The sequence below is a fragment of the Metapseudomonas phytobenefica genome (assembly GCF_043392685.1).
GTDB lineage: Bacteria > Pseudomonadota > Gammaproteobacteria > Pseudomonadales > Pseudomonadaceae > Metapseudomonas.
Genome location: NZ_JBHZGM010000038.1, coordinates 1 through 47,560 on the forward strand (window position 1 = coordinate 1; position 47,560 = coordinate 47,560).

A 47,560-nucleotide genomic window follows, 5' to 3' on the forward strand; every position below is an offset into this window, starting at 1 on the left:
CGTCAACCGGTTCGCGTTACCGTAGTCGAGGATACTAGCCGCACCCCGCGAACCCTGACCGCCGTTCCTGCTGGCAATCAACCTGCAGGTAACGCAAGTCTTTGATTTATAAGGGGCTTCGCATAATCTATATTATGTTAAATTACATAGATGCTCGGGCATCTTTGACGATCTGCCCCGCTCTCGTGCAAGTTCGACGGGATGCCCCTTCTGAGAGCATCGAGCCAGCGTGATTACAGGTGGAAATCGCCTGCTGCCTCCGGCTGGTAAAGCACTTTCCTGATCTCGATCCGGCGTGTCCGGTCGGAAATTCGCCAATCGATGGCGTCGCCCTCCTGATAACCCAGGATGGCGGCGCCAATGTCGGAACACACGGAATGCTTGCCGGCGCTGCTGTCCGCGTCTTCAGGATAAACCAGGGCCACTTCCATCTCTTCGTCATCCAGCTGCAACAAGGCCCTGGAATTCATCGTGACGACATTGCGCGCCACCTGCTGCGGTTTGACGACAATGGCTCGTTCAAGCTCATGTTCGAGCTCGACAATCGCCGGGCCTTGCTCGAGTGCGATCAGGCATTCAAGTCGGGCTTTGTCGATTTCAGTGATGTAGATCTCCGCGGAGTCGTCCATAGCACCTTCGCGCAAACGCTGCAGATAGCGTCCCAGCGTCATGGAGAATGACTTCAATGTCGGTGTTTCGCTCTCAAGCAGAAAGCCGCTGCGCAGAAAGGCGTTCAGCGAGCGCGTGTTGTCCGGATGGATCTTGGCAATGAGCTTCTTGGCACGCATGTCGAGGAAAGCCAGTTTCATGCCTTCGCGGATCGTGCAGGCGCCAAGGTTTCGGCCCCATTTGTTACGGTCTCCGATGACCAGAACTATCTCGCAATTCGAGCCGGTCTTGATCAGACGGACAAAGCCCACCGGGGCGTCATGTCGGTCATAGGCCATGAAGAATCGGCCGCCCTGGTTGAATAGATGGGTCAGGATCGGCAGCGGGCTCCGATCGATGGCTTGCTCGATGGTACGGGAAACATGACGCGAATCGCTCAGATAGCGGATGACGCGCTCATCCTCCAACCAATCCACCAGCGTCAGCGCGTGTGCCCGAGTGATCTCAGGGCACAGCGAAATGAAAGGCTTGTTCATCTTCACCACACTCATATGTAAAGGATGAAAGCCCTTCATGGCGTGGCCATGACGGTTCTTTCGGCGACCGGGCACTTTACCCCATAACGCGCCTGGGATGTCCGAAACAGCCAGCCGGGATCGGGAATGGCTTGCCGCCCTCCTCTACTACATCGGCCATGTCAAGAAGGCGCGGGCCACTTGGCAGTGACGCCGCGTCAAACCAGGTCTGGCGTTAGTGCTGAGTATCCTGCACCGCCTGGATGATGACCTTTGCCACCTCCGCGGGGACAGACTGCTGCGGCACGTGGCTGGCTTCGACCTCGGTCACCTGGGCACCGATCTTCTTCGCAAGGGCGCGCTGCAGATCGGGCTGGATCATGCGATCTTCGCGGGCGACGATGAACCAGGACGGCTTGCTCTTCCAGGCTGCCGCGGTGGTTCTGTCATCGAATGCCGCTGCGCGAATCGGTCCTTGAGTGGCCGCCATGACAGCGGTTTGCTCCGGGGGAAGGTCCTGGGCAAAACCGCTGGCCATACCTTTGGCGGTCATATACAGGAAGCCGTTCTTGTCGGGTGCGATTTCACTCACGCCCGATGGGGCCGGGTAATCCTTGCCCAGTTCCTTACTGGCCTGACCCGCATCAGGTGCGAAGGCGGCGACATACACCAGGCCACGGACCTTCTTGTCGGTACCGGCCTGGCTGATCACGGTACCCCCCCAGGAGTGCCCCACCAGCACCACATCACTCTCCTGGTTGTTCAACACGCGTTGAGTTGCCGCCACGTCGTCGGCCAGCGAAGTTAGCGGATTTTGCACCACCGTGACTTTGATCCCTTCGGCCTGCAGCAGCGGAACTACCTTGGCCCAGTCGGAGCCATCGGCAAAGGCGCCGTGGACAATCACAACCGACGGTTGTGGAGCAGCAGCCTGGCTGCCAACGGCAAAGAGGGACGCTGTCATGGCAAATGCGAGGGCAAGAGCCTTGGGTTTGAACATGCTGAAATCTCCTTTGTTGGGTGGGGTGCAGTTTCAGCAATACTCGACTGCGCAGGTATCGGTCGTTTATCCGAGGCCGGGAGCAAGCAGGCGGACAAGTGGAGAGCTAAATGGCGGAGAGCGACGGCATCGGGTTGGAGGCGGCGATCCTGGCGTTGTCCATGGTGGGGGACCTGAGCATGGGGCAGCCCCTCGCGCAGTCCCACCGTACTGCCCGCCTGGCGCAGTTACTCGCACGCTCCTGCAGTGGCGAGGGCGACCACATTGAAGTCGTGCGGCAAGTGGCATTGCTGCGTTGGTCAGGCTGCACAGCCAATGCCGAGGGCTTCGCCCGACTGCTCGGCAATGACGTCGAGGGGCGCAATGCCATGCTCAGCCAGACGCTTGGGACGGCGGGCCTGCGCGCCATGCGCAAGTCCACGCCATTGGCTGTAGTGCATTGCGAGGTTTCCGGTGACATCGCCCGCACACTTGGCCTGGGCGCAGCGGTCGAGCAGGGGCTGCGCAATGTGTTCGAGCAATACGACGGTGGCGGCAGACCCTTTGGCTTGCGGCATCCCGAGGTTCCCGAGGTGGTGTATCAGGTAGTGCTCGCCGGTGACCTGGAGATCCTCTCCCGGGTTCACGGTCTGGATGCTGCGCTTGCATGGATCGCGAGCCAGGGCGATCGACGCTATCCGGCATCCCTGGCCGCCGAATTGTCACGACAGGCCAGAGCCTGGCTCGAAGCACTGCATGCACCGGAAGCCTCGGCCCCAGAGCCCGGTAAGGATGGGGCGAAAGTACCGCTCACCCTGATAGGGGACGTAATCGACCTGAAACTGCCCTGGCTGGCGGGATACTCGCGCCGCTCGGCCGAGCTCGTGCGCCAGGCTGCCAAGCTCTGGGGGCTCTCGGAACTATCAGCCGGGCAGCTCGGGAACGCCGCATTGATTCATGGCATCGGTCGAGCAGCGGTTCCCAACCGGATCTGGAACACGGCAGGCACACTCCTGGATGGGGACTTCGAACAGATACGCCTGGTGCCCTACTGGACGTCGCGTGCGTGCAGCCGAATACCCGAACTGGCAGTAACCGGTCGACTGGCGGCCAGTGCCTACGAACGGCTGGATGGCAGCGGCTACTTCCGGGAGCTCGACAGCGCTGCGCTGCAACCCGAGCATCGCCTGCTGGCAGCAGCCCTGGCCTGGCAGGCGCTGCGTTCCGAGAGGCCGTGGCGAGCCGCCTTCACTGAGCGTGAAGCCGAGCAGCTCTTGCTGAGCGAAGCCCAGCGCGGACGCTTCGACCCACAGGCCTGCAAAACGGTCGTCGCTGCGGCTCGCGGCGAAAGCGCGGTGGCACCTGGCAAGGCCGGCAACAGCCCATTGAGCGAGCGTGAGACACAAATACTGCAATGCATAAGCATCGGCCAGAGCAACAAAGAGGTCGCACGCCAGCTTGGCATCAGCCCAAGCACCGTACGCACCCACGTCGAGAGCGTGTTCCGTAAATTGCAGTGCACCACCCGCGCAGCAGCGACTTTGAAGGCGCTGACCATGGGGATCATATGAGGAACCGGCCAGCTGTCATGTGGCGACAGGCAGCCGGAAAGGGATATCGGGGGTGGCTCAGCTAAGCTCAAATGAACCGGATCTGCTGCGATCGCATCGTGCAGATCAGGCGTGGGCTGCCCGTGATGCCCGTGGAACGGGCGCGTGGCAACTTCCAACCATTCCAGATGCCTGTCGGATGGTGGTCGTATTGCGCAACCTGCAATGGCTCGAAGCCTTCCTGCGGAAGGTGTTGACCTGGCCCGTTTCCTTTCCGCGAACGCTCTGGCGAGTGCTTCGCAACCCCATCGACGTTGCGCTCCATACCCGACGACAACTCGAATTGCCGCCTGACCGGCGCTTCATCGGCATGCTCAGTCCACCGTTGATGCTGGTCCTGTCCATCGTCCTTGCCCATCTCCCCGGCTTCGCGATACCGGGCCGACCTTCGCCGTGGGCGCCCGGCGAGTTGCTGACGCTGCTGGTGCCTGGCTTCGGCTACGGCCTGTACGCACTGGTGCCGGCCATGGCCATGCTGCGGGTGCGGCGCGTCCGGGTGAGTCGTACTACCCTGCGCGAGCCCTTCTACATCCAGTGCTACCTGGCCGCGCCTCTTTCCATCGGGCTGATCGCGGCCAACCTGCTGGCGGGCGTCCAGGTAGCGCTGGCGATGCTTGTCACCATCCTCGCCTGCATCTGGTACCTCTTCTCGCAGATTGTCCTGTTGCGCCGCTTCCTTGACCTGCCCCTGTTGCCGGCCACCTTCATTGCCATTTCCAGGTTCGTCGTCGCCACCCTTGTCGTCCTGGCACTGATGGAACTACTGCGGTCCACATCGGTTACGCAACTCGGTTGATCGGGTGCATAGCCGCCAAAGGAGAGCCGAAGCTGCTCTGCCCTGCCCCGCTGCCTTTTCTTGTCCGCCCCGGGAAACAACGACTCGAAACCCTGCTGCAGTCCGCACCAGTCGTGGTCTGACGTCGTTCCGATGCCCTGTATGAGGTGGCAATTGGCCTACCGTTCATCAGCAAAATGGTCAAAAACTGAACAAAACCGGCATTCGGCCATCTTAGTCCCGTGAGTTATCAAGCTTAGCCCTCGCTATTCGCTCAAATTCCTGGAAGCAGAAAACCTTCACGTGCATTAGCGCGCAGGAGAGTTTTTTGCCCAAAGAAAAGTTGGAGGACAGAACATGTCTAGCCATTCACTGCAGAACAACGAGCGTACGCAGAACCTCGCCCGTACCCGCCGAAAGCCGCAACAGAAGCCTCTTTGGCACCAGATGCTGGCCTTCGCCTCCTCCCCGCAGCGCAGTTGGCATGGAGGGCTCGAGCTCAGGGGCTACAAGGAGTTGTCCAACGCCACGCCGGTTGCCCTGATCGAAGTCGGAACCACACAGCTGGCCATTCCGCTCGAACGTGGTCGCCGCTCCGTCGAGCCGTGCGTGCAGCCGGGCCAGCGCGTGCGCAAAGGCGAGGTGATCGGTGTCGGTGACGACAACACCCCCTGGGTGCATGCCAGTACGTCCGGCATCGTGGAGCGGATCGACCAGGTCTACGCGGCCGACTCCGCCCAGCCGGTCATGGCCGTCATTCTGAACGCGGATGGGCTGGATGAATGGATCGAACGCCCGGTGCAGGAACTGCCGCAAACCCCCGAGGAACTGGTCGAGCGCGCAAGGCAGATGGGCATCGTCGGCCTTGGTGGAGCGGGCTTCCCCACGGCCCTCAAGCTGGCCGGCGCCCGGCAACCCGATCTGCTGCTGATCAACGGTGCCGAATGCGAACCCTTCCTTACCTGCGATGACCGTCTCATGCGCGAGCGCGCCGATGCGCTGATCGAGGTCGCCGACTATCTCGCCGATCTGATGGGCATCACGCTGACCCGCTTCGGTATCGAAACCAACAAGCCCGAGGCGATGGCCACCCTGCGTGCCGCGTCTCGCCAGGCGCGCACCCAGGTCGAGATCTGCGCGCTGCCGGCGCGTTATCCGGCCGGGGGGCAGCCGTTGATGATCAAGAGCCTGAGTGGACGCAACCTCGCGCCGGGCACCCTGCCCGCCGATATCGGCGTCCTGGCGCTGAATGTCGCGACGCTCTACGCACTGGGCCGGGCCGTCTTCCACGGCGAACCGCTGATCAGGCGCGTGCTGACGCTGACCGGGGACTGCGAACGCCCCGGGAATGTCCTGGTGCCGGTGGGTTACCCGGTCAGCGCACTGCGCGAGATCGCTGGCGCGGCCCCGGAAGGCCAGCTGACCCAGGTTGGCGGCCCGATGATGGGCCAGCCGCTGCCGGACCCGACTGCCGTGATCAGCAAGACCAGTAGCTGCCTGATCTTCGGCGCCGAGCGCTTCCTGCCGGCACGCGAGCCCGCAGGCAGCTGCATTCGCTGCACGAGTTGCGTGGATGTCTGCCCGATGTCCCTCAGGCCGCTGGACCTCTACGCTGCCGCCGAACGCCAGGACAAGGCCAGCCTGCAGGAACTGCGACTGGATGCCTGCATCGAATGCGGTAGCTGCAGCAGCACCTGCCCGAGCAATCTTCCGCTGCGCGATCGCTTCCGCCAGGCCAAGACGGAGCTGCGCGCATGAGCCTGATACTCCGCCCCAACGCACACCGGCCACTGCGCACGGTAATGCTGCTGGTCAGCCTGTGCCTCATGCCGGCCACCGTCCTGTACGCCTGGCAATTCGGCGTCGTGGTCTGGTTGCAGACCTTCTGGTGCGTGCTGCTCGCCCTGGGCTTCGAAGCCGGCCTGCTGCGCCTGCGCGGACTTGATGTCCGCAAGGGTTTGAGTGACCTGAGCTGGCTGGTGCTGGGCCTGATACTGGCACGCGCATTACCCCTGATGGTGCCGCTGTGGATGATGGCCCTGGCCAGTTTTGCCGCTCTGGCACTGTGCAAGCACGGCAGCGGAGGACTGGGTCGCAATCGTCTCAACCCCGCGATGGTTGGCCTGGGGATCATCGCCATCTGCTTCTACCAGCAGCTGTACCCGGCGCCGTCGAACTATGCGCCCTGGACCCTCACCCTGGATGCCAAGGCGGTTCTCCTGCAACAGTTGCAGCTGGCGCCACGCCTTGACCTCGACGCGTACGCCGGGGCCACGCAGTTGGCCAAGGACCAGTTCACCCTGATCACCCCCAATCTGTCGGTGTACGGCTATATCGCCGGTGGTCTGATTCTGGCTGCGCTGCGAGTGATCCGCATCGAGATTCCGCTGGCGATGATCGCCAGCACGGTATTGCTGTGCATGGCGGCCGGCCATAGCCTGCTGGAAGCCGTTTATGGCCTGACTCTCGGTGGCTACCTGTTCGCCGCCTTCTTCATCGCCACCGATCCGGTCACCAGTCCGGATACCCGCGGTGGTCGCATCCTCTTCGGCCTGGCCATCGGCGCCCTGACTGAATTCATTCGCGAGTTCGGGCTGTATGCCGATGGCCTCTGCTTCGCCGTGCTGGCTGCCAACCTGCTGGTGCCGCAGATCGACCGGCTGGCACTGCGCATGCAGCGGCCCTGGTATACGGCGAACACCTCAGCCTGAGAATGGACGCGGCCCTCTCCTGCAAGGGAGAGGGCCGCGTCGTGCAAGCGCTACTACCTGTTCAGTTCGTACGCGCACATATTGACAGTCGACGCCAGGTTCAGCGATTCGATGGCGCCACAACCGTGAATCGTGAACGGCTGGGCCTTGAGCGCGACCAGCTGCTCGCGGGGTACGCCGCGGGCTTCGTTGCCGAACAGATAGCAATCGAAGGTCTTGAAGCTGGCCGATTGCAGGCGGTCGCCATTCATATCCAGGCAGGCAATGCGCTTGAAGCGCGAGCCCAGGGAATTCAGCTCCACATCCAGTTCCATGGGTGCGTGAAAGATCGCGCCCATGCTGGACCGCACCACCTTGGGGTTATACGGATCGACGCTGCCGGGACTGAGCAGGCAGCGAAAATTACCGAACCACGCCAGGGTGCGCAGGATGGTGCCGAGATTGCCCGGGTCCTGGATTTCGTGAAGGTAGATCGCGCGCTCATTCCTGGTGGGGGCAGCAGACAATGCGGTGATCGCCGACATGGGCACCAGCGCGATGATGCCCTGCGGTGTCTTGGTGTCGGCGATATGCGCCATCTGGCGGTCGCTGATCACATGGGTTTCGAAGGGGCTTTGCCAGTGCTCGTAGGCTCCGCTTACGTACAGCTGGCTATGTCGCAGCAACGGATTCTGCAAGGCCGCCTTTTGCAGCTCCAGCAGAAGATGTTCGCCCTCCACCAGGAAATAGCCGAACTGCGCCCGGTATTTCTTCTGCTGGAGCTTCTTGATGTCGTCGAGTTTCATCGATGCGTCGCTCAGTGGCTCTGCTCGGAGAGGATCGATTTGACCACCGCTTCGGCAACTTTGATGCCGTCCACGCCCGCCGACAGAATGCCTCCTGCATAACCGGCGCCCTCGCCGGCCGGATACAGGCCGCGCAGGTTGAGGCTTTGCAATGTCTCGTGGTCGCGCGTGATGCGGACCGGCGAGGATGTGCGGGTTTCGATACCGGTGAGCACCGCGTCATCGCGATCGAAACCACGAATCTGCTTGCCGAATGCCGGCAGCGCCTCGCGGATGGCCTCGATCGCATACTCCGGCAGCGAAGGCGCAAGATCGCCCAGGCGTACGCCGGGTTTGTAGGAAGGAATCACCTGGCCAAATTCATTCGACGGCACTCCGCGAATGAAGTCGCCCACCAGCTGCGCAGGCGCACAGTAGTCGCTGCCACCCAGTTCATAGGCACGGGACTCCAGGCGTTCCTGCAACTCCACGCCGGCCAGCGGGCCGCCCGGGAAATCCTGCTCCGGGCTGATACCCACGACAATGCCGGCGTTGGCATTGCGTTCGTTGCGCGAGTACTGGCTCATGCCGTTGGTAACGACGCGCTCCGGCTCGGAGGTAGCCGCCACCACAGTGCCGCCGGGGCACATGCAGAAGCTGTAGACGGCGCGGCCATTCCTGGCGTGGTACACCAGCTTGTAGTCGGCGGCGCCGAGTTCCGGATGGCCGGCGTATTTGCCCAGGCGAGCCTGGTCGATCATGCCTTGCGGGTGTTCGATGCGGAAACCCACGGCAAAGGGCTTGGCCTCGATGAACACACCCCGGCGGTGCAACATGCGGAAGGTATCGCGTGAACTGTGTCCCAGCGCCAGGACGACATGGCGGCTACGGATGGTTTCGCCGCTGGCCAGCACCACACCTTCGAGCTGGCCGTCGTCGATCAGCAGATCGGTGACTTTGGATTCAAATCGCACTTCACCGCCGAGGGCGATGATCTCCTTGCGCATGGCCGAGACCACGCCGGTAAGGCGGAAGGTGCCGATGTGCGGCTTGCTCACGTACATGATCTCTTCCGGCGCGCCAGCCCGGACGAATTCGTGCATGACCTTGCGGGCGTAGAACTTCGGGTCCTTGATCTGGCTGTAGAGCTTGCCGTCGGAGAACAGGCCGGCACCGCCCTCGCCGAACTGCACGTTGGATTCCGGTGTCAGGATCTTCTTGCGCCACAGCGCCCAGGTGTCCTTGGTGCGCCGGCGCACATCCTTGCCGCGCTCCAGCACTATGGGTTTGAAGCCCATCTGTGCGAGCAGCAGCGCCGCGAATAACCCGCAGGGACCGAAGCCTACCACCAGCGGCCGCTCGTTCAGGTCGGCCGGTGCCTGCCCGACCGGATAGTAGCGGGTGTCCGGGGCTGGACGGACATTGTGGTCATCGGCAAAGCGCGCAAGAACCGCCGCCTCGTCCCGCACCTCCAGATCGATGATGTAGATGAACAGGATGACGCTGTTTTTCTTGCGGGCATCGTAGCTGCGCTTGAACACGGTGAAGTTCAGCAGGTCGGCGTCTTTGATATCCAGGCGTTTGACGATGGCCTTGCGCAGTTCATCTGCGGCGTGATCGAGGGGCAGAGACAGTTCGGTGATGCGAATCATGGCGGTAATCCTGGCCGGTGAATCCGGCAAAGGAAGCAGAGGGAGGAGGTAAGGCGCGGATTGTACCCGCCGCCACCGGCCCCTGTCAGGCCTGGCCCGGCGGCCTTGCGGAGCATGCCACGCTGCTCGGGACAGCCCCCTGCCCTGCCTGGGGGCTTGTGCGGCTGACGTCTCGGGACAGTGTCACTCGGGTAACCCGGCCAGCCGCAGGCCTTCGGCCAGCAGCGCAAGGTCCTCCGCCCGTTGAATCGGCAACCAGTCCCTCAGCCGCGAGATACGCAACGAGGGATCCAGCGCCTGCAGCCGCTGCATCGTCAGCTTGGCCTTGTCCATTCGCCCGCTATAGGCATGGCTGGCCGCCAGCAGCGCAGCCGGGGCCAGCAGGCTGGGCAGGTTGCCCAATGCCTTCTCCGCCCACTCCGTAGCGGTATCAAAGCGCCTGGCGAAGAAATGCGCCAGCGTCATCCCCACCTGCATCCTGAACATCTCCGGGTCCAGCGGACTCAAGCGCGTGGCATGGGTCAGGTTATCGATGGCGGCGTCTGATTCCCCGCGAAGCGCCCGCAGGATACCGCCCAGGAACCAGGCGGGAGCCAGGTTGGGATTGAGCAGACGCGCCCTGTCGATGAGCGCGATACCGCCATCGAGATCGCCGGCGAGATGGGCCAGCGCGTGTCCGCCACGGGTCAGCGCCACCGCATCATCGCGGCCAAGTTCCACCGCCAGGCGTGCAAGACGGACACCTTCGGCGATTTCTCCTGCCCTGTCGCTCATCCAGCCATTCAATTTGCGCCAGAAGTGGCACCAGGCGGCCATGCCATAGGCCGAGGCGAACTCCGGATCGAGTTCGATGGCCTTGTAGAACAGCGACAAGGCTTCCTCGATGGCTTCCTGGGTGCCGTTGTGCAGTTTTGCCATTCCCCGCAGGTAATAGTCGTAGGCGTCCAGGCTTTCCGTGGGTTTGCGCTTGGCCCGCTCGATCTCCGCCCGCTCGAGCTGCGGCGCGATGGCGCCAACGACGCTTTCGGCGATCTGATCCTGCAGGTCGAAGAGGTTGTCGAGCGCACCTTCGAAGCGTTCTGCCCAGATGTGCATTCCGTTCGTCGCGTCAATCAGCTGTCCGGTGATTCGCACCTTGTTCCCGGACTTGCGCACGCTGCCTTCCAGCACGTAGCGCACACCGAGTTCGTGGCCGACATCCTTGATGTCCACCGCCCTCCCCTTGTAGGTGAAGCTGGAATTGTGCGCGATGACGAACAGCCAGCGGATGCGCGACAGCGCGGCGATGATGTCCTCCACCACGCCATCGGCGAAATAGTCCTGTTCCGGGTCCCCGCTCAGGTTGTGGAACGGCAGCACGGTAATGGACGGCTTTTCCGGGAGGACAAGCACGACTGGTGGCGTTTCCTTCGGATCGACGGAGGCGGGTTCGTCGATGCCTGGTCCATCGGGCTGGCGCGCCTCCCCCGGCCCGCCGGCCCTGACTTCGCCAATGAAGCGGTAACCCTTGCGGGCGACCGTGCGAACGAGGCGCTGCTCCTCTCCGCTATCGCCGATCGCCTTGCGAACCGCGTTGATATGGCTGGTGATGGTCGATTCCGAGACGATCCGGCCGCTCCACACTGTCTGGAGCAGGTCATCCTTGCTGACGACTCGATCGCTGTTGCTGACCAGATGCAATAACAGATCGAAGACTTGCGGCCCGACGGCCACGACTTGCCCGCGCAAGGTCAGTTCCCGGCGCCCCTGATCGAGCACGTAGTCTCCAAAGATGAATTGCACGCTCAGGGTCCCCTGGATGAGTGACTTCGGTTCCATGTCCGAAGCGGCTGGCGATTGGTAGCGATATTGATAACACGGCAGCGAGTGACTAGCGCTTCCCTGGACGAAATACCAAGCCTCCCCGAAGGACAATTAAAGGCCAGCGCAAGGACTTGCCCCGGGCACAGGAGCACTCTCCCCCTACACCGACAGCAATGGTTGCCGTCGATAGCAGCGGAGAGAAACCATGAAGATCGTCGTCATCGGAGGCACCGGCCTCATCGGTTCGAAACTTGCGAAACACCTCCGCGAGCGTGGTCATGACGTGCTCGCGGCCTCCCCCAGTACGGGCGTGAACAGCATCACCCGCGAGGGGCTGGCCCAGGCCATGGACGGCGCACAGGTCGTCGTCGACGTGGCCAATGCCCCGGTGTGGGAGGACCAGGCTGTTCTCGACTTCTTCGAAACCTCCAGCCGCAACCTGCTGGCAGCCGAAGCCGCCGCCGGCGTCCGCCATCACGTCGCACTTTCCATCGTCGGCAGCGAACGGCTTCCCGACAGCGGTTACTTCCGGGCCAAGGTTGCCCAGGAAAACCTCATCAAGGCCTCCGGCATCCCTTACACCATCCTGCGCGCCACGCAGTTCTTCGAATTCGTCAGCGGCATTGCCCAGTCCTTCGAAGTCGGCTCGGAGCTGCATGTTTCGCCCGCACTGATCCAGCCGATGGCATCCGATGACGTGGCGGCCATCCTCGCCGACGTCAGCCTCGAAGCACCGCTCAATGGCACGCTGGAAGTCGCCGGCCCTGAGGCCCTGCCCATCGACGAACTGATCCGGCGCTTCCTGCGCGCAACCCAGGACACGCGCAAGGTCGTGCCGGACGTGCATGCCCGCTATTTCGGCGCCCGGCTCGACGATCAATCGCTGACCCCGGGCAAGAACCCGCGCCTCGGTTCGATCCATTTCGAGGACTGGCTCGCCAAGTCGGCGGCCTGAGGCTCGCAAGCCCCCAGAGTCTGCTCCCCCAGGCGTTGCCCGCCTACTGGTCGCGCCTTCCGACTCATGCACGCGCAGGAGAATTGCCATGCTCACGAAAACCTTCCTGGCCGCTGCCTTTGCAGCGCTCTCGATCACCTCGGCGGCAGCCGGCGACCGGCCTCCGGGCAAGGTCACAGTGGTATTCGATCGCCCCATCCCCAACGTTCCCGGCAAGAGCATGAGGGGCGTCCTGGTCGAGTACGGCCCCGGCGCCGGGTCACCGTCCCATACCCATCCGAAGTCGGCGTTCATTTATGCAACGGTCCTCGAAGGCGCGATCCTCAGCAGCGTCAACGGCGCCCCGGAAAAGGTCTACAAGGCCGGCGAACACTTTGTCGAAGAGCCTGGCTCCTTCCACGGCACCAGCGCCAACGCCAGCGACACGGAGCCTGCCCGCCTGCTGGCCGTGTTCGTCCTCGACAGTGACGAGACGGAGCTCGTCACACCGGCCAGGAAATAACCCATCAACGCGCTGAGCGATTCACGGCAGCCCGAGGCTGATTGCGCCCGGGGCTGCCGGGTTCATCGGCATTCGACAGGTAAGAAGACATGAAAGCGCTTGAGCAAAAGGTCGCCCGCACATCCGGCGAAAGCTCCGGGGCCGGTGACGCATCGACGCGACCGGGCAAGAAAAAGGTGGTCGGCCTGTTGCTGCTTGCAAGCGCCATCCTGGTCGTGGCCGGCGGATCGATCATGGCGCTGACCAGTGGCGCGAGGTCGACCGACAACGCTTACGTCCGTGGCGACGTTACCTCCCTCGCCGCCAAGGTCAGCGGCTATGTCACCGAGGTCGAAGTCAAGGACAACCAGGCCGTCAAGGCCGGAGATGTGCTGTTCCGCATCGACGACCGGGACTACCGGGCACGGCTTGCGCAAGCCGTGGCCAACGTCAGGGCGGCTGAGGCGCGCCTGAGCAATGTGGATGCAGAAACCGGGCTTCAGCACGCGCTGATCAGGCAGGCCGAAGCCGGGAAACGCGCGGCCGTGGCCGAGATGAACCTGGCGATCAAGACCCACGGTCGCCGCCACAGGCTCATCCGCAGCAATGCGGTCAGCCGGGCTCTGGTCGACGAGAGCGACTCGGCGCGCTTCAAGTCCGAGGCGAAGGTATCGGCCGCTTCAGCGACTGTAGAGGCCCAGCATCAGCGCATCGCTGTTCTCGTGGCGCAGCGCGAAGCCGCCGTGGCTGCGGTGGCGCAGGCTGAAGCTGCGTTGGAAGTCGCCCGGATCGATCTCGACAGCACTGTCGTGCGCGCCCCTGTCGATGGCGTCGTCGGCAACCGCCAGGTTCGCGTTGGCCGCTTCGTCACGCCGGGTGTTTCCCTGCTCGATATCGTCCCGGTCCAGGACGTGTGGGTGGTGGCGAACTTCAAGGAAACCCAGCTTGAACACATTCAGCCCGGCCAGAGAGCGCGCATCACCATCGACGGCTACCCGGACGGAACGCTCGAAGGGGTGGTCGACAGCTTCGCACCCGGCAGCGGGTCGGCCTTCACCCTGCTTCCCAGTGACAACGCCACCGGCAACTTCGTCCGCGTCGTGCAGCGCGTCCCGGTGAAGATCCGCCTGGTCGACAATCCACTACCGGGTCGCATCGTGCCTGGCCTCTCCGCACGGGTGGAAATCGAAGGCGGAACAGGCTCATGAACATGGCCGCCAGCCTTTCGAGCCGCGTAGGCGCCCGGACCAGCAGCCTGCTGCTGGCAGGCGTAGTGCTTGCCACGCTGACGGAGGCCATGGCGAGTACCGTTCTCGCCATGAGCCGCAGCGACATCATCGGCGACACCTACGCAACGCCGGATGAGTTCGCCTGGCCGGACGTCGGATACACCGCGCTGAAGCTCCTGGGCTTCATGCTCGCGCCCTGGCTGTTGAGCCGCTTCCAGCCACGCAATCTGGTGATTGGCGCAACCCTGGTCATGGGACTGGCGTGCGGATTGGCCGCCGTGACCGCCCGGTTGGACCTACTGATCGCACTTCGCATCATTCAGGGCTTTGCCGGCGGTACCTTGCTGGTCGCGGGGCAAGCGCTCGTCTTCCTCGCCTACCCCCAGCGTCAGCAGCCACTCCTGCAGGCCTTGTTCGCCATGGGCGCGGTGGTTGCCTCCGCCACGTTCGCGCCGGCCCTGCAAGGGTGGTTGATCGACAGCCAGTCCTGGACCTGGATCTTCCTCTGCGCCGTTCCGCTAGCCCTGGCATCCGTCGGCCTTCTGCTTGTCGCAGACGCCTCGGAACTCGCCAGGACGCAGCAGCGCCGCTTCGATTGGCTCGGCGTCGCCCTGCTCGCCAGTGTGATTTTCTGTTTCACCTACGTCCTGAGCCAGGGCAGCCGCTGGGACTGGTTCGAAGAGCCGCGCATCTTCTGGCTGACATTGACCGGCCTGGCCGCGCTGCTGGCCTTCCTCGGCCAGCAGGTGCTCGCCAATGGCCGCGGCCTGCTCGATTTCAGCCTGTTCGAATCGGAAGACTTCAGCTTCGCCTTCATCGTCAGTTTCGTGGCCGGTGCCGCATTGTTCGGTAGTGCGTTCCTGATTCCCGCGTTCGCCCTGTCCGTACTTGCGTTCACCCCGACCGATGCCGGCCTGTTGCTGTTGCCCAGCGGCGCGCTGTTCATCGCTGCACTCCTTTTGGCCGCCTATCTCATGCAGGCCCGCCGCGTGCCCCCGGTCGCCACCGTGCCCTTTGGCATCCTGATGATCATGACGGCGATGTGGATGCTTTCCGGCTCCACCGACGAAAGCGACACGGCCGATATGATGTCGGCCATCCTGTTGCGCGGCCTGGGGCTTGGCTTTCTCTTCCTGTCGATCACGCTGATTGCCTTCAGCAAGCTCAACAGCCGAAACCTTGCCGCCGGTATCGGCCTGTTCAATACGGGCCGCCAATTGGGCGGTCTTATCGGCGTCGCGGCACTGCAGACGCTGATCGAGCATCAGGTCGTCGCCAATGACGTGGTACTCGGCGCCAACCTCGGCGCAGGAGGAACGGCAGTCATCGAACGACTGACGACCACCACAGCCCTGCTCGCGGCCAAAGGGATGGATGCGGTAGCCGCCGGCCGCGCAGCGACGAGCCTCCTGGGCCGGGTGGTGACGGGGCAGTCCACCGTGATTGCCTTCGACACCGCGTTCAACGCAGTCGCCCTGCTTTTCGTGTTCGCCGCCCCGCTGCTGGTCGGCACCAAGATCCTGCTCTCGAAACACGCGAAACGCCGGGCTGCGCGAGCGGTGGCGTGAGACAAAGCCGCAGGTTGAATTCCGTAGCCCGATGAAATCCGCGATAAGCCCTTCCACCGTTCCCGGATTTCGTCCGAGCCACGATTGGCTGCGAATCCCCCGACCTTTGGCGCACGCAAAAAAAGGCCGCCTTGGGCAAGGCGGCCATGAATAAGAACCAAAGGAACGATGAAGTGGAGGCGCCGAATGCAACTCCCGGGGGAAGCCGAAAGTGCGCTCGGCAAAAGTCTTCATCGGGGGAGAAGTATACGGGGTTCACCCTGCCACCCAAATCAATCAGAGTGATAGCAACTATCACATCAATACATCGGATTTTTCTTTTTTATCTGTAAACCCATCCGAAAGATCATCCAAAAGTATTCTTGACAACTCCTGCCGGTATTCCAGGAAGCCATGTAACGCCCTTTAAGATCAATACCTTACCCGGCCTGCCAACTCACTTGACATTGCCTTCCAAGCCATTTAAGGCCGCAACCGGGATTCGCGGGTATTTGCGGTCATGCAAGTCACAACAACAAAAAAAAGGCCGCCTCCGAAGAAGCGGCCCAAGCCAGAGAGTAACTCGATGAAGCACCTGCCATCCGGCCGAACTGGTTGGCGAGCCCATGTTTCATCCAGCACAGAGTAGCGACAGGTGGACAGCGTAAATATTGACTGTATTGATAGTTAAAATTGATAATTACGCTTTTTCAAACGAAATCTGTCGTGGTAACTGTTTGCGCGCATCGCGCCGGTACGGCCGGCAAACACAACGACAATGAATGGAATTGACTATCGTTCCATCGAGCTGCACCGCTCGTGGCCATCGATAGCTCTCCTATCCTGCCTTTCCCAAAATCCAACAAAACGACCATCAGGAGCACCCGTGATGCAACTCAATCCTCTGAGCGCCCTGGCACTGGCGGTTTCCGCCGCCATCAGCCTGCCCGCCCTTGCCAGCGAGCAGTCCGAGTCCAAGGGCTTCGTCGAAGATGCCAGCGCGACCCTGCTGCTGCGCAATGCCTACTTCAACCGTGACTTCAAGGACGGCGCCGCCGACGCCAAGACCTGGGGCCAGGGCTTCATCGGAACCTTCGAGTCGGGCTTCACCCAAGGCACCATCGGTTTCGGCGTTGACGCCTATGGCCTGCTCGGCGTGAAACTGGACAGCGGCCGTGGCCGCAATTACTCGGCCTTCTTCGACACCGACAGCGACGGCCACCCGGTGGATGACCTCTCCGAAGCCGGAGCGGCGGTGAAGCTGCGCTTCTCCAACACCGTGCTCAAATACGGCAACCAGTTCCCCAGCCTGCCCGTGCTGGCCCATGACGACAGCCGCCTGCTGCCCCAGGCCTTCACTGGCACCCTGCTCACCAGCAAGGAAATCGAGGGTCTGGAACTCAACGTCGGCCGCTTCACCGGCGACAGCCCCATGGGCGACCCGGCACGCGACCCCAACCACCTGAAGAGCATCGACGTGGTCGGCGGCAGCTACGCCGTTACCGACGATTTCAGTGTGTCGCTGTACCACTCCGACGTGGAGGACATGTACAAGAAGTACTACGCCAACCTGAACTACAACATCCCGTTCAATGAGCAGCAGGCGCTGAACTTCGACTTCAACATCTACCGCACCAAATACGACGACGGCTCCGCGGCCGCAGTGGCCTTTGGCGGCGATGGCCAGAACGACAGGAACACCCTGTGGAGCCTGGCGGCCAAGTACAGCATCGGCGCCCACGCCTTCATCATTGCTCACCAGCGCAACACCGGCGACGCCGGCTATGCCTATGACTTCGGCGACGGCGGCAGCACCATCTACGTGGCCAACTCCTACTACTCCGACTTCAACCTGGAAGACGAGCGCTCCTGGCAGGCCAGCTACGAGCTGGACTTCGGCGCCTATGGCGTACCGGGCCTGACCTACAAGTTCGCCTACGTGCGCGGCACCGACATCGTCGCCGGCGGCGAGAACGACGGCACCGAGCGGGAGATCTTCAACCAGTTCAAGTACGTGGTGCAGGACGGCCCGGCCAAGGACCTGTCCTTCAAGCTGCGCAACTCCATCTACCGCGCCGACAACCAGGTGGGCCCGGACCTCAACGAAGTGCGCGCCTTCATCGAGTACCCCCTCAGCATCCTCTGATGCAGCAGGTCGCGCCGGTTCGCCGGCGCGGCCTCCTTTCCTCCGGGCAGGCGCGGCTAGCGCCTGCCACCCGCCTTGCCAGCCTTCCGTTCCACCGGGCCACGCGCCTGCCGGGATGGAAACCTGATCAACTGGTAGACCAGCTGGTCGAGCAGCCCGCGCAGTCGTGCGATCCAGCCTCGCAGAGCGGTGGGTTTCGCCAGTTTCGGAGATTCGCGGCGACTGGGATTGATCCTGGCCATGGCTCTGTTTCCTCCGGGCTACAGGTTGATGACACCAGCCTGCGCGCGGGTCGCCACCCTGGCGTTGACCTGCCGCAATCGGTTCGCTGCGAAGCCTGCGGTTCGTCGGCTGGCGAGAACGGTTTAGAGCGCAACGCCTCTCGCGGCAGCCATGCCGCTCGCCCCGCCGGCGCAACGATTCCGCGCGGAATCCGGGAGGATTACGGTGTTTGGACCTGTCAGGGATGCGGCGCCCCCTCGGGGAGAGGGAAGGTTGGCAAACGCGGCTGGTCAAATCGAAAAAGGCACTGTACTTTACGCCCCGGGTGTCGAGCCGCTCAGCCGGTTCGACAGGTTTCATGTGTTGGTCGGGCCGCCGCACAAGCTGCTGAGTATGAGCAACCATGGACCACGCCCCTTCCCCAAAGGCGCTGCCGGCTGCGCAGCGTATTGCCGACAAGGCATTCTCCACGTTCGAGAAGTTCCTCCACATCGAAGCCGTCAGCGGCATTGTCCTGCTGATCGCGGCCGCCGCTGCGCTGATCTGGGCCAACTCGCCCTACGCCAGCAGCTACGAACATCTCTGGCACATGCCGCTGTCGTTCGGTGTCGGTGATTTCGTCATCTCGAACTCCCTGCATTTCTGGATCAACGATGCCCTGATGACGGTGTTCTTTCTGGTGGTCGGTATGGAAATCCGCCGGGAGATACACGAAGGCGCCCTGGCCAACCTCAAGCTGGCCGCATTGCCCATGATTGCCGCCTGCGGCGGCGTGCTGGTGCCGGCCCTGCTCTATCTCAGCCTCAACAACGCCGAAGGGTTGCGCCAGGGCTGGGCGGTGCCGACCGCTACCGACATCGCCTTCGCCGTCGGCGTCCTGGCCTTGCTGGGCCGTTCCGTGCCCGCGTCGGTGCGCGTCTTCCTGCTGGCCCTGGCGATCATCGACGACATAGTCGCGGTGCTGATCATTGCGCTGTTCTACTCCAGCGGCCTGGACCCGCTGGGTTTCGCCATCGCCGGTGCCGGCATCCTGCTGGTACTTGGCTTGCAGTACATCGGCATCGGCTCCGCCTATGCCTACGTGCTGCCCGGCGCCCTGCTCTGGTTCGGCCTGTTGAAGACCGGCGCCCACCCGACCCTGGCGGGCGTGGTCCTCGGCCTGATGACGCCGGTTCGCCCGGTCAAGGTAATGGCGCCTCCCTTGCAGACCGCCTCGCAAGCCATCAGTGACTTTTCCGAGCGCAAACAGGCTGCCGGCAGTGGCCCCAGCGACCTCATGGAGCCCATCAAGCAGCTTCGCCACGCCCAGCGCGAGTTGTTGCCGCCGGTGATGCGTGTGCAGGTGGCGTTGCATCCCTGGGTCGCCTACCTGGTGATGCCGTTGTTCGCCCTGGCCAACGCCGGGGTGAGCCTCGATGGCATCGACCTCGGTGAAGGCGCATCCATGCAGGTGTTCTCCGGCGCTGCGCTGGCCCTGGTGCTGGGCAAACCTCTGGGGGTGCTCTGCAGCAGCTGGCTCATGGTGCGCATGGGCTGGTGCAGCCTGCCTCCGGGGATGACCTGGGGCTGGATGGGACTGATCGGCTGCCTGGCGGGGATCGGCTTCACCATGTCGATCTTCATCGCCAACCTCGCCTTCGACCAGCAGGACCTGTTGAGCGCCGCCAAACTCGGCGTGCTGGTCGCCTCGGCGGTCGCCGGCGTGCTGGGGCTGCTCTACGGCAGTCTGTTGGTGGCGCGGGCGAAGCGCCGCTAGAGGCGCCTGCGGGAACGGGCGCGACCTTCGTCGCCCCGTTTGGCGTCAGGTGTCGGCGGCAAGGTCGACCGGCACCTCCAGCCCCACTTTCACGTTGCTCATCGACACCAGGGTGCGGAAGCGCTTGACGTTGTTGCTTTCGAAGAACAGTTGGCGGGTCAGTTCGGCGTACTGCTCCATGCTCCGGCAGGCCATGACCAGCACGAAATCGAACTCCCCGGCGACGTAGTAACACTGCTGCACCTGCGGACAGGCCAGGAAACTGCGCTTCATCGCGTCCAGCAGGTCGAGGCGTTCGCTCTCCACCTCCACCTCGGCAATGATGGTCAGCACGTGGCCCAGTTGCTGCGGATCGACCAGCGCCACCGTCTTGCGGATGACGCCCTCGTCACTCAGCCGCTTCAGCCGACGATTGACCGCCGCGGACGACAGATTCACCCGGTTGCCCAGTTCCGCCTGGGACAGGCTGGCGTCCTGCTGGACGTGGTGGATCAACTTGAGGTCGAAGGCATCCAGGCTCATGGGTGATGGCTCGCAATGAAATGGTTCGTGAAGGGGCGATAGTGCAATAAAAGTACGTGGTCTCCCACGAAGTAGAGAAATGCTTACTGCAGCACAGAAATATTATTACGCACTCACCCATTCCACCCTGCTGGAGTTCTTCCGATGAGAGCGCTCTCCCCTGCCCCCGCCCTGCCGCTCGATGGCCAGTCCCTGTTGCTGCAGATCCGTCTGCTGGGCGAAATCGGCGCGGAGCCTGGACAGGACGGCCGCACCCGGATCGCCCTGACCGATGCCGACAAGGCCGGCCGCGACCAGTTGCTGCGCTGGATGGAGGCGCTGGACCTGGAAATACGCATCGACCGGATCGGCAATATTTTCGGCACCTTGCGTGCGGACGGCGACCAGCAGGCGCCGCTGATGATCGGTTCGCACATCGACAGTGTGGCCAACGCCGGTGCGCTGGACGGCTGCTATGGCGTGCTGGCCGGGCTTGCCGTGCAGCGGGCCTTTCGCCAGGCCGGCGTGCTCCCGTCGCGCCCGATCACGGTGGCGGCCTTTACCAATGAAGAAGGTGTGCGCTACCAGCCGGACATGATGGGTTCGCTGGTGCATGCGGGTGGCCTGGACCTCGACGTGGCGCTGGACACCCTGGGCATCGACGGCACCCGCCTGGGGGATGAACTGGCGCGCATCGGTTACGCCGGCGATCTGGAGCCCGGCGCCCTGGTTCCCCATGAGTACCTGGAGCTGCATATCGAGCAGGGGCCGATTCTCGAAGCCGAAGGCGTGCAGATCGGCGTGGTGGAAAATCTCCAGGGCATCTCCTGGCAGCAGGTGACGATCAAGGGCAACGCCAACCACGCCGGCACCACGCCGATGCACTTGCGCCACGATGCGGCTTCAGTGGCCGCCACCGCCATCACCCGCCTGCGCGAGATCGCCGTGGACGGCACCCTGGCCACGGTCGGGTGCCTGCGCCTTGAGCCGAACCTGATCAATGTGATCCCGCGCAAGGCCGTGTTCACCGTCGACCTGCGCGACCCCGACGAAACCCGCCTGCGCGCCGCCGAGCAACGCCTGGCCGACGTCCTTGCGCAGCTGGCCGAAACCGAAGGCGTCGAAATCCACAGCAAGCGACTGGTGCGTTTCGAACCCGTGGTCTTCGACAGCGGCCTGGCCAGCGCCATCGCCGCCTCGGCCAGCCGCCTGAGGTTCAGTCACCGGCGCATGACCTCGGGCGCCGGCCACGATGCGCAGATGATCGCGCGCATCGCCCCGGCGGCGATGATCTTTGTGCCCAGCCAGGGCGGCGTCAGCCACAACCCGCGCGAACACACCAGCGACGAACTCCTGCTGGCCGGTGCCGAAGTGCTGCTCGACGTCGTTCGCCAGCGCCTCGCCCGGTCCTGACCACCCTGCCCACCTGCAACCCTTCGGAGCCCCGGATGCTGATCATCAATCCCAAGGCCGCTCGCCGCCCCTATCCCGAAGCCCTGCGCGACGTCATGAACATGCAGCAGGCCGCCGAAAGCCGTGCCTGGCTGTCCACCTGGAAGCGTTTCGAGCAGCCGGTCACGCCGTTGTACGAAATGCCCGGCCTGGCCGCCGAACTGGGCCTGGGCCAGGTGCTGATCAAGGACGAGTCCGTGCGCTCGCCGCTGGCCAGTTTCAAGGTGCTGGGCGCCCCCATCGCGCTTCTGCGCCTGATCCTCAGGCGCTTCCCCGAACGAGCATTCGAACCCGCCGCCCTGCTCGCCGGGGTGCATGCCCCGGAGCTGGCCGGATTCACCGTGATCAGCGCCACCGACGGCAACCATGGCCGGGCACTCGCGGCGGCGGCACAGAGCATCGGCTGCAACTGCGTGATCGTCCTCCATGCCCGCGTCAGCGAGGAGCGCGAGCAGGCGATTGCGGCCTATGGCGCGCGGATCATCCGCATCCAGGGCAACTACGACGACTCGGTCCACGAAGCCGCCAGGCAGGCGCAGGAACAGGGTTGGACGGTGGTTTCGGACACCTCCTATGAGGGCTACGAGGAAATCCCCCGTGATGTGATGCAGGGCTACGGAATCATCGCCGCCGAGGCGCTGGAAGCCCTTGGCCCGAGTGAAGGCGCCTGCCCCTTCAGCCACGTCTTCCTCCAGGGCGGCGTCGGCGGATTGGCCGCCGGGATCGCCAGCTACCTCTGGGAGCGCTACGGCGCAGCGCGCCCCAGCTTGATCGTGGTCGAGCCGCGCCAGGCCGACTGCCTCTACCAGAGCGCCCTGGCCGGTCACGCGGCAAAGGCCAGCGGCTCGGTGGATTCGCTGATGGCCGGGCTGGCCTGCGGTGAAACCTCGCCGCTCGCGTGGCATTTCCTGGAAGGCTGCATCGATGTCTTCATGACCATCGAAGATCGGGAGGCCGTCGAGGCCATGCGCCGACTGGCCAGAGGCAGCGAAAACGACCTGCCACTGGTGGCTGGCGAGTCCGCCGTGGCAGGACTGGCAGGTCTGTCGCGGCTGCTGGAGTCACCCGGCAAGGCTGCCGAACTGGGGCTGGACGGAGGTTCCCGCGTGCTGCTGATCAGCACCGAAGGCGCCACCGCACCGGCGCTATATGCCGAGCTGGTGGGCGAGACGGCCAGCTCGGTGCAGGAACGCCAACGCACCTGGCGGCGGGTGCACTGAGGAAAGCCGCACGCCCCATCAGGCCAACTCCGTCCATTGATGGCGCCGGCATGGACAGTGACGAGCGCCTGTGGCAGCGTCCGCTCGACACTTGCGAACCAGGGAGACCGGTGTGGCTGACAAGACAGAAGCGATCGCGCGATTCATCAAGCAGGAATTCCCCCAGACCCGCGTCGAGGTCGACGCCGTGGGCGAACGCAGCGCCCGGGTGTCCCAGGCGGTGGACGAATCCGACCTGCGGCCCGGCGGCACGGTGTCCGGGCCGACGCTGATGGCCCTCGCCGACGTGGCGCTGTACGTCGCCCTGCTCGGGGAAATCGGCATAGTGCCTCTGGCGGTCACCACCAGCCTGACCATCAACTTCCTGCGCAAACCCGAGGCCAGCAAGCGTGTCATCGGCGAATGCCGGCTGATGAAAGTCGGCAAGACCCTCGCGGTGGGCGAGGTTTCGCTCTATTCGGAGGGCTTCGATGAGCCGGTGGCCCACGTGGTGGGCACCTATTCGATCCCGCCGGCACATATGCGCTAGAGGGCCAGGCGCAAGCTCCGCGTCACCATCCGGCACCCCATGGATGCCCGGGCGCCACAGGCCCGGTACAATGCGCCCCCTGCTACGTGCCGGATCGTGATTGCCATGTCTTTGCCCAAGAACCAACTAGAACTGCTCAGCCCCGCCCGCGACGTCAATATCGCCCGCGAGGCCATCCTGCATGGCGCCGATGCCGTGTACATCGGCGGCCCGAGCTTCGGCGCCCGCCACAACGCCTGCAACGAAGTGACGGAAATCGCCAGGCTGGTGGAGTTCGCCCACCGCTTCCATGTGCGGGTGTTCGTCACCCTCAACACCATCCTCCACGACGACGAGCTGGAGCCGGCACGCAAGCTGATCCACGAACTCTACGACGCCGGCGTCGACGCGCTGATCGTGCAGGACATGGGGGTCCTCGACCTGGACATCCCGCCCATCGAGCTGCACGCCAGCACCCAGACCGACATCCGTACCCTGGAGCGCGCCAAATTCCTCGACCAGGCCGGCTTCTCCCAGCTGGTGCTGGCCCGCGAACTGAACCTCAAGCAGATCCGCGCCATCGCCGACGAAACCGACGCGGCCATCGAGTTCTTCATCCACGGCGCCCTGTGTGTGGCCTTCTCCGGCCAGTGCAACATCTCCCACGCCCAGACCGGCCGCAGCGCCAATCGGGGCGACTGCTCCCAGGCCTGCCGCCTGCCCTACACCCTGAAAGACGACCAGGGCCGCGTGGTGGCCTTCGAGAAGCACCTGCTGTCGATGAAGGACAACAACCAGAGCGCCAACCTCAGCGCCCTGGTGGACGCCGGCGTGCGCTCCTTCAAGATCGAAGGGCGCTACAAGGACGCGAGCTACGTCAAGAACATCACCGCCTACTACCGCCAGCGTCTGGACGGCATCCTCGAAGGACGCCCGGATCTGGCCCGCGCGTCCAGCGGCCGCACCGAACATTTCTTCGTGCCGGACCCGGACAAGACCTTCCACCGCGGCAGCACCGACTACTTCGTCACCGAGCGCAAGATCGACATCGGCGCCTTCGACACGCCGACCTTCACCGGCCTGCCGGTAGGCCAGGTGGAGAAGGTCGGCAAGCGCGACCTGCTGGTCGTGACCCATGAGCCGTTGTCCAACGGCGATGGCCTCAACGTGCTGGTCAAGCGCGAGGTGGTGGGCTTCCGCGCCAACATCGCCGAGCTGAAGGACGAGCTCGAGGAAGACGGCGAGAAGCGCTGGCGCTACCGCGTCGAGCCCAACGAGATGCCCGCCGCCCTCTCCCGCCTGCGCCCGAACCATCCGCTGTCGCGCAACCTGGACCACAACTGGCAGCAGGCCCTGCTGAAGACGTCCGCCGAACGCCGGGTCGGCCTCGACTGGAAGGCCAGCCTGCGCGAAGAAGCCCTGGAGCTGACCGCCACCAGCGAGGAAGGCGTGAGCGCCAGCGTCAGGCTGGACGGCCCCTTCGGCGCCGCCAACAAGCCTGAACAGGCCCTGGAGCAACTGCACGACCTGCTCGGCCAGCTGGGTACCACCCAGTACCACGCACGGACGATCGAGCTGGACGCGCCGCAGGCCTTCTTCATCCCGAACTCGCAACTCAAGGCCCTGCGCCGTGAAGCCATCGACGCGCTGACCGAGGCCCGGGTGAAGGCCCACCCGCGCGGCAGCCGCAAGGCCGAGACCAACCCGCCGCCGGTGTACCCGGATGCGCACCTGTCGTTCCTGTTCAACGTGTACAACCAGAAGGCCCGCGACTTCTATCACCGCCACGGCGTGCAGCTCATCGACGCCGCCTTCGAGGCCCACGAGGAAACCGGCGAAGTGCCGGTGATGGTCACCAAGCACTGCCTGCGCTTCTCCTTCAACCTCTGCCCCAAACAGGCTAAGGGCGTGACCGGCGTGCGCACCAAGGTCGCGCCGATGCAGCTGGTGCATGGCGACGAAGTGCTGACCCTGAAGTTCGACTGCAAGCCCTGCGAGATGCACGTGATCGGCAAGATCAAGGGTCATATCCTCGACCTGCCGCAGCCGGGCAGCAATGCGAGCAATGTGGTCGGGCAGATCACCCCGGACGACCTGCTGAAAACCATCCGCCACCGTTCACCACACTGAGCACCTCCTGCCCCTCGCGCCGCGCAATGCGGCGTGCCGGGGCAGGCTGTCAGCGCGTTCCCAGCAGCAGGGTCCAGTAGATTCCGGCATCGCTTTGCGGGTCCACCGCGTAGCCCGCGCCCAACTCGGTGAACCTCGGGTCCATGATCTTCGCGCAATATTCCGGGGTGGCCAGCCAGCCTTCGATCACGCTCACCGACCGGCCGGAACCCGCGGCGATGTTCTCGCCGAGCGGCCCGCCGCGGTAGCCGGCAGCCCGGGCCAGGTCGGCCGGGTGTGGGCCGGTGGCAGGCGTGCGGGCGAAGAAGTTGCCGTTGGCCATGGCCCGGCTGTAGCGCTCGGCGGCCGTGCCGAGGGCGGCGTTCCAGGCCACGGGCGGTGCCGGGGTGAAGGTGGCGTCTCCACAGTTGCGTGAACGGGTGCGCAGCGCATTGACCAGTACCAGCAGCAGCTGGCCTTCCTCTTGCCACTCGCCGAGATCGCCATCCAGCAACGGCCGCGCCAGCACGATGCGCCAGCTGTTGCCGGCCTGGCTGACGCCGATATCGACGAACTGGGGATCGAGCAGCGAACGGCAATGCCGGGTTTGCAGCAGCGCAAAGGCCGCCTGGGCATCGGCCGGGCCGGTCAGGTGGATGGTTTTCGCGCTGGCGGCCTGATATCCGGATCGCAGCAGATGCTCCTGCCAGTAGCTACTGTCTTCCACCGGCAGCGCCAGGCGTGGTTCCACCACTAGCGGCGTCAGGACTTCCGCCGGCTGCCCGGCACAGGTCTGCGGGTGGGTGCGGTAGGCGTTGATCGCCACTATCAACTGCGCATCTGCGCTCGCCGCGTGGGCGCTGCCGGCGAGGACCCCGAACAGCAGCCCAAGGGCCTTTAACCCGACCGCAGCGATGCTTGTCCATGAATGAAGTCCCGGCATGGCCAATCCTCCGGCAAACGACGCAGCACTCCCGATATTCGACCCGCACAAACCACGCGCGTTGCTCCGGCGAACGGTGCTTTTTCGTGCGCCAATGCGAGAGTAATGCGATGCTTCGAGCCCCTGAAGACAGTTTCCAGCTGGCCCCGCCCTTCATCGAGTTGCAGCCCTGGCCACCTTTGCGAGCGAAGAGAAAAACCATGGATGAAACCGCCCTGCGTTCCACCGGGGAGTCGCGCCCCCTCGCCGCTCCCGTGGGTCTGTTAGAGGCGTTCCTGTTCTGGCTCAAGCTGGGCTTCATCAGCTTTGGTGGCCCGGCCGGGCAGATCGCGATCATGCACCAGGAGTTGGTGGAGCGGCGCCGCTGGATCAGCGAACGGCGCTTCCTCCACGCCCTGAACTACTGCATGTTGCTGCCCGGTCCGGAGGCCCAGCAACTGGCGACCTACATCGGCTGGCTGATGCACCGGACCTGGGGCGGCGTCATCGCCGGGGCGCTTTTCGTGCTGCCCTCGCTGTTCATCCTGATCCTGCTGTCCTGGGTCTACATCGCCTTTGGCGAAGTGCCGGTGGTGGCCGGACTCTTCTATGGCATCAAGCCGGCGGTGACCGCCATCGTGGTCCATGCGGCCCATCGCATCGGCTCGCGGGCGCTGAAGAACGGCTGGCTGTGGGGGATTGCCGCGGCCTCCTTCGTGGCGATCTTCGCCCTCGACCTGCCCTTCCCGCTGATCGTGCTGGGCGCCGCCCTGCTCGGCTACGTCGGTGGCCGCGTCGCGCCGGCCAGTTTCGCCGTCGGCGGTAGGCCCAGCGCGGTCGGGGCCAGCCATGGGCCGGCGCTGATCGATGACCACACGCCAACGCCCGAACATGCACGTTTTCGCTGGTCGCGCCTGGTGCTGCTGGTGGCGGTCGGCGCCCTGCTCTGGATGCTGCCCATGGCCCTGCTCACCGCCGTCTTCGGCTGGCAAGGCACCCTCACCCAGATGAGCTGGTTCTTCACCAAGGCGGCGCTGCTCACCTTCGGCGGCGCCTACGCTGTGTTGCCCTATGTCTACCAGGGCGCGGTGGGCTACTACGGCTGGCTGACCCCGACGCAGATGATCGACGGCCTGGCCCTGGGCGAAACCACGCCGGGGCCGCTGATCATGGTGGTGGCTTTCGTCGGCTTCCTGGGTGGCTACCTGCACCCGATGTTCGGCGCCGACCTGACATTTCTCGCCGGCGCCGTCGCCGCCAGCCTGGTGACCTGGTTCACCTTCCTGCCCTCCTTCCTGTTCATCCTCGCAGGCGGGCCACTGGTGGAGTCCACCCACAACGAGCTGAAATTCACCGCGCCACTCACCGGCATCACGGCCGCCGTGGTCGGCGTGATCCTCAATCTGGCGCTGTTCTTCGGCTACCACGTGCTCTGGCCGCAAGGCTTCGAAGGCCGCTTCGACTGGCCCTCGGCGGTGATTGCCCTGGCCGCCGCCGTGGCGCTGTTCCGCTTCCAGCGTGGCGTCATCCAGGTACTGCTGGCTTGCGCTGTCACGGGCCTGGCGGTGCACCTGCTGGGAAGCTGACCAGTCCAACTGCAACAGCAAGGAACAGGCCCCTCGCGGGAGCAAGGGGCCTGCATTGGCCGCGGGAGTCAGGCGGTGAAGCGGTCGAAGCCTGGCGCCAGGGCGGTTTCCGACAAGGGTTCGACCACCCGCTCGCAGCGCCGGCCGGTCGCGCGGGTCATGCGCGCGGCTGCTTCCGGATCATCGGCGAAGGGTAACAGCGCGGCCTGCTCCAACTCCTCAGGGGGCTGTCGCAACAGCCGGCATACGCTGATACAGAAGGCGATCATCGCGAACAAGGTCAGCATTCCCGAGTCCTCAGGCGCAGGCCGCAGCCGGATAACCTTCGGTGCGCTCGCCGGAACGGACCGTGAGCCAGACGTTGAAGGCCATCAGCAGCATGCCGCTGGCGAAGGTGGCACCGCCGATCAGTCGCACCACATAGCCCGGATGGCTGGCCTCCAGCGTCTCGACGAAGGAGTACGTCAGCGTGCCGTCGGCATTGATCGCGCGCCACATCAGGCCCTGGGTGATGCCGTTGACCCACATGGAGGCGATGTACAGCACGGTGCCGATGGTGGCCAGCCAGAAATGCGCGTTGACCAGCCGCTCGCTGTGCATCCGCTCAAGGCCATACAGGCGCGGCACCATGTGATAGAGGGCGCCGATGGAGATCATCGCCACCCAGCCCAGGGCGCCGGAATGCACGTGGCCGATGGTCCAGTCGGTGTAGTGGGACAGCGCGTTGACCGTCTTGATCGCCATCATCGGGCCTTCGAAGGTGCTCATGCCGTAGAAGGCCAGAGACACCACCAGGAAACGCAGGACCGGGTCGTCGCGCAGCTTATGCCAGGCGCCGGAGAGGGTCATCATGCCGTTGATCATGCCGCCCCAGGACGGCGCCAGCAGGATCACCGACATCGCCATGCCGAGGCTCTGTGCCCAGTCCGGCAGCGCGGTGTAGTGCAGGTGGTGCGGGCCGGCCCAGATGTACAGGCTGATGATCGCCCAGAAGTGCACGATGGACAGGCGATAGGAGTAGATCGGCCGCTCGGCCTGCTTCGGCACGAAGTAGTACATCATCCCGAGGAAACCCACCGAGAGGATGAAGCCCACCACACTGTGGCCGTACCACCACTGGATCATCGCGTCCGTCGCGCCGGAATAGGCGGAGTAGGACTTGAACAGGCTGACCGGGATCGACACGTGATTGATCACGTGGACCATGCCGGTGACGATGATGAAGGCGCCGTAGAACCAGTTGCCGACGTAGATGTGCCGGACCTGGCGCCGGGCGATGGTGCCGAAGAACAGGTAGGCGTAGACCACCCACAGCAGCGCCACCCAGAGGGCGATGGGCCATTCCATCTCGGCGTATTCCTTGGCCGTGGTGATACCCAGCGGGTAGCTCAGGATCATGGCGATCATCGCGGCCTGCCAGCCCCAGAACACGAAGTTGGCCAGGCGGTCGGACATCAGCCGGACGCGGCAGGTGCGCTGCACGACATAGAAGGATGTGGCGAACAGCGCGCCGCCGCCGAAGGCGAAGATCACCAGGTTGGTATGCACCGGGCGGATGCGCCCGAAGCTTAGCCAGGGAATGCCCGCACCCAACTCGGGCCAGACCAGCTGTGCGGCGATGAACACACCCATGCCCATTCCGAGGATTCCCCAGAGCAGCGTGGTCAGGGTGAAACGGCGAACGATCTCGTAGTTGTAGGCCTCGGAGGCTTCGAGGGGGGTTGCAGTGGCCATCTTGGTTCCATCTAGGTTCTGGATTGCAAGGCGCTCCCCCTGCCTCGCGGCAGCCGTGACCGAAGACCGTGGAATCACGAACCTTCGTGGGGAGCCGCAATAGTCTGCAGATCCTGAATAGATGAAACAAACTAATAATAATGCAGCATTAGTGCATTTATTTTCATATCAAATGACCGCATCGATAGCATGCAGCGGTCAGTGCCAGCCTCCAGCTTGAAAGCCGCCCTGGCCCCGGCTCGCGAGCCGCGGGACAGGCCCAAGCCATGAAAACTCTTGAGCCAAGCCAGCATTGAAAGTCATTTGAACGTGGGAAACCACGTCCTGAAGACGTGGCTATGTGTCATCGGCTCTGCCTGTGACGATTCGTAGGCTCGGGCTGGCAGGATGAAAGCGATCGGGTAGGTCCAGAACCAGGGAGAAAGAGGTCGGCGTTGTACTCGGTAGTGGATGCGCCCCCTTCCAGGGGGCTACCGCAAGTCCACGTTCTACTAACGTGAATGTTTACTGAAATCACATCTGGCGCAGAAGCGGATCAGATCCACTGGTCGTTGCGCTTGCGCTTGACCCGCAGCAGGGTCGGCAGGATCAGGCCGGCCAGCAGTCCGGCACCGGCAATGCTGCCGCCGTAGACCATGTAGCGCATCAGCACCTGCTTGTTCTCTTCCCCCAGCTGCGCCTGGGCATCCCGCAGTTCGGAGCGTACCTGGGTCAGTTCGGAGTCCAGCGCCGAACGCGCCGCCTGGAGTTCATCGATCAGTTTCTTGCGTGCGTCCAGGGTCTCTTGCATGCCCTGCACACGGTTCTTCCAGGTGTCGTCGATGCCGTCGAGCTGGGCAGTCAGTTCGGCCACCTTCTGCTCCAGTTGCGGCAGGCGCTCGGCCTGGCCGGGCACCGTCTGCAGGTCGCGGCTGGGAATCCACACGCTGTTGCCGCTCTCGCTGCGCACCTGGCTGTAGTCGCCCTGGTTTTTCAGGAGTTCGACTTTCTGTCCCGAGGTCAGGGTGCCGACGATGCGATAGCCATCGGTGGGGCCGCTGCGAACATAAGTCGTCAGGCTGTCGCTTACCCAGCGCGCGTTGCTCGCGGGTTCCTCGGCCTGCGCCGGTGCTCCGGCCATCACCAGGCCACCCAGCAGGATGGCGCCGAGCACGTGGCGTGGGAACGGGGAAACACGGGCAGGGAAAGAACAGTGTCGGGACATGGGCAATCTTCACATGGCGATGGAATGGAACCCGAAATACGGGCGCGAAAAGCCGGCCGGGCAAATAGTTCTGGATAGGAAAACCACGGAGGAAAGCTGGCCCGCAACCATCGCCCGCAAGCGATTGGCCATGCGCTTCCCCGTGGGGCCGACAGCGGACAGACAGCGCAATGGCGCAATGAGTTCATTTACGCCCGTCGGGACAGGATGGGCGGCGCACAACGACAAGGCCCCGCATCGGCGGGGCGTTGTCGTTGGCCATGTCTGCGCCAAGCTTGTAGCCGGATGAAATCCGGGAGCGGCGGTGGAACTTTTCCCGGATTCCATCCGGGCTACTTCCTGAAAGCTCCGCGAGCAAGCTCGCTCCTACAGCACGCTGATGACCTGCTCGGCCGGCAGGCGCGACTTGGGCAGTGCGGCGTTGAAGTCCTTCTCGCTGCGGTGGCCGAGGGCGACCAGCACCACGCTGGTGAAACCGCGCTCGCGCAGGCCCAGTTCGGCATCCAGGGCCACGGCGTCGAACCCTTCCATGGGCGTGGCATCCACCCCCAGCGCGGCAGCGCCGAGCAACAGGGTGCCCAGGGCCAGGTAGGCCTGCTTCTCCATCCAGTGCTGCAGATCCTTGCGCTCGAAGCGGTGCAGGTCCACATAGCTCTGGCGGGTACGGAACTGCGCGGCACGCTCTTCGGCATTGCGGTAACGCCCGTCGTCCTGCTCTTGCTGGAGCACCTGTGCCAGGTGGGCGTCGGTGAGATCGGTGCGGGAGCAGATGAGGATGACGTGGGAAGCGTTCAGCACCTTGGACTCGTTGTAGGCGTAGCTGCCGAGGGTGCCCTTGGCCAGGCGGGCCTTGCCTTCCTCGGTGCCGGCGACCACGAAGTGCCAGGGCTGGGAGTTCACCGAAGACGGCGCCTGGTGAAGCATCGTCAGCAGTTCGTCGATGGTTTCCTGGGGAATACGGCGGGCCGGGTCGTAGGCCTTGGTGGTGTAGCGCTGGGTTGCGAGGGAAGCGAGGTTCATGGCTGAGCTCCATTGTCGATGATGGCCAGCCGGGCGAACGTGCCCGGCCAGCGTCTGGGGCGGGAGTCTGCCGGGGAATTGCCGTCGCAAACAGCAGCGAGGCGAAGAAGGACTTTCAAAGCAGAAACGAAAATAGGCCGGGTTGGCTGGTTATTTTCGCACCAGCGATAGCCTGAATCAGAAGGAATGGCTGAGCAGCACGCCGCCGCCGGATTCCGGGCTGGCATCGGAAAAGCCCGCCAGCGCGTACAGCTGGACCTTCCAGTCCGGCCCGAGCCTTTGCGTCAGGAACAGGCTGAATTCCTGGATCTCGTCGCCGTCGGAAGTCAGCTTCTGCCGCCAGTCATAGGCCGCGCCCACGGAGGTGTTCGGCGCAAGCCGGGTGACCAGGCCGATCGAGGTGTAGAACGGGTCACGGAAGTCGGTACCCGAAGGGTCGCCGAACTTGCGCCAGCCGAGGGTGACGAAGCCGCTGAAAGCACCGAAGCCCCTGGTGAGATCGACCTGCGCGGAAAAGTCGGTCTTGCCGGTGCCCAGGCATTTGTCCTCATCGGCCGTCGGCAGCTTCACCTTGCCGATCAGGTCCACCAGCAGGCTTGTGCCGTCGCTGCCATCGAGCAATGCATAGTCGGCGCTGGCCACGGTGTCGCCCACGCCCTCCTCCACGCCGCCGCAATCGCCGGACACGGGCACGCCATCCGGCCCCACGGCAGGGTTGGTGATGCGCAGGTAGGGAACGGTCAGCTTGTAGATCATCGGCCCGGTTTCGTACTTGGCGATCACCGGCACGTACCAGGTCTCGCTGGTCGCCGGGGTGCCGTAGGAGCCCTGGGAGTAGTCGAGCCCGGTGGACAGAGTGAAGACATCCGATTGGGCGGGCAGCGCCAGGAACAGCAACAGACCGGGGACAAGCGCGCGGTTTGGGCTCATGTCTACCTCGTTGCGGAGCGGACTTCGACCTTCAGGCCAGCGCATTGACCAAGCCAGGCAAGGCGCTCGGGGCGTGGCAGTTACTTGCACCCTGCCCCGCGTCCAGGCGTCCGGGCGAGATGCTTTTCCCAGCTTAGCTGGCCTTGTGGAATCCGCGCTCAATGAGAACCGGAATGATCTTCCCGCTCGGGCCGCTCTACCTTTTCGGGTCGTTCCACCTTTTCGGGTCGTTCCACCTTGTCGGGTCGCTCGACGCGTTCCACCCGCTCGACCTTTTCGACCCTTTCAACCCGGTCCGGCTTGTCCACCCTGTCGGAACGCTCGATCCGCTCGATCCGTTCGATGCGCTCCACGCGAACGCCGTCCTGGAATATCTCGATCCGTTCGCGGGTTTCCACGCGGTCGCCGGACTCGCGGGTTTCCACCCGCTCCCGACGCAGCAGGTCGCCGGTGGGCGATACCTCCTGTCGCTCGACGCGCTGCCGGGTCTCGCCGTTCTCGACGCGCACGCGGGTCTCATTGCGGTTGCCGGACCCTGAGTTGTCACTGGCGTGACCGTCCGTATCACGCGAGTCATCCGCGGCGCCTGAGTCGTCCGAATCCTCGCCGTGATGGCCAGAGCCCTGCTGGGATGCGCCGTCCCGATGCTCGCGGAGGACCTCGATCTGGTCGGCACGGATGGTCCGTCCCTTGTCGAATACGCCATGCACGCGGATACGCTGGCCCGCCGCGAGGTCGGCATGTTTGCCGCCGGTGAAGGCGGTGTCGTCGCCCACGTAAGCCGTGAATCCGCCCAATTCGATGCGGTTGCCCTGTTGCGAGTGCACCAGGCCTTCAATCAACGCCTTGCCGGAACGCCCACCAAACGGCAGCCCCGGATCGACGCGGGTTTCGGCCACTTTCAACGCCTTGCCGTCCCAGGTGCCGCGGACCAGCACCTCGGCGCTGCGCGGCAGCGACTTGCTCAACGCCAGCCCCTGCAGCTCGCCGGGTCGCTGGACGGCGCCGATGGCGCTGGCCTGGGTCAGCTTGGGCGCCCGATCGATGCGGCTGGCAACCACTTCGCCCTGGGCATTGCGCAGGCCGCTCACCCGTACCGGTTCGCCGATGCGCAGGCCCTCGGCCACCCGTGCCCCAGGCGCGATTCGAACCGGCTGACCCATTACCTGCAAGGCCGCGGTTCCATTCGCGGCCCTGGTCACCGGGCCTTCATAGGCGTGGAGAATCGCAATGCGCCTGGCCTCCAGGCCCCGTGCCGAAGTACCGGCTTCCACTGCAACCACCTGGCCGATGGCCAGGCGATTGGCACTGGCGGGCACGCCGTTTTCGCTGAGCGCAACCTTGTTGTCGAAGTGCACTTCAACGCCGTTGACGCAAATGGAGCCGAAGCCAGTGATGGTGCCGACGATGCCCGTGCCACCAATGCCGCCGTCGCCCGCAGGCGCGCCCGTGCCGCCGATACCGCCATGCGCGGCCGGAGCTCCGGTGCCACCGACGCCGCCGTTCTCCATTGGCGCGCCGGTGCCCCCCATTCCGCCGGTCGCCACCGCGCCCGTGCCGCCCATGCCGCCGGGATCGAGGCAGGCGGGCGCTGCGTTCGCGGAAGGAATGGCGACCAGCAATGGCGCGCAGACCAGGGCCAGGGTGCACAGCACGCGTGAGGCGATGTTCATGACGACCCCGGGGTCTTTGACTTGGGAACTGCTGGCGGATTGGGTTCAGTGTAGAAATACAAGCCGATGGTGATGCGCTGGCGAGCCTCGGGAGGCGGAATGTCCTTGCTTTCCAGATCAGCGGCCAATTGGTTGAAGGCGATCAGCACCTGCATGCCTTCATCCCTGACCGCTTCGCGCAGTTGGTCGACGCTGTCCGGGGAAAGGCTGTCGTAGTGAACACTGCGCTCGAAGAACGGCTCGGTCGTCTCAGTGAGGTTGTGCACGGCGGCGCAGGCATGGTCATGGAGGTTGTGGCGGAAGTAGGCCGCCTTCTCGTCGAATCCGCGCTGCGGGATGAAGGCCATGGTTTCCAGGTGCACGCGGTCCTGGTCGTCTATCCGAACGATGCCGAGGCGCTGCCATTCATCCAGCACCACGCGGGCGCGGATGTCCTTGCTGACCTTCGCCACCAGTGCGTCGAACGAGACTTCACCGCCAGCGCTCGCCAGGCGTGCCAGCGGCAATGGCTTCCCCGGCTTGGCGCAGAACGGTGTGTCGTTCATCCAGACACTGACCAGGTGGGCGCCGAAGGACACATTTTCCGGCAGCTCGTTCGCCTCTGCGCCAGCCCCTGAACGGAGCCGTTTGACGTCCTTGCGATGGACGCCGGTGAGCAGGCTGATCCTGCTGTCGGTAGGGCTCTTGTCGTCGAGGCGGAATTCACGCTCGGCAACGTCGACGAAAATCTGCTTGAGCAGCTCGGCGAAGCAGTTGTAGGTCACCCCTTTCCGCAGCATCAACCTCACAATCGGGCGCATGACGTGTTTCAGCGCCGGCAATAGCGAGGGCGGGAAAGCGGGCAATTGCATTCAAGGCACTCCTGTCGAAATGAATACGGAGGCTATGTCTGCATCAACTGTTGCCTCCAGGAGCCTTGCAGGGCCTGGTTTGCCAGCGAAACGGGGTCATTCGCTGGCAAGCCAGTCCCTACCGGCAAAACGGGGAGAACGCCGCCCCACTCTCTTTGACGGTGTCGGTCGACCGATGATCCTGCTTCGGTTCCCTGGGGCGACCAGCGCCACCGTCATTACCAGACAGATGTCACAAGACCCGGAGCTACGCCGGGTCTTGTGGACGTACGGACGGTCCGATCAGGCTCCGCCGTGATCATCGCCGACGTCGTGGCCGGGACCATCGTCGGCACCATGGCCTACGCCGTGGGGGCCACCGAGGTCGTGGCCAGGACCATCGTCCGCACCGTGGCCTACACCGTGGGGTCCGCCGACGTCATGGCCGGGACCATCGTCCGCACCGTGGCCGACGCCGTGGGGTCCGCCGACGTCATGGCCGGGACCATCGTCCGCACCGTGGCCGACGCCGTGAGGTCCGCCGACGTCATGGCCAGGACCATCATCCGCGCCGTTGCGACCACTATTGGCGCTTCCCGGTCCACTGTTGCCGCCATTGTCGGAGCCATGACCACCGTGACCCGATCCGCCATGGCCGCCGCCATCGCCAGAATGACCGCCGCCATCGCCACCGTGGCCACCACCGCTGCCGCTACCGCCGTGGCCGCCGCCGTGACCGCCACCACCGCCCCCGCTACCACTGCCGCCACCGCCGTGACCGCCACCACCCCCACCGCCGCTGCCGCCACCACCGTGGCCACCGCCGCCCCCACCACCATGGCCGCCACCGCCATGGCCGCCGCCGCCACCACCACCGCTACCACCTCCGCCGCCGCCGCTGCCACCATCCTTGGCGTATACGTGGGAGAAGGTACCGATGGAATCGGGCACGAGGACTGTCGAGGCTGAGAGAACGCCACCAATGGCCAGAGCCAGCAAGCATTTCCTGAGCAGCATGATGAACCTCCACAGGATGGTGCGTAGTCATCTCCCTATCGAACGCACGAGATTGAAGTTTCGCGACCGCCCGGTTGAAGCGGCCAATCAGCCGGCTTTTCATTTGCCGACAACAATGAAGTCAACCGCTAACATCAAGCAGTCCGTGTAAACGAGATCGGAACTTGCTGTGGGAAAATTTCCCACATCCTCAGACTAGCCCCCCGTGAATGGCTGTCAACGACCGGCTATCCGGTAACCCGAGAACGAAGGACATCCTCGGACCTTGGCTTTGGCGCGTTCTACCAGGCCAGGATGATTTGTGCCGCACCGGCGCAAATCCCCCTCTCCCTCCGGGAGATCGACTGAGGGAGTAATGCCTTGGCGCGGAGTCCGGGAGAATGTAAGCGAGCTCTGCTCGCGATTCGCTGCATGGGACATTCGCGAGCAGAGCTCGCTCCTGCACAACGCCACAACGCCACAACGCCCTGCGCGCGTGGTCACGCCGCTCTCGGTTCCAGATGAACAACGTCGCCGGCAGAAAGCTCCTGCCGGCGGCGTCGGGTTGGGAATGACAGGCCCGTCAGGGCCTGCCTGGTGCGGTCACTTGAGGTCGTAGCGGTCCAGGTTCATCACCTTGGTCCAGGCGGCGACGAAGTCGCGTACGAAGGCCTGCGGCGAGTCGCTGCTGGCGTAGATCTCCGCAATCGCCCGGAGCTGGGCGTTGGAGCCGAAGACCAGGTCGACCACGGTGGCGGTCCACTTGAGATCGCCGCTGGCGCGATCACGGCCTTCCATTACGTGCTCGTTGGCGGCGGAACGCTGCCACGCCGTGCTCATGTCCAGCAGGTTAACGAAGAAGTCGTTGGTCAGCGTTTCCGGACGCTTGGTGAAGACGCCATGCTGCGACTTGCCGAAGTTGGCACCCAGGACACGCAGGCCACCCACCAGGACAGTCATCTCGGGGGCGCTCAGCCTGAGCAGTTGTGCCTTGTCCACGAGCATTTCCGCGGCCGAGCCTTCGTAGCCCTTCTTCGTGTAGTTGCGGAAGCCGTCGGCGAGCGGTTCCAGCACCGCGAAGGAGTCCACATCGGTCTGGGCCTGGGAGGCATCGGTCCGGCCCGGCGCGAACGGCACGCTCACATCGAAGCCGGCCTTCTTCGCGGCGGATTCGATACCGACGCCACCGGCCAGCACGATCAGGTCGGCGAGGGACACCTTCTTGCCGGTGGCATTGAAGTCCTTCTGCACGCCTTCCAGCGCCGCGATGACCTTCGCCACTTCAGCCGGCTGGTTCACCTCCCAGTCTTTCTGCGGAGCGAGACGCAGGCGGGCACCGTTGGCGCCACCGCGCTTGTCGCTGCCACGGAAGCACGAGGCGGCGGCCCAGGCGGTGCTGACCAGCTGCGAAACGGACAGCCCGGTCGCGGCGATCCTGGTTTTCAGATCAGCCACGTCCTGCTCGTTCACCAGCGGATGGTCGACGGGCGGAACCGGGTCCTGCCAGATCAGCTCTTCCTTCGGCACCAGCGGGCCGAGGTAGCGGCTGCGCGGGCCCATGTCGCGGTGGGTCAGCTTGAACCAGGCACGGGCGAAGGCATCCTCCAGTTCCTTCGGATTGTCCTTGAAGCGCCGGGCGATCTTCTCGTAGATCGGGTCCATGCGCATCGACATGTCGGCGGTGGTCATCATCGGTGCGTGACGCTTGTTCGGGTCATGGGCATCGGGCACGACTCCATCGCCCGTGGTCCCCTTGGGCTTCCACTGATAGGCGCCCGCCGGGCTCTTGGTCAGCTCCCACTCGTAGCCGAACAGGGTTTCCAGGTAGCTGTTGTCCCATTTGGTAGGCGTTGGCGTCCAGGCACCCTCCAGGCCGCTGGTGATGGCGTCGCCGGCCTTGCCACTGCCGAATGCGTTCTTCCAGCCCAGGCCCATTTCGGTGACATCGGCCGCCTCGGGCTCCGGACCGACATTGGCCGCATCGCCTGCACCGTGGCACTTGCCGAAGGTATGGCCGCCCACGGTAAGGGCGACGGTTTCTTCATCGTTCATCGCCATGCGGGCGAAGGTTTCGCGCACATCGCGACCGGACGCCACTGGGTCGGGATTGCCGTCCGGACCTTGCGGGTTCACATAGATCAGGCCCATCTGCACCGCAGCCAGCGGACTTTCCAGCTGGCGGTCACCGGAGTAGCGGCTGTTGGGCTTGTCGCTGGTGGCCAGCCATTCATGCTCGGCGCCCCAATAGACGTCCTCTTCCGGTTCGTAGATGTCCACGCGGCCGCCACCGAAGCCGAAGGTCTTGAAGCCCATGGACTCCAGCGCGACGTTGCCGGCGAGGATCATCAGGTCGCCCCAGGACAGCTTGTTGCCGTACTTCTGCTTGATCGGCCAGAGCAGGCGGCGTGCCTTGTCGAGGTTGCCGTTGTCCGGCCAGCTGTTGAGGGGAGCGAAACGCTGGTTGCCGGTACCGGCACCACCACGCCCGTCCGCGATGCGGTAGGTACCCGCGGCGTGCCAGGCCATACGGATGAACAGCGGACCGTAATGGCCGTAGTCCGCCGGCCACCAGTCCTGGGAGTCGGTCATCAGGGCGGTGAGGTCCTTGATCACTGCGTCGAGGTCAAGGGTCTTGAAGGCTTCGGCATAGTTGAACTCAGCTCCCAGTGGGTTGGATTCGGCCGAATGCTGATGAAGGATCTTGAGGTTGAGTTGGTTGGGCCACCACTCCGCATTCGATGGCACGACACCGGCGATCACATTCTTCCCTGAGAAAGGGCATTTTGCTTCGCTTGACATGCTTATCTCCTCTTCTTGTCTTCAGCCAACCAGTCTATTCAGCTTGGAATCGAGGGAGCGACCCAGCCAATAGGTTTTGAGAATCGCATTCATAGTAGACAAGGATCGTGAATCCCACGTTTGCAGCGACTGCGTGCAAGCGTTGATCTACACGCTGCGCCGTCGAGATCTCGCGGCAGATCAATGGCTTCTGCGGCCTGTCACGCAAAGCGTCGAGGTAATTCAGCAGGATGATGAAGCGAGGTTTTGTCCATAGAGGGTCTTGATCGCGGCATTCAGGCATTCCATTGCTGCCTGTGCTCCATCAGGAAATCAATGAAGGCACGCAGGCGCAGAGGGACGTGGCGGCCGTGGGGATACAGCAGCGTGTATGGGCGAGAGCGCCCGCCGAATGCCTGGAGCACTTCGACCAGTGAGCCTTCTTCCAGCTCGCGCTCGACGATGAAGCGATAGGTCTGGAACAGACCGGCGCCATGCCTGGCCAGCGTCACCCCGCCCAGCACATCGTCCGAGCAGCAGTAATTGCCGCTGGTGAAAATCTCCCTCTCCCGGCCTTGTTCATTGAACAGCCAGGAGATACGGCGTCCGCTGCTGGGCAGTTCGAACTGAATGCAATCGAACCTCTCCAGGTCGTCCAGCGATTGCGGCGTGCCCACCCTGGCCAGGTACTCCGGCGTGGCGATCACCACGAGCTGGGCATCCTCCAGATGCCGGGCGATCAGCGTCGAATCGGGTTGGGCGCGAACGCGGATCGCCAGGTCGTAACCTTCGCCCACGAAGTCGATGTTGCGATTGCTCAGGTGGATGTCGATTTTCACGCCGGGGTGGCGCTCGCGGAATCGCGCCAGCAGCGGCAGGATGCGGTAATGGCCGTAGGTAGTGGGAATGCTGATGCGCAACTCTCCCGTGGGCTCGAGCTGCTTGCCCATCACTTCACGCTCTGCCTCCACCAATTGGGTAAGCGCCTGCCGGCATTGCTCGAAGTAGGAGCGGCCGCTGTCCGTGAGTCGGATGCTGCGGGTCGTCCGTACGAACAGCCGGGTGCCGAGACGCTCCTCCAGCCGCGAGATCGAGCGGCTCACCGCAGCCGGCGTGACCCCGGCCGAGAGTGCGGCGGAGGTGAAGCTTCCCTCCTCCGCGGCAAGACAGAAGAGCTCGATGCTGCCTAGCTGGATGTCGTCAAAGTGGCGCTTCACGATTCATTACACCGCGTATCAACTGAAGTATCCAAGCCTACATTTATCGGCTGAATGGGCACAAATATAGTTCGCCCCATGCAGTCGATACCCGCACCTTCCGGTCGCTGCCAAGGCTTTCCCTGTCCACGGGCAGGCAGTGGCTGAACACGGACCTGGTGCCACCACCCACCACTCCTCCCTGGAGGCTCAAGATGCCGTTCGTAAGCGTTCGTATCACCCGCGATGGCGTGACCCGGGAACAGAAGGCCCAGGTCATCGCCGAGATCACCGACACCCTGCAGCGCGTGCTGGGCAAGCGCCCGGATCTCACCCACATCGTCATCGAGGAAGTGGACACCGACAACTGGGGCTACGCCGGTATGACGACTACGCAATACCGCAAGAACCAGCCTGGATGAGACTCGCCCGTCCATGGATCCGGCAACGGCCGCCATTCGCGACGGCTGCCACGCAATAGCGTCCCCATGCAGCGAAGCCCCTCGATCACCTGCTGCGGCAAGCAGCACGACCCACTTTGTGAGGAAGTCACCATGAGCAAGAAAACTGTCGTCATCACCGGCGCATCCAGCGGTATCGGCCTGGGCCTGGCCCGGGCCTTCCTCGACGCTGGCTACAACGTCGTCGGCACCGCCCGCTCCGCCGAACGCCTGCAAGAAGCCGCCGCCAGCCTGGGTAACCCGGCCAGCTTCGTCGGCGTCGCCGGTGACGTGGCCGACCCGGCCGCCGCCCGCAATGCCTTTGCCGCTGCGATCGAAGCCTTCGGCAGCGTCGAAGTGCTGGTCAACAACGCCGGCTTCTTCCTGCCCAAGCCCTTTATCGAGTACACCCCGGAAGACCTGGAAGCCCTGCTGGACACCAACCTCAAGGGCGTGGTCTACACCTCCCAGGTGGCGGCCGCGCACATGCAGCGGCAAGGCGGTGGCCACATCGTCAACATCTCCGCTTCGGTGGCCCTGCAACCCAACATCAGCGTTCCGGCGGCCCTGCCGGTACTGATCAAGGGCGGCGTCAACCAGATGACCCGCGCCCTCGCACTGGAACTGTCGCCGCACAACATCCAGGTGAACGCGGTCGCCCCCGGCATCATCGACACCCCGATGCACGACCCGGCCGCCCGCGAGTTCCTTAACAACCTGGCGCCGTCCGGACGCGTGGGTACCGTCGAAGAGATCGCCGAAGCCGTCCTGTACCTGGCCGGCGCGAACTTCACCACCGGCGTCGTCCTGGCCGTGGACGGCGGTATGAGCACCGGCAAGTGGTGATTCCCGGGCCACGGCGGCTGCATGGCCGGTAGGGATTCCTGCAAGGTCGATCTCGGACTTCGCGCCAGCCTGACGCTTCCCTCTCCCCCGGCCCCTCTCCCAAAGGGAGAGGGGTGACTTGCGCCCCTAGCGAGTGGCTTGCCCCGCCTCCAGCTCGCCAAGAATCCGATAGGCCAGCTTCACCCGTTCCTCGTTCGGGTAGTTCTTGTTGGCCAGCAACACAATGCCCAGTTGTTTCTCCGGCACGAACGCCACGTAGGCGCCGAAGCCGTCGGTGGCGCCGGTCTTGTTGACCCAGACTGCCTTCTGCGGCGGCAAGGGCGGTTCGATGGCGGTGACCGCGTGGCTTTCCAGCGCCATCCGGCTGCCATTGCCTTGCACCAGGGCGTCCAGCGCCGCCGGGTAGCTGTACTGCTCCCAGATCAGGTCCTGGGTCATGGCGCCGAGCTTGTAGTAGCCGGTCCGGGTAGCGTCGAGGGCGCGTTGCAGTCCTGCCTCCAGCGGAACCTGGCCGAGATGGGTCTCGACGAAATGCAGCAGGTCCTTGCTGCTGGTCTTCACCCCGTAGGCCTCATTGGCCAGCAGCGCCGGGTTCACCCGTACCGGCGCATCTTCCTTGTTGTAACCCTGGGCGTAGCGCGGCATCGCCTCGGGCGGAACCTCGATGAAGGTATTGCCCATACCGAGCCTGGGCAGCAGCTCGCTTTCCATGGCGCTTACATAGGGCTTTTCCAGGGTGCTGGCGGCAACCACGCCCAACAGGCCGATGCTGGGGTTGGCATAGGTCCGGTAGGTGCCCGGGGCGTATTGCGGCTGCCAGGCGCGGTAGTAGTCCGTCAGCTGTCGGCGGGTGCGGACGCTATCCGGCAGTTGCAGGGGAAAGCCGCCGGCGGTGTGGGTGGCCAGGTTGATCAGCGTCACCTGGTCGAGTCGGCTGCCCTTGAGTTCCGGCAGGTAGCGGCTGGGGCTTTCGGTGAGCTGGAGCTTGCCGAGGGATTCGGCGTAGGCGGCCAGGGTGACGGTCAGAGTCTTGCTGACCGAGCCGACTTCGAAAAGCGTCTCGCGGGTGACCGCCTGCTGCGTCGCCCTGGACGCCACGCCGAAGTTGTAGAAGCGCTGCTCGCCCCTGGCAGTGAGCGCGATGGCCAGGCCGGGAATGCCGTATTGCTGCATGACCTGGCGAGCCGCCTGCCGGACGCTGGCATCGAGGCCGGTCGCCTGGGCGCTGGCCATGACCTGACCGCTGAGGCCGGCCGCCAGTGCAAGCAGGAGTATGGGTGCGTGGCGCTGTCCTGTCGGGCGCATCGGGAGAGTCCTTCGGTCATGAATGGGTGGGAGAACCTACCACCTCGGGCGAGGGCTTCCAAAACCCGTTCATGACCGGATATTGCTCCATCAGGTTGCGCTGGCGTCCTTCGCCGCCGCGTCGCGCTCCTGCAGCAGCTTCTGGATGATCGCCTCCTGCTCGTCATAGTCGCCCTCTCCAACATGCAGGTAACGCACGCGGCCATTGGCATCGATGAAGTAATGCGCGGGCCAGTACTGGTTGGTGAAGGCATTCCAGATGCGGTACTGGTTGTCGATGGCCACCGGGTGCTTCACGCCGAGGCGGACAGTCGCCTTGCGCACATCATCGATGATCCGCTCGAAGGGGTACTCGGGCGTGTGCACGCCGATCACCACCAGGCCCTTGTCGGCATAACGCTCCGCCCAGTGATTCACGTACGGCAGGCTGTTGCGGCAGTTGATGCAGTCGAAGGTCCAGAAGTCCACCAGCACTACCTTGCCAAGCAACTGTTCGTTGCTGAGCGGCGGGCCATTGAGCCACTGGGTGGCGCCATCCAGCGAGGGCATGGCGCCCATGTCCGGCAGTTGCCCGACATCTTCGGCACGGGCGCTGCTCACCAGTTTCTCCAGCAGCAGCGGAACGCCGTCGATCACCTTGCGCTCCAGTGCGGACGCCAGGCGCGAATCCCCCACGCCGGCCAGCCGGTCCGTGGTGCCGCTGGCGATGCCGACCACTGCCAGCAGGGCCAGGGCGCCGGCGCCGCGACGCAGCCACTCCACGGTTCCCAGCGACAGCTTCGCGCGCTGGAAGGCACTCCGACCGAGGAAGATCAGCGCCCCCATCGCCACGGCGCTGCCGAGGCCATAGCTGAGCAGCAGCAGGCTGGTGGACGCACTGGGGCCGTTGAGCATGGCGCCAGACAGGATCAGCCCCAGGATGGGGCCGGCACAGGGCGCCCACAGCAAGCCGGCGGCGAACCCCATCAGCCAGGCCGAAAGCGTCGGCGGCAAGCGCCGGGCGTCGCCATGCAGGCGGTCACCCAGCCACAACCAGGGGCGCGACACCCAGGAGCCGAAACGGCTGGACAGCAGGGCCAGCGCCGAAACCGCCAGCAACGCCAGGGCCAGGTAACGGCCCCACTGGCTGGCGTGGATCACCCACTGGCCGGAAACCACCGCCAGGCTCGCCAGCACGGCAAAGCCCGAGGCCAGGCCGGCCAGGGTCAGCAAGGGAGCCCAGGCCGGGCCGCCGGCGCGGGAAAACAGCAAGGGCAGGACAGGAAGAACGCAGGGACTGAACAGGGTCAGCACCCCGCCGAGAAAGGCGACAAGGTACATGGAGGTCTCCTCGGATACGGGAAATGGGGGATGCACCACGGCATCCGTTGGCTCCCATTCCAGCGGCAGGAGGTATCGCCGATGTGTCCGCTGCGGCCGGCGATTACCCGGTCGGGTATCTGCCCGGGCTGCGGATACAGAGAGATACTTTCAACCGGAGTGCAAGCACAGGTATCTGCGCGGCGCTGGATACACTGCAATACAAAGCGCCGCGAGCAAGCCTTGCCTGCCCCGATATACTAGGTCGTCGCCAATCGAGCAGAACGAGGTTTCCCATGGACCATGTCGATCACATCCTGATCGTCGACGATGACCGGGAAATCCGTGAACTCGTCGGCAACTACCTGAAGAAGAACGGCCTGCGCGTGAGCCTGGCCGCGGACGGCCGACAGATGCGCGCTTTCCTCGAAGGCAACGTGGTCGACCTGATCGTCCTCGACATCATGATGCCCGGCGACGATGGCCTGCGCCTTTGTCGGGAGCTTCGCGTGGGCAAGCACAAGACGACGCCGGTACTGATGCTCACCGCGCGCAATGACGAGACCGATCGCATCATCGGCCTGGAAATGGGCGCCGACGACTACCTCACCAAGCCCTTCTCCGCCCGCGAGCTGCTGGCACGCATCAATGCGGTGCTGCGGCGCACGCGGATGCTGCCGCCGAACCTGCAGATCAGCGAAAGCAGCCGGCTGATCGGCTTCGGCAAATGGCGCCTGGATACCACCGCACGCCACCTGCTGGACGCCGAGGGCACCCTGGTGGCGCTGAGCGGCGCCGAGTACCGCCTGCTGCGGGTCTTCCTCGATCATCCGCAGCGGGTGCTCAGCCGCGACCAGCTGCTCAACCTCACCCAGGGCCGCGAGGCGGACGTCTTCGACCGCTCCATCGACCTGCTGGTGAGCCGGCTGCGCCAGCGCCTGCAGGACGACCCGCGCGAGTCGGCCTACATCAAGACGGTGCGCAGCGAGGGCTACGTCTTCTCGCTGCCCGTGCAGCTGATCGAGCCGTCGACGTGATGCCCCTGCCCCGCTGGCCGGGCACCCTGGCCGCACGCCTGGCGCTGATATTCCTGGCCGGGCTGGTGCTGGCCTACGGGTTGTCCTTCGCCGCGCAGTTCTACGAGCGCTACCAGACCGGCCGCAATGTGATGCTCGGCAACCTGGAGAACGATGTCAGCACCGCCGTGGCGCTGATCGACCGCCTGCCTGCGGAAGAACGCGCCACCTGGCTGCCGTTGCTGGAACGGCGCAACTACCGCTACCGGCTCGATGACGGCCAGCCGGGTGTCCCCATGGACATGGCCAATCCCCATATGGCCGCCGTCTCGATAGAACGGGCCATTGGCGAGCGTTTTCCGCTGCGTTTCGAGAACATTCCCGGCCCGATGCCCCACTTCCAGGGGCATCTGACGCTGAGCGATGGCCGGCCGCTGACGATAGACGTCACCCCCGCCCCGATTCCCGTGGCGCAGTGGCTGCCAGTGGTGCTGCTCCTGCAACTGGCGCTGCTGCTGGCCTGCACCTGGCTGGCCGTGCGCATGGCGATCGGTCCGCTGACCCGCCTGGCCGAGGCGGTCGATCATCTCGACCCGGACGCTTCCGGCCCGGTACTGGATGAGCACGGCCCCCGGGAAGTGGCCTACGCCGCCCGCGCGGTCAACTCACTGCAAGGGCGCATCGCTGCCTACCTGAAGGAGCGCATGCAACTGCTGGCGGCCATCTCACACGACCTGCAGACCCCGATCACCCGCATGAAACTGCGGGTAGAGCAGATGGAGCCTTCGGTCGAACGCGAGCGCCTCTGGACCGACCTGGATGAGATGCAACACCTGGTGCGCGAAGGGGTCGCCTATGCCCGCAGCATGGACGGCACCAGCGAAGCCCTCTGCCGGGTCGACCTCGACGCTTTCCTCGACAGCCTGGTCTGCGACTACCAGGACAGTGGCCAGGCCGTGAGCCTCACCGGTTCCAGCGGCCTGCTGCTGGAAACCCGCCCCCATGCCCTGCGCCGGGTGCTCAGCAACCTGATCGACAACGCCCTGAAATTCGGCGGCAGCGCCCGGCTGGACGTGCAACGGGATGTACAGGGCAAGGTCCTGGTGCAGGTGCTGGATGAGGGGCCAGGCATCGCCGAGGAAGAACTGCAGGAAGTGTTCAAGCCCTTCTACCGGGTCGAGAGTTCGCGCAATCGCAGCACCGGCGGCACCGGCCTCGGGCTGGCCATCGCCCAGCAACTGAGTCAGGCCCTGGGTGGCCGCCTGACGCTTTCCAACCGTGACGGCGGAGGCCTCTGCGCCCAGCTGGAACTGCGCACCAGCGCCTGAGCGATCTACACAGCGATACACAACGGGATACGGCAGGACACATCCGCGACAAGCCCCCTTGCCAACATGGGCGCAAGAGCAGCAACGGCATCCCGCCGCTGCCCCCGGATCAAAGGAGCCTGCCCATGCCCAGCCTTGCCCTCGCCCCGTTCAAGCTCGCCTTAAACCGGCTCGACCGCATCGGTGCCTGGAGCGCCGACCTGCCGCTGCGCCTGTTCCTCGCCTGGGAGTTCTTCGAATCCGGCCTGGAAAAATGGAACGGCCAGAACTGGTTCGTCGACATCCAGTCCGCCTTCCCCTTCCCCTTCAACGTGATTCCGGCGGACTTCAGCTGGCAACTGTCGATGTGGGCCGAACTGATCGCCCCCCTGCTCCTGCTGCTGGGCCTGGGCACGCGCCTGGCCACCTTCGTACTGATGATGCTGACCGTTGTCGCCATCGCCGCCGTGCACTGGCCGGAACACTGGTCGAGCCTCGCGGAACTCGCCCAGGGCTACGCCATCACCAACAAGGGCTACGGCAACTACAAGCTGCCGCTGATCTACCTGATCGCCGCCCTGCCCCTTCTGCTCGGCGGCGCCGGACGCTTCAGCCTCGACCACCTGCTGTTCCGCGACAAAGCCTGATTCGGTTGTCCAGGCGCAAGGGTGGATCACGCTTTACCGATCCACCCGACACGCACCCTGCATCAAAGGCTGAGGAACCCGCTGTACAGGCCATAGCCGGCAATCAGCGCGCCGATCAGCACCACCAGGAAAATCACCTTCTCCACCGGGGTGAACACCGGTTGCCCCAGTTCGCGCTTGGCCTTGGCGAACAGGATCGCCCCCGGTGCGTAGAGCAGTGCCGACAGCAACAGGTACTGCACCCCCGCCGCGTACACCAGCCAGACCGCGTAGAGCACGGCGATCAG

General features: G+C 64.4%; 39 protein-coding genes and 1 pseudogene. 21 read left to right on the forward strand and 19 right to left on the reverse strand.

Features of this window, described 5'->3' with window-relative positions; all coding sequences use genetic code 11:
• Positions 1 to 233: 233 nt before the first annotated feature.
• Together ACFW0B_RS22720 and ACFW0B_RS22725 are read right to left on the reverse strand one after the other, a co-directional pair.
• A complete protein-coding gene (locus ACFW0B_RS22720; RefSeq protein WP_449151240.1) occupies positions 234 to 1,184 on the reverse strand; it encodes a bifunctional GNAT family N-acetyltransferase/nucleoside diphosphate kinase regulator in 951 nt (316 codons plus the stop codon).
• Between the two features lie 175 nt (positions 1,185 to 1,359).
• Positions 1,360 to 2,124 carry an alpha/beta hydrolase gene (locus ACFW0B_RS22725; protein WP_449151241.1) on the reverse strand — a complete coding sequence of 255 codons (765 nt, stop codon included), beginning with the start codon at positions 2,122 to 2,124 and terminating at the stop codon, positions 1,360 to 1,362.
• Between the two features lie 110 nt (positions 2,125 to 2,234).
• Between ACFW0B_RS22725 and ACFW0B_RS22730 the strand changes: the two genes are divergently transcribed.
• The 4 genes from ACFW0B_RS22730 to ACFW0B_RS22745 all read left to right on the forward strand — a co-directional run bounded on the left by ACFW0B_RS22730 (position 2,235) and on the right by ACFW0B_RS22745 (position 7,199).
• Positions 2,235 to 3,674: an HD domain-containing phosphohydrolase gene (locus tag ACFW0B_RS22730; protein WP_449151242.1), complete on the forward strand. Its 1,440-nt coding sequence runs from the start codon at positions 2,235 to 2,237 to the stop codon at positions 3,672 to 3,674.
• Between the two features lie 190 nt (positions 3,675 to 3,864).
• Positions 3,865 to 4,509 (forward strand): YIP1 family protein, encoded by a 645-nt coding sequence (locus tag ACFW0B_RS22735; RefSeq protein ID WP_449151243.1) that lies wholly within the window; start codon positions 3,865 to 3,867, stop codon positions 4,507 to 4,509.
• Positions 4,510 to 4,845: 336 nt separating this feature from the next.
• The gene (gene rsxC, locus ACFW0B_RS22740) at positions 4,846 to 6,246 is read left to right on the forward strand and encodes an electron transport complex subunit RsxC (protein WP_449151244.1); all 1,401 of its coding nucleotides are present in this window, start codon (positions 4,846 to 4,848) and stop codon (positions 6,244 to 6,246) included.
• Positions 6,243 to 7,199 carry an RnfABCDGE type electron transport complex subunit D gene (locus ACFW0B_RS22745; RefSeq protein WP_449151245.1) on the forward strand — a complete coding sequence of 319 codons (957 nt, stop codon included), beginning with the start codon at positions 6,243 to 6,245 and terminating at the stop codon, positions 7,197 to 7,199. The genes rsxC and ACFW0B_RS22745 overlap by 4 nt, the downstream gene beginning before the upstream one ends.
• 53 nt (positions 7,200 to 7,252) lie before the next feature.
• Here the strand turns inward: ACFW0B_RS22745 and ACFW0B_RS22750 are convergent, their stop codons facing one another.
• The 3 genes from ACFW0B_RS22750 to ACFW0B_RS22760 form a co-directional block, all read right to left on the reverse strand.
• Complete coding sequence (locus tag ACFW0B_RS22750; protein WP_449151246.1) at positions 7,253 to 7,984, reverse strand: TrmH family RNA methyltransferase; 732 nt, start codon at positions 7,982 to 7,984, stop codon at positions 7,253 to 7,255.
• Positions 7,985 to 7,995: 11 nt separating this feature from the next.
• The gene (locus tag ACFW0B_RS22755) at positions 7,996 to 9,615 is read right to left on the reverse strand and encodes an NAD(P)/FAD-dependent oxidoreductase (protein ID WP_449151247.1); all 1,620 of its coding nucleotides are present in this window, start codon (positions 9,613 to 9,615) and stop codon (positions 7,996 to 7,998) included.
• Positions 9,616 to 9,798: 183 nt separating this feature from the next.
• Positions 9,799 to 11,397, reverse strand: coding sequence for a winged helix-turn-helix domain-containing tetratricopeptide repeat protein (locus ACFW0B_RS22760; protein WP_449151248.1), 1,599 nt, complete (start codon positions 11,395 to 11,397; stop codon positions 9,799 to 9,801).
• 226 nt (positions 11,398 to 11,623) lie between these two features.
• On the opposite strand from ACFW0B_RS22760, the gene ACFW0B_RS22765 reads away from it, so the two are divergent.
• The 6 genes from ACFW0B_RS22765 (at position 11,624) to nhaA (ending at position 19,754) form a co-directional block, all read left to right on the forward strand.
• Positions 11,624 to 12,373: an SDR family oxidoreductase gene (locus ACFW0B_RS22765; protein ID WP_449151249.1), complete on the forward strand. Its 750-nt coding sequence runs from the start codon at positions 11,624 to 11,626 to the stop codon at positions 12,371 to 12,373.
• A gap of 88 nt (positions 12,374 to 12,461) precedes the next feature.
• Positions 12,462 to 12,875, forward strand: coding sequence for a cupin domain-containing protein (locus tag ACFW0B_RS22770; RefSeq protein WP_449151250.1), 414 nt, complete (start codon positions 12,462 to 12,464; stop codon positions 12,873 to 12,875).
• Positions 12,876 to 12,964: 89 nt separating this feature from the next.
• On the forward strand, positions 12,965 to 14,062 hold the full coding sequence (locus tag ACFW0B_RS22775; RefSeq protein ID WP_449151251.1) for an HlyD family secretion protein: 1,098 nt from the start codon (positions 12,965 to 12,967) through the stop codon (positions 14,060 to 14,062).
• Entirely contained in the window at positions 14,059 to 15,651 is a 1,593-nt protein-coding gene (locus ACFW0B_RS22780) for a DHA2 family efflux MFS transporter permease subunit (RefSeq protein WP_449151252.1), read from the forward strand. Before ACFW0B_RS22775 ends, ACFW0B_RS22780 begins: the two co-directional genes overlap by 4 nt.
• Positions 15,652 to 16,519: 868 nt before the next feature.
• Positions 16,520 to 17,776: an OprD family porin gene (locus tag ACFW0B_RS22785; RefSeq protein WP_449151253.1), complete on the forward strand. Its 1,257-nt coding sequence runs from the start codon at positions 16,520 to 16,522 to the stop codon at positions 17,774 to 17,776.
• Positions 17,777 to 18,401: 625 nt separating this feature from the next.
• Positions 18,402 to 19,754 (forward strand): Na+/H+ antiporter NhaA, encoded by a 1,353-nt coding sequence (gene nhaA, locus ACFW0B_RS22790; protein ID WP_449151254.1) that lies wholly within the window; start codon positions 18,402 to 18,404, stop codon positions 19,752 to 19,754.
• Between the two features lie 45 nt (positions 19,755 to 19,799).
• On the opposite strand, the gene ACFW0B_RS22795 is transcribed toward nhaA, so the two are convergent.
• A complete protein-coding gene (locus tag ACFW0B_RS22795; RefSeq protein ID WP_449151255.1) occupies positions 19,800 to 20,276 on the reverse strand; it encodes an Lrp/AsnC family transcriptional regulator in 477 nt (158 codons plus the stop codon).
• Between the two features lie 144 nt (positions 20,277 to 20,420).
• Between ACFW0B_RS22795 and ACFW0B_RS22800 the strand changes: the two genes are divergently transcribed.
• The 4 genes from ACFW0B_RS22800 to ACFW0B_RS22815 all read left to right on the forward strand — a co-directional run bounded on the left by ACFW0B_RS22800 (position 20,421) and on the right by ACFW0B_RS22815 (position 25,565).
• The gene (locus ACFW0B_RS22800; protein WP_449151256.1) at positions 20,421 to 21,668 is read left to right on the forward strand and encodes a Zn-dependent hydrolase; all 1,248 of its coding nucleotides are present in this window, start codon (positions 20,421 to 20,423) and stop codon (positions 21,666 to 21,668) included.
• Between the two features lie 35 nt (positions 21,669 to 21,703).
• The gene (locus ACFW0B_RS22805; RefSeq protein ID WP_449151257.1) at positions 21,704 to 22,927 is read left to right on the forward strand and encodes a diaminopropionate ammonia-lyase; all 1,224 of its coding nucleotides are present in this window, start codon (positions 21,704 to 21,706) and stop codon (positions 22,925 to 22,927) included.
• Positions 22,928 to 23,039: 112 nt separating this feature from the next.
• Entirely contained in the window at positions 23,040 to 23,456 is a 417-nt protein-coding gene (locus ACFW0B_RS22810) for a PaaI family thioesterase (protein ID WP_449151258.1), read from the forward strand.
• 105 nt (positions 23,457 to 23,561) lie between these two features.
• Positions 23,562 to 25,565 (forward strand): peptidase U32 family protein, encoded by a 2,004-nt coding sequence (locus ACFW0B_RS22815; RefSeq protein WP_449151259.1) that lies wholly within the window; start codon positions 23,562 to 23,564, stop codon positions 25,563 to 25,565.
• 49 nt (positions 25,566 to 25,614) lie between these two features.
• On the opposite strand, the gene ACFW0B_RS22820 is transcribed toward ACFW0B_RS22815, so the two are convergent.
• Positions 25,615 to 26,487 carry a CAP domain-containing protein gene (locus ACFW0B_RS22820; protein ID WP_449151260.1) on the reverse strand — a complete coding sequence of 291 codons (873 nt, stop codon included), beginning with the start codon at positions 26,485 to 26,487 and terminating at the stop codon, positions 25,615 to 25,617.
• 200 nt (positions 26,488 to 26,687) lie between these two features.
• Here ACFW0B_RS22820 and chrA point away from each other — a divergent pair, with 200 nt between their 5' ends.
• A complete protein-coding gene (chrA, locus tag ACFW0B_RS22825) occupies positions 26,688 to 28,052 on the forward strand; it encodes a chromate efflux transporter (protein WP_449151261.1) in 1,365 nt (454 codons plus the stop codon).
• A 68-nt stretch (positions 28,053 to 28,120) separates the two neighbouring features.
• Here the strand turns inward: chrA and ACFW0B_RS22830 are convergent, their stop codons facing one another.
• The 7 genes from ACFW0B_RS22830 to ACFW0B_RS22860 form a co-directional block, all read right to left on the reverse strand.
• Entirely contained in the window at positions 28,121 to 28,321 is a 201-nt protein-coding gene (locus ACFW0B_RS22830) for a hypothetical protein (protein ID WP_449151276.1), read from the reverse strand.
• Between the two features lie 28 nt (positions 28,322 to 28,349).
• Positions 28,350 to 29,786, reverse strand: a complete 1,437-nt coding sequence (ccoN, locus tag ACFW0B_RS22835; protein ID WP_449151262.1) for a cytochrome-c oxidase, cbb3-type subunit I — start codon at positions 29,784 to 29,786, stop codon at positions 28,350 to 28,352.
• 535 nt (positions 29,787 to 30,321) lie between these two features.
• Positions 30,322 to 30,990, reverse strand: a complete 669-nt coding sequence (locus tag ACFW0B_RS22840) for a TIGR04211 family SH3 domain-containing protein (protein ID WP_449151263.1) — start codon at positions 30,988 to 30,990, stop codon at positions 30,322 to 30,324.
• A gap of 366 nt (positions 30,991 to 31,356) precedes the next feature.
• Entirely contained in the window at positions 31,357 to 32,010 is a 654-nt protein-coding gene (gene nfsB, locus ACFW0B_RS22845; protein WP_449151264.1) for an oxygen-insensitive NAD(P)H nitroreductase, read from the reverse strand.
• 177 nt (positions 32,011 to 32,187) lie between these two features.
• On the reverse strand, positions 32,188 to 32,940 hold the full coding sequence (locus ACFW0B_RS22850; RefSeq protein WP_449151265.1) for a hypothetical protein: 753 nt from the start codon (positions 32,938 to 32,940) through the stop codon (positions 32,188 to 32,190).
• 158 nt (positions 32,941 to 33,098) lie between these two features.
• Entirely contained in the window at positions 33,099 to 34,613 is a 1,515-nt protein-coding gene (locus ACFW0B_RS22855) for a DUF5666 domain-containing protein (protein ID WP_449151266.1), read from the reverse strand.
• Positions 34,610 to 35,464 carry a DUF6502 family protein gene (locus ACFW0B_RS22860; RefSeq protein WP_449151267.1) on the reverse strand — a complete coding sequence of 285 codons (855 nt, stop codon included), beginning with the start codon at positions 35,462 to 35,464 and terminating at the stop codon, positions 34,610 to 34,612. The genes ACFW0B_RS22855 and ACFW0B_RS22860 overlap by 4 nt, the downstream gene beginning before the upstream one ends.
• 294 nt (positions 35,465 to 35,758) lie before the next feature.
• Between ACFW0B_RS22860 and ACFW0B_RS22865 the strand changes: the two genes are divergently transcribed.
• On the forward strand, positions 35,759 to 36,412 hold the full coding sequence (locus tag ACFW0B_RS22865) for a hypothetical protein (protein ID WP_449151268.1): 654 nt from the start codon (positions 35,759 to 35,761) through the stop codon (positions 36,410 to 36,412).
• Positions 36,413 to 37,042: 630 nt separating this feature from the next.
• On the opposite strand, the gene katG is transcribed toward ACFW0B_RS22865, so the two are convergent.
• Together katG and ACFW0B_RS22875 are read right to left on the reverse strand one after the other, a co-directional pair.
• Entirely contained in the window at positions 37,043 to 39,238 is a 2,196-nt protein-coding gene (gene katG / locus ACFW0B_RS22870; RefSeq protein ID WP_449151269.1) for a catalase/peroxidase HPI, read from the reverse strand.
• A gap of 275 nt (positions 39,239 to 39,513) precedes the next feature.
• A complete protein-coding gene (locus tag ACFW0B_RS22875; RefSeq protein WP_449151270.1) occupies positions 39,514 to 40,434 on the reverse strand; it encodes a LysR family transcriptional regulator in 921 nt (306 codons plus the stop codon).
• 194 nt (positions 40,435 to 40,628) lie between these two features.
• On the opposite strand from ACFW0B_RS22875, the gene ACFW0B_RS22880 reads away from it, so the two are divergent.
• Both ACFW0B_RS22880 and ACFW0B_RS22885 read left to right on the forward strand, forming a co-directional pair.
• Positions 40,629 to 40,835 (forward strand): tautomerase family protein, encoded by a 207-nt coding sequence (locus ACFW0B_RS22880; protein WP_449151271.1) that lies wholly within the window; start codon positions 40,629 to 40,631, stop codon positions 40,833 to 40,835.
• Positions 40,836 to 40,967: 132 nt separating this feature from the next.
• Positions 40,968 to 41,699: an SDR family NAD(P)-dependent oxidoreductase gene (locus ACFW0B_RS22885; protein WP_449151272.1), complete on the forward strand. Its 732-nt coding sequence runs from the start codon at positions 40,968 to 40,970 to the stop codon at positions 41,697 to 41,699.
• 126 nt (positions 41,700 to 41,825) lie between these two features.
• Here the strand turns inward: ACFW0B_RS22885 and ampC are convergent, their stop codons facing one another.
• Both ampC and ACFW0B_RS22895 read right to left on the reverse strand, forming a co-directional pair.
• Positions 41,826 to 43,004 (reverse strand): class C beta-lactamase, encoded by a 1,179-nt coding sequence (ampC, locus tag ACFW0B_RS22890; protein ID WP_449151273.1) that lies wholly within the window; start codon positions 43,002 to 43,004, stop codon positions 41,826 to 41,828.
• Positions 43,005 to 43,094: 90 nt separating this feature from the next.
• The gene (locus ACFW0B_RS22895; RefSeq protein WP_449151274.1) at positions 43,095 to 44,324 is read right to left on the reverse strand and encodes a cytochrome c biogenesis protein DipZ; all 1,230 of its coding nucleotides are present in this window, start codon (positions 44,322 to 44,324) and stop codon (positions 43,095 to 43,097) included.
• 275 nt (positions 44,325 to 44,599) lie between these two features.
• On the opposite strand from ACFW0B_RS22895, the gene ACFW0B_RS22900 reads away from it, so the two are divergent.
• The 3 genes from ACFW0B_RS22900 (at position 44,600) to ACFW0B_RS22910 (ending at position 47,273) form a co-directional block, all read left to right on the forward strand.
• Positions 44,600 to 45,340 carry a response regulator gene (locus ACFW0B_RS22900; RefSeq protein WP_190833831.1) on the forward strand — a complete coding sequence of 247 codons (741 nt, stop codon included), beginning with the start codon at positions 44,600 to 44,602 and terminating at the stop codon, positions 45,338 to 45,340.
• The gene (locus tag ACFW0B_RS22905) at positions 45,340 to 46,647 is read left to right on the forward strand and encodes a sensor histidine kinase (RefSeq protein WP_449151277.1); all 1,308 of its coding nucleotides are present in this window, start codon (positions 45,340 to 45,342) and stop codon (positions 46,645 to 46,647) included. The genes ACFW0B_RS22900 and ACFW0B_RS22905 overlap by 1 nt, the downstream gene beginning before the upstream one ends.
• A 125-nt stretch (positions 46,648 to 46,772) precedes the next feature.
• Positions 46,773 to 47,273, forward strand: a complete 501-nt coding sequence (locus tag ACFW0B_RS22910; RefSeq protein WP_449151275.1) for an HvfX family Cu-binding RiPP maturation protein — start codon at positions 46,773 to 46,775, stop codon at positions 47,271 to 47,273.
• Positions 47,274 to 47,335: 62 nt separating this feature from the next.
• Here ACFW0B_RS22910 and ACFW0B_RS22915 read toward each other — a convergent pair.
• Positions 47,336 to 47,560, reverse strand: a pseudogene (locus tag ACFW0B_RS22915) (arginine-ornithine antiporter); the annotation flags it as partial.

Coding starts and splice junctions, on each gene's coding strand:
- ACFW0B_RS22720 (WP_449151240.1), bottom strand. CDS start 1,184: ATGAAGGGCTTTCATCCTTTACATATGAGTGTGGTGAAGATGAACAAG.
- ACFW0B_RS22725 (WP_449151241.1), bottom strand. CDS start 2,124: ATGTTCAAACCCAAGGCTCTTGCCCTCGCATTTGCCATGACAGCGTCC.
- ACFW0B_RS22730 (WP_449151242.1), top strand. CDS start 2,235: ATGGCGGAGAGCGACGGCATCGGGTTGGAGGCGGCGATCCTGGCGTTG.
- rsxC (WP_449151244.1), top strand. CDS start 4,846: ATGTCTAGCCATTCACTGCAGAACAACGAGCGTACGCAGAACCTCGCC.
- ACFW0B_RS22745 (WP_449151245.1), top strand. CDS start 6,243: ATGAGCCTGATACTCCGCCCCAACGCACACCGGCCACTGCGCACGGTA.
- ACFW0B_RS22750 (WP_449151246.1), bottom strand. CDS start 7,984: ATGAAACTCGACGACATCAAGAAGCTCCAGCAGAAGAAATACCGGGCG.
- ACFW0B_RS22755 (WP_449151247.1), bottom strand. CDS start 9,615: ATGATTCGCATCACCGAACTGTCTCTGCCCCTCGATCACGCCGCAGAT.
- ACFW0B_RS22765 (WP_449151249.1), top strand. CDS start 11,624: ATGAAGATCGTCGTCATCGGAGGCACCGGCCTCATCGGTTCGAAACTT.
- ACFW0B_RS22770 (WP_449151250.1), top strand. CDS start 12,462: ATGCTCACGAAAACCTTCCTGGCCGCTGCCTTTGCAGCGCTCTCGATC.
- ACFW0B_RS22775 (WP_449151251.1), top strand. CDS start 12,965: ATGAAAGCGCTTGAGCAAAAGGTCGCCCGCACATCCGGCGAAAGCTCC.
- ACFW0B_RS22780 (WP_449151252.1), top strand. CDS start 14,059: ATGAACATGGCCGCCAGCCTTTCGAGCCGCGTAGGCGCCCGGACCAGC.
- ACFW0B_RS22785 (WP_449151253.1), top strand. CDS start 16,520: ATGCAACTCAATCCTCTGAGCGCCCTGGCACTGGCGGTTTCCGCCGCC.
- nhaA (WP_449151254.1), top strand. CDS start 18,402: ATGGACCACGCCCCTTCCCCAAAGGCGCTGCCGGCTGCGCAGCGTATT.
- ACFW0B_RS22795 (WP_449151255.1), bottom strand. CDS start 20,276: ATGAGCCTGGATGCCTTCGACCTCAAGTTGATCCACCACGTCCAGCAG.
- ACFW0B_RS22800 (WP_449151256.1), top strand. CDS start 20,421: ATGAGAGCGCTCTCCCCTGCCCCCGCCCTGCCGCTCGATGGCCAGTCC.
- ACFW0B_RS22805 (WP_449151257.1), top strand. CDS start 21,704: ATGCTGATCATCAATCCCAAGGCCGCTCGCCGCCCCTATCCCGAAGCC.
- ACFW0B_RS22815 (WP_449151259.1), top strand. CDS start 23,562: ATGTCTTTGCCCAAGAACCAACTAGAACTGCTCAGCCCCGCCCGCGAC.
- ACFW0B_RS22820 (WP_449151260.1), bottom strand. CDS start 26,487: ATGCCGGGACTTCATTCATGGACAAGCATCGCTGCGGTCGGGTTAAAG.
- chrA (WP_449151261.1), top strand. CDS start 26,688: ATGGATGAAACCGCCCTGCGTTCCACCGGGGAGTCGCGCCCCCTCGCC.
- ACFW0B_RS22830 (WP_449151276.1), bottom strand. CDS start 28,321: ATGATCGCCTTCTGTATCAGCGTATGCCGGCTGTTGCGACAGCCCCCT.
- ccoN (WP_449151262.1), bottom strand. CDS start 29,786: ATGGCCACTGCAACCCCCCTCGAAGCCTCCGAGGCCTACAACTACGAG.
- ACFW0B_RS22840 (WP_449151263.1), bottom strand. CDS start 30,990: ATGTCCCGACACTGTTCTTTCCCTGCCCGTGTTTCCCCGTTCCCACGC.
- nfsB (WP_449151264.1), bottom strand. CDS start 32,010: ATGAACCTCGCTTCCCTCGCAACCCAGCGCTACACCACCAAGGCCTAC.
- ACFW0B_RS22850 (WP_449151265.1), bottom strand. CDS start 32,940: ATGAGCCCAAACCGCGCGCTTGTCCCCGGTCTGTTGCTGTTCCTGGCG.
- ACFW0B_RS22855 (WP_449151266.1), bottom strand. CDS start 34,613: ATGAACATCGCCTCACGCGTGCTGTGCACCCTGGCCCTGGTCTGCGCG.
- ACFW0B_RS22860 (WP_449151267.1), bottom strand. CDS start 35,464: ATGCAATTGCCCGCTTTCCCGCCCTCGCTATTGCCGGCGCTGAAACAC.
- katG (WP_449151269.1), bottom strand. CDS start 39,238: ATGTCAAGCGAAGCAAAATGCCCTTTCTCAGGGAAGAATGTGATCGCC.
- ACFW0B_RS22880 (WP_449151271.1), top strand. CDS start 40,629: ATGCCGTTCGTAAGCGTTCGTATCACCCGCGATGGCGTGACCCGGGAA.
- ACFW0B_RS22885 (WP_449151272.1), top strand. CDS start 40,968: ATGAGCAAGAAAACTGTCGTCATCACCGGCGCATCCAGCGGTATCGGC.
- ampC (WP_449151273.1), bottom strand. CDS start 43,004: ATGCGCCCGACAGGACAGCGCCACGCACCCATACTCCTGCTTGCACTG.
- ACFW0B_RS22895 (WP_449151274.1), bottom strand. CDS start 44,324: ATGTACCTTGTCGCCTTTCTCGGCGGGGTGCTGACCCTGTTCAGTCCC.
- ACFW0B_RS22900 (WP_190833831.1), top strand. CDS start 44,600: ATGGACCATGTCGATCACATCCTGATCGTCGACGATGACCGGGAAATC.
- ACFW0B_RS22905 (WP_449151277.1), top strand. CDS start 45,340: ATGCCCCTGCCCCGCTGGCCGGGCACCCTGGCCGCACGCCTGGCGCTG.
- ACFW0B_RS22910 (WP_449151275.1), top strand. CDS start 46,773: ATGCCCAGCCTTGCCCTCGCCCCGTTCAAGCTCGCCTTAAACCGGCTC.